This is a genomic window from Streptomyces sp. NPDC089919 (assembly GCF_040684615.1).
Classification (GTDB): Bacteria; Actinomycetota; Actinomycetes; order Streptomycetales; family Streptomycetaceae; genus Streptomyces.
Map to the genome: position 1 here is coordinate 1 of NZ_JBFBGK010000051.1, position 55902 is coordinate 55902.

General features: G+C 70.6%; 55 protein-coding genes and 1 pseudogene (1 of these 56 only partly in view). 20 read left to right on the forward strand and 36 right to left on the reverse strand.

The genetic code is table 11. From position 1 onward, the window contains the following. Window positions 1-177: 177 nt before the first annotated feature. From AB0O40_RS20850 to AB0O40_RS20880, 7 genes are all read right to left on the reverse strand, one after another. Window positions 178-939: a helix-turn-helix transcriptional regulator gene (locus tag AB0O40_RS20850; protein ID WP_365043530.1), complete on the reverse strand. Its 762-nt coding sequence runs from the start codon at window positions 937-939 to the stop codon at window positions 178-180. A 12-nt stretch (window positions 940-951) separates the two neighbouring features. Next, window positions 952-1236, reverse strand: coding sequence for a hypothetical protein (locus AB0O40_RS20855; RefSeq protein WP_365043533.1), 285 nt, complete (start codon window positions 1234-1236; stop codon window positions 952-954). A gap of 1465 nt (window positions 1237-2701) precedes the next feature. Next, window positions 2702-3415, reverse strand: coding sequence for a hypothetical protein (locus AB0O40_RS20860; RefSeq protein WP_365043536.1), 714 nt, complete (start codon window positions 3413-3415; stop codon window positions 2702-2704). Next, window positions 3412-4005, reverse strand: coding sequence for a sigma-70 family RNA polymerase sigma factor (locus tag AB0O40_RS20865; RefSeq protein WP_365043539.1), 594 nt, complete (start codon window positions 4003-4005; stop codon window positions 3412-3414). The genes AB0O40_RS20860 and AB0O40_RS20865 overlap by 4 nt, the downstream gene beginning before the upstream one ends. Then, window positions 4002-4253: a hypothetical protein gene (locus AB0O40_RS20870; RefSeq protein WP_365043542.1), complete on the reverse strand. Its 252-nt coding sequence runs from the start codon at window positions 4251-4253 to the stop codon at window positions 4002-4004. The genes AB0O40_RS20865 and AB0O40_RS20870 overlap by 4 nt, the downstream gene beginning before the upstream one ends. A gap of 150 nt (window positions 4254-4403) precedes the next feature. Then, the gene (locus AB0O40_RS20875; protein WP_365043545.1) at window positions 4404-5237 is read right to left on the reverse strand and encodes a hypothetical protein; all 834 of its coding nucleotides are present in this window, start codon (window positions 5235-5237) and stop codon (window positions 4404-4406) included. Window positions 5238-5274: 37 nt separating this feature from the next. Beyond that, window positions 5275-5745 (reverse strand): hypothetical protein, encoded by a 471-nt coding sequence (locus AB0O40_RS20880; RefSeq protein WP_365043548.1) that lies wholly within the window; start codon window positions 5743-5745, stop codon window positions 5275-5277. A gap of 258 nt (window positions 5746-6003) precedes the next feature. Between AB0O40_RS20880 and AB0O40_RS20885 the strand changes: the two genes are divergently transcribed. From AB0O40_RS20885 to AB0O40_RS20895, 3 genes are all read left to right on the forward strand, one after another. Beyond that, window positions 6004-8556 carry a PQQ-binding-like beta-propeller repeat protein gene (locus tag AB0O40_RS20885; RefSeq protein ID WP_365043551.1) on the forward strand — a complete coding sequence of 851 codons (2553 nt, stop codon included), beginning with the start codon at window positions 6004-6006 and terminating at the stop codon, window positions 8554-8556. After that, window positions 8553-9632, forward strand: coding sequence for a PQQ-binding-like beta-propeller repeat protein (locus tag AB0O40_RS20890; RefSeq protein WP_365043554.1), 1080 nt, complete (start codon window positions 8553-8555; stop codon window positions 9630-9632). Before AB0O40_RS20885 ends, AB0O40_RS20890 begins: the two co-directional genes overlap by 4 nt. Before the next feature lie 179 nt (window positions 9633-9811). Then, window positions 9812-10336 (forward strand): hypothetical protein, encoded by a 525-nt coding sequence (locus AB0O40_RS20895; protein ID WP_365043557.1) that lies wholly within the window; start codon window positions 9812-9814, stop codon window positions 10334-10336. 212 nt (window positions 10337-10548) lie between these two features. Here AB0O40_RS20895 and AB0O40_RS20900 read toward each other — a convergent pair whose 3' ends face one another. Continuing rightward, window positions 10549-11610: an ATP-dependent DNA ligase gene (locus tag AB0O40_RS20900; protein WP_365043560.1), complete on the reverse strand. Its 1062-nt coding sequence runs from the start codon at window positions 11608-11610 to the stop codon at window positions 10549-10551. Between the two features lie 231 nt (window positions 11611-11841). Further along, complete coding sequence (locus tag AB0O40_RS20905) at window positions 11842-12087, reverse strand: hypothetical protein (protein WP_365043563.1); 246 nt, start codon at window positions 12085-12087, stop codon at window positions 11842-11844. Window positions 12088-12220: 133 nt separating this feature from the next. On the opposite strand from AB0O40_RS20905, the gene AB0O40_RS20910 reads away from it, so the two are divergent. Both AB0O40_RS20910 and AB0O40_RS20915 read left to right on the forward strand, forming a co-directional pair. Further along, the gene (locus AB0O40_RS20910) at window positions 12221-12553 is read left to right on the forward strand and encodes a DUF6233 domain-containing protein (protein WP_365043566.1); all 333 of its coding nucleotides are present in this window, start codon (window positions 12221-12223) and stop codon (window positions 12551-12553) included. A gap of 23 nt (window positions 12554-12576) precedes the next feature. Then, a complete protein-coding gene (locus AB0O40_RS20915) occupies window positions 12577-12798 on the forward strand; it encodes a hypothetical protein (RefSeq protein ID WP_365043569.1) in 222 nt (73 codons plus the stop codon). Between the two features lie 44 nt (window positions 12799-12842). Here AB0O40_RS20915 and AB0O40_RS20920 read toward each other — a convergent pair whose 3' ends face one another. From AB0O40_RS20920 to AB0O40_RS20930, 3 genes are all read right to left on the reverse strand, one after another. After that, window positions 12843-13247 (reverse strand): hypothetical protein, encoded by a 405-nt coding sequence (locus AB0O40_RS20920; protein ID WP_365043572.1) that lies wholly within the window; start codon window positions 13245-13247, stop codon window positions 12843-12845. A gap of 240 nt (window positions 13248-13487) precedes the next feature. Then, window positions 13488-14792 carry a UDP-N-acetylglucosamine 1-carboxyvinyltransferase gene (locus AB0O40_RS20925; RefSeq protein ID WP_365043575.1) on the reverse strand — a complete coding sequence of 435 codons (1305 nt, stop codon included), beginning with the start codon at window positions 14790-14792 and terminating at the stop codon, window positions 13488-13490. A gap of 98 nt (window positions 14793-14890) precedes the next feature. Then, window positions 14891-15799: an NAD-dependent epimerase/dehydratase family protein gene (locus AB0O40_RS20930; protein ID WP_365043578.1), complete on the reverse strand. Its 909-nt coding sequence runs from the start codon at window positions 15797-15799 to the stop codon at window positions 14891-14893. Between the two features lie 207 nt (window positions 15800-16006). Here AB0O40_RS20930 and AB0O40_RS20935 point away from each other — a divergent pair, with 207 nt between their 5' ends. Further along, window positions 16007-17248 carry a transcriptional regulator gene (locus AB0O40_RS20935; RefSeq protein WP_365043581.1) on the forward strand — a complete coding sequence of 414 codons (1242 nt, stop codon included), beginning with the start codon at window positions 16007-16009 and terminating at the stop codon, window positions 17246-17248. A gap of 67 nt (window positions 17249-17315) precedes the next feature. Here the strand turns inward: AB0O40_RS20935 and AB0O40_RS20940 are convergent, their stop codons facing one another. From AB0O40_RS20940 to AB0O40_RS20960, 5 genes and pseudogenes are all read right to left on the reverse strand, one after another. Continuing rightward, on the reverse strand, window positions 17316-17801 hold the full coding sequence (locus AB0O40_RS20940; protein WP_365043584.1) for an NUDIX domain-containing protein: 486 nt from the start codon (window positions 17799-17801) through the stop codon (window positions 17316-17318). Window positions 17802-17947: 146 nt separating this feature from the next. Then, window positions 17948-18610 (reverse strand): hypothetical protein, encoded by a 663-nt coding sequence (locus tag AB0O40_RS20945; protein ID WP_365043587.1) that lies wholly within the window; start codon window positions 18608-18610, stop codon window positions 17948-17950. Further along, entirely contained in the window at window positions 18607-18810 is a 204-nt protein-coding gene (locus tag AB0O40_RS20950; RefSeq protein ID WP_365043589.1) for a hypothetical protein, read from the reverse strand. The genes AB0O40_RS20945 and AB0O40_RS20950 overlap by 4 nt, the downstream gene beginning before the upstream one ends. Window positions 18811-19055: 245 nt before the next feature. Beyond that, window positions 19056-21374, reverse strand: a complete 2319-nt coding sequence (locus AB0O40_RS20955; RefSeq protein ID WP_365043592.1) for an ATP/GTP-binding protein — start codon at window positions 21372-21374, stop codon at window positions 19056-19058. A 258-nt stretch (window positions 21375-21632) separates the two neighbouring features. Next, window positions 21633-21869, reverse strand: a pseudogene (locus AB0O40_RS20960) (helix-turn-helix domain-containing protein); the annotation flags it as partial. A gap of 116 nt (window positions 21870-21985) precedes the next feature. On the opposite strand from AB0O40_RS20960, the gene AB0O40_RS20965 reads away from it, so the two are divergent. Then, window positions 21986-23767, forward strand: a complete 1782-nt coding sequence (locus AB0O40_RS20965; protein ID WP_365043664.1) for a zeta toxin family protein — start codon at window positions 21986-21988, stop codon at window positions 23765-23767. Here AB0O40_RS20965 and AB0O40_RS20970 read toward each other — a convergent pair. Then, window positions 23754-24035 carry a hypothetical protein gene (locus AB0O40_RS20970; protein WP_365043595.1) on the reverse strand — a complete coding sequence of 94 codons (282 nt, stop codon included), beginning with the start codon at window positions 24033-24035 and terminating at the stop codon, window positions 23754-23756. The genes AB0O40_RS20965 and AB0O40_RS20970 overlap by 14 nt on opposite strands. 120 nt (window positions 24036-24155) lie before the next feature. Here AB0O40_RS20970 and AB0O40_RS20975 point away from each other — a divergent pair, with 120 nt between their 5' ends. Continuing rightward, window positions 24156-26834: an ATP/GTP-binding protein gene (locus tag AB0O40_RS20975; RefSeq protein ID WP_365043597.1), complete on the forward strand. Its 2679-nt coding sequence runs from the start codon at window positions 24156-24158 to the stop codon at window positions 26832-26834. Between the two features lie 184 nt (window positions 26835-27018). Here the strand turns inward: AB0O40_RS20975 and AB0O40_RS20980 are convergent, their stop codons facing one another. The 5 genes from AB0O40_RS20980 to AB0O40_RS21000 form a co-directional block, all read right to left on the reverse strand. After that, window positions 27019-28119, reverse strand: coding sequence for a hypothetical protein (locus AB0O40_RS20980; RefSeq protein ID WP_365043600.1), 1101 nt, complete (start codon window positions 28117-28119; stop codon window positions 27019-27021). Between the two features lie 33 nt (window positions 28120-28152). After that, window positions 28153-28452, reverse strand: coding sequence for a hypothetical protein (locus AB0O40_RS20985; RefSeq protein ID WP_365043602.1), 300 nt, complete (start codon window positions 28450-28452; stop codon window positions 28153-28155). Window positions 28453-28625: 173 nt separating this feature from the next. Next, complete coding sequence (locus tag AB0O40_RS20990) at window positions 28626-30716, reverse strand: hypothetical protein (protein ID WP_365043605.1); 2091 nt, start codon at window positions 30714-30716, stop codon at window positions 28626-28628. Window positions 30717-30735: 19 nt separating this feature from the next. Continuing rightward, on the reverse strand, window positions 30736-31236 hold the full coding sequence (locus AB0O40_RS20995; protein WP_365043608.1) for a hypothetical protein: 501 nt from the start codon (window positions 31234-31236) through the stop codon (window positions 30736-30738). Window position 31237: 1 nt separating this feature from the next. Further along, on the reverse strand, window positions 31238-31951 hold the full coding sequence (locus AB0O40_RS21000; protein WP_365043611.1) for a hypothetical protein: 714 nt from the start codon (window positions 31949-31951) through the stop codon (window positions 31238-31240). Window positions 31952-32338: 387 nt separating this feature from the next. Between AB0O40_RS21000 and AB0O40_RS21005 the strand changes: the two genes are divergently transcribed. The 3 genes from AB0O40_RS21005 (at window position 32339) to AB0O40_RS21015 (ending at window position 34369) form a co-directional block, all read left to right on the forward strand. Continuing rightward, complete coding sequence (locus AB0O40_RS21005; RefSeq protein WP_365043614.1) at window positions 32339-33142, forward strand: hypothetical protein; 804 nt, start codon at window positions 32339-32341, stop codon at window positions 33140-33142. 11 nt (window positions 33143-33153) lie between these two features. Further along, window positions 33154-33624, forward strand: coding sequence for a hypothetical protein (locus tag AB0O40_RS21010; RefSeq protein ID WP_365043617.1), 471 nt, complete (start codon window positions 33154-33156; stop codon window positions 33622-33624). 343 nt (window positions 33625-33967) lie between these two features. Next, the gene (locus AB0O40_RS21015) at window positions 33968-34369 is read left to right on the forward strand and encodes a DUF3307 domain-containing protein (protein ID WP_365043620.1); all 402 of its coding nucleotides are present in this window, start codon (window positions 33968-33970) and stop codon (window positions 34367-34369) included. 185 nt (window positions 34370-34554) lie between these two features. On the opposite strand, the gene AB0O40_RS21020 is transcribed toward AB0O40_RS21015, so the two are convergent. Together AB0O40_RS21020 and AB0O40_RS21025 are read right to left on the reverse strand one after the other, a co-directional pair. Then, window positions 34555-35433, reverse strand: coding sequence for a hypothetical protein (locus tag AB0O40_RS21020; RefSeq protein ID WP_365043623.1), 879 nt, complete (start codon window positions 35431-35433; stop codon window positions 34555-34557). Continuing rightward, the gene (locus AB0O40_RS21025) at window positions 35430-36239 is read right to left on the reverse strand and encodes an AAA family ATPase (protein ID WP_365043626.1); all 810 of its coding nucleotides are present in this window, start codon (window positions 36237-36239) and stop codon (window positions 35430-35432) included. The genes AB0O40_RS21020 and AB0O40_RS21025 overlap by 4 nt, the downstream gene beginning before the upstream one ends. Before the next feature lie 256 nt (window positions 36240-36495). Here AB0O40_RS21025 and AB0O40_RS21030 point away from each other — a divergent pair, with 256 nt between their 5' ends. Then, entirely contained in the window at window positions 36496-37053 is a 558-nt protein-coding gene (locus AB0O40_RS21030; RefSeq protein WP_365043629.1) for a hypothetical protein, read from the forward strand. A gap of 64 nt (window positions 37054-37117) precedes the next feature. On the opposite strand, the gene AB0O40_RS21035 is transcribed toward AB0O40_RS21030, so the two are convergent. The 7 genes from AB0O40_RS21035 to AB0O40_RS21065 all read right to left on the reverse strand — a co-directional run bounded on the left by AB0O40_RS21035 (window position 37118) and on the right by AB0O40_RS21065 (window position 42187). Further along, on the reverse strand, window positions 37118-38866 hold the full coding sequence (locus tag AB0O40_RS21035; protein ID WP_365043632.1) for a DUF2637 domain-containing protein: 1749 nt from the start codon (window positions 38864-38866) through the stop codon (window positions 37118-37120). 271 nt (window positions 38867-39137) lie between these two features. Further along, window positions 39138-39302, reverse strand: coding sequence for a hypothetical protein (locus tag AB0O40_RS21040; protein ID WP_365043635.1), 165 nt, complete (start codon window positions 39300-39302; stop codon window positions 39138-39140). 130 nt (window positions 39303-39432) lie between these two features. After that, window positions 39433-39597, reverse strand: coding sequence for a hypothetical protein (locus AB0O40_RS21045; protein WP_365043637.1), 165 nt, complete (start codon window positions 39595-39597; stop codon window positions 39433-39435). 314 nt (window positions 39598-39911) lie between these two features. Then, window positions 39912-40772, reverse strand: a complete 861-nt coding sequence (locus AB0O40_RS21050; protein ID WP_365043639.1) for a hypothetical protein — start codon at window positions 40770-40772, stop codon at window positions 39912-39914. Then, window positions 40772-41299 (reverse strand): hypothetical protein, encoded by a 528-nt coding sequence (locus tag AB0O40_RS21055; RefSeq protein ID WP_365043640.1) that lies wholly within the window; start codon window positions 41297-41299, stop codon window positions 40772-40774. Before AB0O40_RS21055 ends, AB0O40_RS21050 begins: the two co-directional genes overlap by 1 nt. 10 nt (window positions 41300-41309) lie before the next feature. Beyond that, on the reverse strand, window positions 41310-41855 hold the full coding sequence (locus tag AB0O40_RS21060) for a hypothetical protein (protein WP_365043642.1): 546 nt from the start codon (window positions 41853-41855) through the stop codon (window positions 41310-41312). A gap of 20 nt (window positions 41856-41875) precedes the next feature. Next, window positions 41876-42187, reverse strand: a complete 312-nt coding sequence (locus AB0O40_RS21065; protein ID WP_365043644.1) for a WhiB family transcriptional regulator — start codon at window positions 42185-42187, stop codon at window positions 41876-41878. A gap of 412 nt (window positions 42188-42599) precedes the next feature. Here AB0O40_RS21065 and AB0O40_RS21070 point away from each other — a divergent pair, with 412 nt between their 5' ends. The 4 genes from AB0O40_RS21070 to AB0O40_RS21085 all read left to right on the forward strand — a co-directional run bounded on the left by AB0O40_RS21070 (window position 42600) and on the right by AB0O40_RS21085 (window position 47133). Further along, complete coding sequence (locus AB0O40_RS21070; protein ID WP_365043646.1) at window positions 42600-43433, forward strand: GntR family transcriptional regulator; 834 nt, start codon at window positions 42600-42602, stop codon at window positions 43431-43433. A gap of 240 nt (window positions 43434-43673) precedes the next feature. Then, a complete protein-coding gene (locus tag AB0O40_RS21075; protein ID WP_365043666.1) occupies window positions 43674-43916 on the forward strand; it encodes a helix-turn-helix transcriptional regulator in 243 nt (80 codons plus the stop codon). A gap of 1156 nt (window positions 43917-45072) precedes the next feature. Continuing rightward, complete coding sequence (locus AB0O40_RS21080; protein WP_365043647.1) at window positions 45073-46014, forward strand: hypothetical protein; 942 nt, start codon at window positions 45073-45075, stop codon at window positions 46012-46014. 945 nt (window positions 46015-46959) lie between these two features. Next, window positions 46960-47133: a hypothetical protein gene (locus AB0O40_RS21085; protein ID WP_365043649.1), complete on the forward strand. Its 174-nt coding sequence runs from the start codon at window positions 46960-46962 to the stop codon at window positions 47131-47133. 117 nt (window positions 47134-47250) lie between these two features. Here AB0O40_RS21085 and AB0O40_RS21090 read toward each other — a convergent pair whose 3' ends face one another. Continuing rightward, the gene (locus AB0O40_RS21090; protein ID WP_365043651.1) at window positions 47251-47577 is read right to left on the reverse strand and encodes a hypothetical protein; all 327 of its coding nucleotides are present in this window, start codon (window positions 47575-47577) and stop codon (window positions 47251-47253) included. Between the two features lie 151 nt (window positions 47578-47728). Continuing rightward, window positions 47729-48058, reverse strand: a complete 330-nt coding sequence (locus AB0O40_RS21095; protein ID WP_365043653.1) for a hypothetical protein — start codon at window positions 48056-48058, stop codon at window positions 47729-47731. 759 nt (window positions 48059-48817) lie between these two features. On the opposite strand from AB0O40_RS21095, the gene AB0O40_RS21100 reads away from it, so the two are divergent. Next, a complete protein-coding gene (locus AB0O40_RS21100) occupies window positions 48818-51208 on the forward strand; it encodes a UvrD-helicase domain-containing protein (protein ID WP_365043655.1) in 2391 nt (796 codons plus the stop codon). A 309-nt stretch (window positions 51209-51517) separates the two neighbouring features. On the opposite strand, the gene AB0O40_RS21105 is transcribed toward AB0O40_RS21100, so the two are convergent. Beyond that, window positions 51518-51979, reverse strand: a complete 462-nt coding sequence (locus AB0O40_RS21105) for a hypothetical protein (protein ID WP_365043657.1) — start codon at window positions 51977-51979, stop codon at window positions 51518-51520. Continuing rightward, window positions 51976-53010, reverse strand: coding sequence for a DUF6083 domain-containing protein (locus tag AB0O40_RS21110; RefSeq protein ID WP_365043668.1), 1035 nt, complete (start codon window positions 53008-53010; stop codon window positions 51976-51978). Before AB0O40_RS21110 ends, AB0O40_RS21105 begins: the two co-directional genes overlap by 4 nt. 404 nt (window positions 53011-53414) lie before the next feature. Between AB0O40_RS21110 and AB0O40_RS21115 the strand changes: the two genes are divergently transcribed. From AB0O40_RS21115 to AB0O40_RS21125, 3 genes are all read left to right on the forward strand, one after another. Then, window positions 53415-53675, forward strand: a complete 261-nt coding sequence (locus tag AB0O40_RS21115) for a hypothetical protein (protein WP_365043658.1) — start codon at window positions 53415-53417, stop codon at window positions 53673-53675. After that, entirely contained in the window at window positions 53672-54046 is a 375-nt protein-coding gene (locus AB0O40_RS21120; RefSeq protein WP_365043660.1) for a PIN domain-containing protein, read from the forward strand. The genes AB0O40_RS21115 and AB0O40_RS21120 overlap by 4 nt, the downstream gene beginning before the upstream one ends. Window positions 54047-55287: 1241 nt before the next feature. Next, window positions 55288-55902, forward strand: partial view of a helix-turn-helix transcriptional regulator gene (locus AB0O40_RS21125; protein ID WP_365043662.1) — the 5' portion only. 75 nt of this gene lie beyond the right edge of the window; only the first 615 of its 690 coding nucleotides appear in the window; the start codon lies at window positions 55288-55290; the stop codon falls past the right edge of the window.

Below are 55902 nucleotides of genomic sequence, written 5' to 3' on the forward strand. Positions count from 1 at the left end.
GGCCTGCCGGGACGGAGCGCGGTGGTACGGCTGCCGGATGGGACGGAGCACCGCACCGGGGTGTGGCTCGCCAACACGCGACAACGCCGCAACCGACTCCACCCTGTGCAACTCGCCGCCCTCGCCGACCTCGGAGTGGAATGGGACCAGTAGAAGGGGTCAGGCCGCCCGGTGGTGCTACGTGCGTACGTCCGTTATACGGCCGCTCGGGTCCATGAGAAGCAGCATCTGGCTCTTCAAGGCGACACCTCGGGGGAGGTTGCGGGGGTCGAGCCGATAGACAAGACCCGAGCCATCGTCCGGACCCGGGACATCGAACGTGGCGGCCTTGATGCCGAAGGCCTCCTCGAGGTCAGAGAGTGCGCGCCAGGGAGCGGTCGAGTGCGCCGTGATCCGGTCGTAGGCGTCGACGAGACGACGCAGCTGGCCGGGCCCGATGCCGAGGGCAGTCAGAAAGGCAGCGCATTGCTGGTGGCTGGCCGGGAGTGCCTGGCGGGTGACGATCCGGGCGGCCGAGCTGATGGGGAGCAGGTGCGCGCCGCCCGCCCGTGCCTGGAGCTCACGTAGGGACGGCGCGCCGGAGCTCTCGTACAGGTACTCCAAGGTCTCGCTGAACTGTCCGGCCGTGGTGATCAGCGCTGGTGCTGGCGGGCGGCGCAGCTCCTTCATGCGGCCGCGGTCGGCGGCCCGGGCGGACCGCCACAGCTGGATGTACTCCTCGGGTGTACCGTCGCAGGCCTCGGCCAGCTTGGTGATCGTCTCCCAGGCAGGCACGGTGCGGCCCGAGGCCGCGCGCTTGAGCGTCGCCGCGGACAGCCCGGTCCGCACAGCGAGTTCGTCATAGGTCAGCCCGGCCTGCACCCGCAGCTCCCGCAGCGCGCGGGCCAGTCGGCCGCGCGCCCAGACGGTGTAGTCGACGGGCAGTTCACGGCGTCCCACGCCCCGCCCCCTTTACCGGCCGGCCTGGAGAGCAGCCCGGGCCGCCGCCGCGATCACGCCGCGGCGGCCCGGCATCACCGCGACGATCAGGGCCGCACCGATCGCGCCCGCACCGCCCAGCAGCTGGAAGACCTGGCCGGTCGGCGTTCCCTGCAGGCTCAGCACCACCGCCAGGACGAACACCACCGGCAACACCACGCTGATCACGACCGCCTGCGGCATCGTCAGACCAGTCGACCGGCCCCGCCCGCCGTCCTGCCGCCCGCCCGTCCGGGCAGCCTCCTGCCGTACACGCATCACACGCCCCTGTCCGGGACACCGAGGACGGCGCCCCTGAAGTCGTCGAAGGACGGGAGGGCGCGGGACAGCGCCCTCCCGTCAAAAATGGGTGACTCCGCAGCGCCAACTGGCGCTCCCCCAGAGGCGATTGGCGTCGCCTTACCGGGACTACAAGCATGGCAGAACCCCGCCGACACCCGAAGCGCCGTCTCTTCACCACCCGTCCGAAAGGCCTGAAATGCGCCGTGATTCGTTCACTGGTGTCCCTGAACTCGCGGAAGTTCCCCACCGTTGCCCAGCAAGCCTCCTGACTTGCACAAACGACCGACCGGAGCCGCACCGACCTAAGCCGGTCCATACACACGCCGCCGGCGGGACCCCGAGCAAGGCCGTGCAACGCTGACCCCCGCCCGATATTCGTCCGCCCCCGTCCAAGCGGAAGTTGTGTTCGTGTGGTCGGCGGAGAGAAGCTGGGCCAGCACACCGTCGGGAAACCGGCGGCCCCCTGAAGTAGGTGACTCCGCAACAGGGACAGAGAGAGCACCGCGTTGGCGCGCGAGTGCCTCACCACCAGGGCCGGCCCCCACGCCAGGGGACCGGCCCTGACCCATTCCACCCACCCCCAAGGCCGTGAACCGATTCACGGACCAGCACAACGGCACCCGGGCGCCGAAGGAGCTGGGCGGCAGGCCCCCGGGCGCCACACCTGTCGGAGGAGCTGGGCGCAGGCCCCGCCCGCCCACCGGGGGACCCGCCTCGAGCGAGACGCACGCGGGCCGGGCACCGGCCAGCCCTCACTCGTGACTGCCGCGCGTACCGCGGGGAAGTAGTTGAGGCGGCCCGGCGGTACTGCCCCCAGAGCGCTCTGGGCACCGGGCCTCACCCGCGCACGCCATATCGGCCCGGGCTACCCGGACCCTAACCCCCCACCCCACCAACCCCACACCAAGATCCTCTACACTCGGCTCGAACCCGCCGCCCCAACACGCCCGGCCGTGAGACGTCTGGCGGCCTGCAGGTCAGTGCGCCATGGCGGTCGGAGATCCGTTCATGCGGCCGGCAACGTCGTGCAGGGCAAAACCGGAGCGCCGCGCGGCCGGAGATCCGACTGCCGCTCGCTTGAGGTCGGTCAGGGCACGCTGTCTGGCTCTGTACACGAGGATCCGTTCTCGTGAACATCGACCCAACCGGTGTCGGTGCCCGCTTCGCGGGCCGGGTCCCGCCGGACCCCCTCCGAAGGCGCTACCAACGAGCCCCACCGGCGGGTAGGGCGGCCGCGGGTGGAGCACACCCCGCCGGACGTCGCCAGAACGGTCAGGGCAGCCAGAGAGCGGAGGACAAAGTCGTCCCGGACGAGTCCGCGGCGGCCAAGAGCGCTGGGGACGGCGCGGCGGCCACTCCTTCCCCTGAGGAGTGGCCGCCCTTTGTCGCCTGACTGCATCAACACAGGCTTCCTGCCTCTAAGGACAGGCAGGAGGACTGATCAGCTACCGCTAGCTAGCAACGCCCCCTCCCCGCCAATCCAGGATTCGTCCGTTCCGCGCTTCCCTCGTATATCGCGGAGCGAACTGACAGCAGCTTTATCCTGCCGATTCCTGAACGGGGCCGGGGGCTGCACAACGGAAGAGTGGTTCCCTTCTTCCGGAATGCACTCGGACTGCAACCGCCGAACGAGATCGCGGAGCTCAATTTCGCGCCCCCCGGACGCAATGAATTGAGCGATCCCCAAATCACCCGCCCTGAGCGCCTCGCAGACCAGTCCCGACACCTTCACCGGGTTTGTTCCGCGTTCTGCATTCTCTTCTGCAAGTATCTCCGCATAGTCGATCGCGTCCTCGTCTCCGAGTTCTGCAGCGACCAGCCACCAGAGCTCTGCGTCATGGTCCTCTCCCAGAACCTCCCAGATTTCAGCAATTCGGCGGGCTTGGGGACCGGAAAGATCCGCGATGCCCAAGAGATGTTGAAGCTCTTCCCAGGCTTTGTCGTTTCTTGTTGCCGCGGCAGTGCTCCGAAAAAAGGGCATGCCGGGGCGGCCGGCCGCCAGGTGGCGGCCGGCCTCGCTCTGTCCGTCGCAGGCAGGCGTCTGAAAAGACACCTCTTCCGTCAGGAACCGGTCGAGCATCAGCTGCAGCAGCCGAGCTGCGACCCGGTCGAGGCGGTGCAGTTCATCGACGATGAGCACATCCCCGTACTTCACGCGACCACCTCCTTCTGGATGTTTGTGGCTTCTGCCGTGAGGTTCTTCTTTGCCAGCCGGAGGTACCGAGCGACGGACTGCTTGGCTATACCCAATTCGTCGGCCACTTGCTCCTTGGTCATCTGTTTCCAGAACATGAGGTTCACTACTTCACGCTGCCGCTCCGGGAGCTTCGCGATCAGCACGTGCAACCGGTCCGCTATCTCCCTGTAGGCTGCGGCGAAGACGACCCCGTCTTCGGGGTTGCCGTCTGCACATTCCTCCCTCTGGTGAGGAATTTCCAACCCGTGCGGGAACACCCTGTTCCCGTAGGTCTTGTAATGGTCCTTCGCGCCGTTGATGATGGCCCGGCGGATGTACTTGGTCAGTGCCTCGGAGTCCTCGGGGACCGCCTTGTCCTTGGCGATCCTCTTGAGGACGTTCTCGTAGACCTGCTGGAGAACGTCCTCGCCCAGCTGCGTGTCTCCGTTGGCGTGCCAGATGGCACTCTTCAGGAGATCTGCGTTGTGGGCCTCCACCGTGGCCTCGAGGACGGTGCGGGGCGGGGACGCCTTGCCGAGCGTCCCCGCGAGCGGGTTGGGCGTACTCATCGCACCTGCTGGTTCGAGACGACAAGAACCTGCGGGGGCGCCAAGGCGTCCTTGATCTCCCAGTCCTGCCCGCCTTCGCGGACAACGATCGAGCCTCCCGGAGGGAGGGCAGCGGCGAGCATGGTCATCGTGGTCCGGCGTTCACGCTCCAGGAGGATCCGGAGCCAGCCGAGCACGAACAGGGACGCTGCAGGGGACAGCGTCCGGGCTGCGGCGAGGAACGAGGTCAGCGCTGCGAGCACCACCATGTCTCCGCCGCTCAGCAGAGATTGCCAAGCCATAAACGCTCGGCTCCTTTCCAGGCAACAAAGCGGAGGGGGCTGACTGGACCCCTCTCACCTAGAAGACGAAGCAAGCGCCCAAATGCGGATGCCCGTACGTCTCGACAGCCACGTGAGCTACGCCACACCCACCGCCGCCCGAGCTGGTACGCCCCCTCCAACTACGCACCACACGGCCACATCTGACCCCCTGACCAGCACGAACACCTCTCCATCGCTGCCGGCCAGGCCAGCGGAGACTCGGCACTGCGCATCAAGGCGCGCGCGGGCGGAAGGACAGCGCACCCGCCAGCAGCCGCCCCGGGCCGAACGATCGGCTCGCACCAGGTTCGAGCCGCCCGAAGCCGGGCTCCACGGCACGGCCGGCCGGACCGGCATCAGCAAGCGCGCCCGGCCCCCGCCCCGGACCGCCGTCGCCCGGCCAGCGCCTCGCATTGGAGGCCCCCGGCGGGGCGCCACTCCAACGCCAGGGCTGCCGAGGTGCCGTGCTCCGGGCACCAGCCCGCCGCACCCGCGCTCCCGGCACACGCACTCCAGGCCCGGGCCGGCGTCCGGGACGCCGTGGCGGACCACGCCGCCGCCCGAGGCGGCAGCAGCACCGCGCGGGCCGGCCGGCCACGCCAAGGTCAGGTACTGCGAGCCGGAGGCGGTGGTGAACCGGTCGGCGATCTGCACGCCGCCGGGGACCGCGAGCGGGGTGCGGCCGGGGACGGTCAGGGAGTGCGCCGCGGCGCCCGTCGCGCTGGTCGTGAACGTGGTGACCTCCTCGGCGTCGGTGTCGGTGAACCAGGCCGCCACCCGGTCCTCGCCGCCCACGTCCGCGGCCGTCTCCAGGTGCGGTTCATCGAGGCGGAAACGGCGCGTGCCCCGGGCGCCGGCCGACAGGACCAGGGTCCCGGTCGGCTCGGCCGTGGGTACCGTGATCTTGTCGTGGGCGAGCAGCCAGGCCAAGACCGCGGCCTGGCGGGAGTGGCCCGTGATTGCCGGGTCACGGGGCCGGCGGTGTCCGACGGACGAGGCGCAGGACACCCTGAACGGTGCTCTGGGCGACGGCTGGTCCGTAGCGCAGGCTCAGGACGAAGGCGACGATGATCACGAGGATGGTGATGACGTCGTGGGCGGGGAGGTAGGCGCTGACGCCGGGGGGCTGGGAGTCCACGGGCGGGCCCGGGAGCGGGCCGGGGGGCGGGGGCGGCCCAGGGGCCGGGAGTGCCGCGGCCGGGTAGCTGCTCGGAGGCAGGGTGCTCGGCGTGGGCTCGGTGGCCGGGCCGGGCTGCTCGGAGGCCGGTGCGGTGACGGCGATGCCGGGCAGCGGGCCGGGGGTGGCGCCGGCGGCGTACGCGGGGGTCAGCGGCAGCAGCATCAGAGCTGCGGCGCTCAGGGCGGCGGCGATGCGGTGCGTGAGGCGGCGGGCTGAGATTTTACCGTTTGGCCTCGGCGAGGTGGTGTGCTCCAGCATGATTGTCTTCCCGTTCAACTGGTCCGTTGTCAGGGTCGGTTCGCCCTGAGGGCACCATCGTCGGCCGCTGAAAATTGATCCTCTACAGGGAAAAATGCTGGTCACAGGGGGAAACAAAGAAGTTCTGCGGACCCGTGGGGGTGGGACGTGAATGACGGCCAGGAGCCCTCGCCCGATGAGCTGGCCGGCTCGGGGGGACCGCGTAGGCAAGGGCGGCCGGAGACCCCTCTGCCGTCGGGGGCCGAGCGCAGCCCGCAGGTGGAATTCGCCGCGCTGCTGCGCACCGAGTTCTTCGACCGGCTGGAGCAGCTCGGGGTCCTGAGCGCCGACATCGCCAAGGCGCTGGGCCAAGGGTTCAGCGGTGCGACCCTTTCGCGCTTCCGCAACGGGGAGCGGGTACCCGACCGGGACAAGCTCTTGAAGCTGCTCGCCTATGTGGAGGAGGTCGCCGGGCAGCCGTTGCCGGACGAGGCGCGCGCCCATGTGCTCGAGCGGTACTACGGGGCGCTCAAGGCCACCAACGCTTCCCTCTACAAGCTGTACCGGCTGATGGATGAGCGGGATGAAAGCCTGCGGGAGAAGGATCGTGCTGTCAGTGAGCAGCGGGAGCTGCGGGCGCAGCTGGATCGGTGCCAGGAGGATTTGAACGGCTCGCGGTTACGTCTGGCCGCTGCCGGTCGGGAAGCCGAGGGGGCGGCACGCGAGGCCCGTGCCTTGCGTGCGCAGGCTCAGGAGGCGGAGGAAGAGATCTCTCGCCTCTCGGACCGTTATGACGAACTCAGCACGTCAGCCCGTAAGGCCGGACAGCGTCAACGGACGGCGCAGCGGGAAGTGGAGCGTCTGGCCGACCTGCTGTTGCAGCAGGACCTGCAGCACTCCCGGACAGAAAACGCGCTGACGCGCGAGAACTCTCAGCTGCGTGAAGACCTGCAGTCCGCGCAGTCCCGTGCCCAGCGAAATGAAGAGGAAGCCAGCCGGGCACGCGAAGAGCTCGAGGAGGTCCGGCGGCAGCTGGGAGAAGCAGAGGAACGCAACCGGCGCATGTCGGACAGCAACGCGGTCGTACTGCGCTCCCGCACGCAAATCGGTGTCCTCCTCGCCGATGCGCGTCGGGCCGAGAAAAGCGCCCTCGCACGCCTGGAAGCAGGCAGTCAGCGAATCGCTGCCCTGGAGACTCTCCGGGTGGCCGCGGAGCGGAAGGCAGCTGACGCGGAGGAGCGGCTGATCGCCGCCTACCGCTCCCGTGACGCGCTGCTGCAGCAGCCGCAAGCTCCCGGTGCTGCGGTCACAGCGGCGGAGCAGGTCGTCGACGGGGCCTGGGAAGCCCTGGGCAAGGAAGTCGAGAGGATCGAGCGGGAGCCCAGGGTTGTTCCCCGCCAGGAAACAACCCCGCCCGCCGCCCCTGACCAGCGGCGAAAGCCACAGCCGCCGCGCCGGCAGCTTCCGGTGTCCGACGTGGGGCCGGACATGATCGGATCTCTTGAGGGCCGCCGGCCCGCGACTCCGGCCGACGGTGACAACGCCCCGCGACGCCCCAGGGACACCGGCGAGCGGGAGCACACCACCAAGGCGGAAGCACGCCGTGCCGGTTCACGGGATGCTGCTGCCGCGCGCCTGCGCGAGGCCTCCGATGCGCAACCGCGCCCATCCGATGGCGGGAAGAGCACACCCAGACAGCAGGGCCGCAAGAGCGACACGGCAATTACCGCACTGACCGGAATTGGTGCGATTACCGGCGCGGTCGTCCTCTTGATACTGGCCATCCACTCCAACAAGGACGAAGAGGCGAATCCCGCCGCAAGCGCCGAAAGCGGCGCCCGCGCCAAATGGTCCACCGAACTGCCCCACCCCTTGAACGGGCAGCCCATCCTCAGCAACGGGATCATCGTAGCGCCTGCCCATTACGGTGGAATCTACGGCATCGACGCCACCACCGGCAATAAACTGTGGGAAGTAACAACCAAAGATTACGGCCAGGACCGTGTAGCCGTCGCAGGCAATAGCGTGATCTTCGCCAACAATGACACACTGCAATCCGCAAGCGCCATTAACGGCAAACCAGGATGGACGGATAAAACCGTCGTCTCCGACACCGTCATCGCAAACCAGAGCACGGTTTTTTCGGCATGGGCAAGTTTCGTGCAGGCCCACCGCGTGAGCGATGGGAAGCGCCTATGGACTTACACACTCGACGATGACTGGGACGGCAGCCAGAACAAGAACCCAGAAATGGTCGCCACAGAGGACACAGTTTACATTCACGGGAAGGACGGGAACCTGCGAACGCTAGACATCGCCACCGGAAAACCCGGATGGCACAAAAAATTCCCCTCTCCCGGCATCAGAATCGGAATGCTGCAAGCATTCGGGAAGATCGTAGTGGCGGACAAGGACTCCATCAGGGCCCTGGATGCGGAAACAGGGAAAGAGCTATGGGTTTCGAAACAACAGATGACCGGAACCAACCTGGCACGCGACAGCCACACCCTGTATTACTGCTCTAACGACGACGCCAATGATTACCTGTGGGCGGTCGACCTCGACACCGGAAAGGAGAAATGGCACAACACCTACGCACACAAAAATTCCTACATGAACATCGAGGGCCCCATAACCGCATCACAGGATCGCCTCTACTATCGAGACGAAAAATATCGCCTCATCGCCCTCAACGCCAGCACGGGGAAATATCTGCACAACTACAGCAATCAGAACAACGCCATCACCTTCATGCTCGCCACGCAAAGCGGCGTATATACGGCAGGGGCCAACCAGACTCTCTCCTTCTTCCCTGCCGAGACTTTCAAATGAACGAGACCCGGCACTCCGGATTCCGAATCGCAAAAGCCGTTACAGCGGCAACGACCGTGATCTTGGCCAGCCTGACAGGTTGCGACTCCGGCCCCCCGGACCTGACAGAGAAGATTCCCCAGTCACCAGCCTGGCAAAAGAAGTTCACCAGCGAGACATACTGCACCGATATACGCAACGGGGCGGTCAACTACGTCTCGGGCAATAAGATAACTCTTCTCGACGCACGCAGCGGGGCGGACAGATGGACGTCTGCCGATCTCGGGAAAAACTACAGCTGCCCGCTTTATACGCCCAGCGCCGTGTATTACGGAATTGGAACGAACAGCGTGGGAGCGTTGAACCCAAACACCGGGAAGGCACTCTGGCAGCAGAAATACGACGACTTCGGTGACGAATCCAGAGAACGCCCCTGCGCCTCGGACTCAGCCATTCACTTCCTGGTCAACAGCACCATCGTCACCGTCAACCCAAAGACCCGCAAACAAGAATGGGAACACGAAGAGCAGGAAGACATGTGGGTCGATCACATGACCGCTTCCGAAAATACGGTCATCATCACCACCCCCAACGGTAAAGTGCGCGGGCTCAAAGCGTCGGACGGTCGAGAGATCTGGACCTATACGACCCCGGGCCACGCCCGCATCAGGAAGGAACCGCTGGCGAAAGGCAAGACCGTCTATTTTTCATCCTACGACGGATACGCCTACGCCCTGTCGGCCGATACCGGGAAACTGGAGTGGAAGACGAAACTGGGGGGAAGCACAGACTGGTACCCCCTGCTGGTCGGAGGCACCGTATTCCTCGCAGATGACTATAAATTGAACGCCCTCGACATCAAAGACGGCCACATCGAATGGAAGAAGGATTACGACATATACAGGAGCGGCGCCTCCGTCGGCAACAATCTCGTCTACTTCAATTCAGAAAAAAACCGCTTCGACGGAATCGACCCCCACGACGGAAGCGTGGCCTGGCGGTTGAACATGAAGGAGGCGACTCTGAACTGGTTCCTGGGAGACGGCTTGCTCTACGTCAACACCCAGTCGCACCTCAACGCCTACAAACTCCCCTGATACGCCACTCCGACACCGGGCCCAGTCGAACAAGAGCGGCCACGGCCCCCGCACCCCCGACACCCGGGCCACACCCAGCGGTCCGCGCCCGACCTCAACACCGCGCTCTGCCAGGAGCTCTGATACCGAGAGTCGGCGAAATGCCTCCACGTAGAAGCCGTCAGCACTACCGTCCGCGCATGAGTGATTTCTGGGACGCCGCCAGCGCGATCGCGACCGCGGCCGCAACCATCGTCGCCCTCGGGCTGGGACTGGACGAGATGCGTGCCAGGCGAAGGGAAAACGCCGATCGGGAAGCCGGCCAGGCGCGCCTGATCGTCTCCTCCCTCGGCCGTGCGACGGCATCAGTCATCAACCACAGCAGTGAGCCACTCCTTGAACTGCGGATCATCCGCGCCGACGCCGATCTCCGCGGAGGCGGCATCCCGATCCGTTGGCCTGAAGAAGCCCAACGGATCTTCCACAACGTCGCCCCCGGCCAGTCCATACCTCTTGAGCTCGTCGAAGCCGGTTGGGGTGAATACACCCCTGAGGGGGAGCTGTATCCGCGGGACGACACCGGGTACTTCCCCGTCACCGCCACCAACCCGCGCCTGACCATCCAGTTCATCGACGCCCGCGGACTGCGCTGGCAACGCATCGGCCTCGAACCCCCTGCAAAAGTCCTCACCGAACTCTCAGCGCCCGCGCCCAACACGGAGTAGGCGTCCCCATCTGGTCCGTGGCGACCTGAGCAGCACACCAGCAGGAGGCCGTCGATCGGGCCGCCCGCCGGCCCACCCACGCAGCATCCGCCCGCCCAGCCTGCCACCTCCCGGGCCGGGCCCGTGAGGCGATCGCAGGCCGTGTCACACTCGCGAAAGGCGTGGGGTTCTGGGGGGAGTCACACAGGTCAGAGGGTGTGACAGGCGCCGTGTCACAGATGGATGTGACAAGCGATGTGACACCCGGCCGGACCGAAGTGGATCACATGACAGGGGCCGGTCCCTCCCCGAAGCGGGCGACGTCGGCGACCGTCATGTCCTGGCGGATCCGCAGGAACCTGACCGGGGGGGCGGAAGACCCCGCCCCGGTCCACCGCACGGTCCGCGCTCACCTCCGCGACCGCCTCCGGGCGCACCAGGGTCACCTCCAGAGCGTCGCGGCTCCCCCAGGCCGAGGCGAAGCGGACGCCCTCCCACGGGTGCCCGGAGCCGGCGGCGGCCAGGCGCCCGGCGACCTGCCGGGCGGCCTCGGCGCGCAGCGGACTCGTGCGGCCGACGGCGTGCAGCCGGCCTTCATCGTCGTAGCGGCCCAGGACCAGGAGCTGCGGCCGGGCCAGCGTGCCGGTGACGGCGCCGATGACCGCCTCGAGGCTGTCCCTGCAGCGGACCTTCGTCCAGCCGCGGGCACCCGGGGCGTAGCGGCTGTTCAGGGGCTTGATGACGAGGCCTTCGAGGCCGGGGACCTCGGTCCAGGTCTCGAGCCACTCGCGGGCAGCAGCCTCGTCGGTGGTCATCGGGCACAGCGTCCACGGGGCCGCGAGGGCACAGGTGGCGAACAAGGTCTCAAGGCGGGTGCGGCGCTCGGCGTACGGGAGCTGGAGGAGCACCTGGCCGTCCTGCTGCAGCACGTCGAAGACCACGATGTAGGCGGGGAACGCTGCGGCGAGGCCGCCGGCGCCGCGGGCCCGGGCGACGGCCCGGCGCTGCAGGGCCTCGAAAGACAGGGCGCCGGCTTCCGGGTCCCAGACGAGGAGTTCGCCGTCGAGGACCAGGCCGCCGGGCAGCTGTTCCGCGGCGGCCACGAGGTCGGGCCACCGGTCCTGAACCAGCGAGCCGCGCCGGGTCTGCAACAGCATCTCGCCGCCCGGGCCGGCGCCGGTGAAGAGCAGCACCCGGTGGCCGTCGTACTTGAGCTCATACGCCACCGTGCCGGCGGTCGGCAGCACCTCGGTGGCCTTCGCGAGCATCGGCTCCACCGGGGGCCTGAGCACCACGGGGACCTCCTCACACCCGCCCCCCACCCAGTCTCGCCGCCCCCGCCTCAGCCCACACGCGTGCCGGTCCCGTTCGACGTACTCGCTGTGGATGCCGATCGCGATCCGGGGCACACGAGCCAACGGGACACCGCGGGCCGGGATCCAACCCCCAGGACCGCCCCGCCCCGCGGCCCCGATCTCCGCATCGTCCACTGACGCACCCGGACGACCGGGACGGAGAGCCACCGGTCACTCCGCGGGGGCGCCGTCCACGCCATCCGCCTTGGCCGCGGTGATCAATGCCTTTTCCACCTCGTACCGGTTCTGCCCCGTCGCTGCGGCGTGGTCGGTGATCGCCTGATGCACCGCGGCCGACGCCTCCAGCCACGGCCGCCACGCCTCCGCGCTGTACGCCCCCGCCGTCGCACGCGCCCGCGCCTCGTCCGCCATCCGGCGCATTCGGATCAGTTCGTCGGTGAGTTCGATGGTCGCCACGGCCGGATCGTACGCCCCCAACCCACCACCCACGACGGCACCACGCACCCCGTGAACTGCGACGACACCAACACAAAGCGTCACGCAGCCCGTTTTGACGCTGTGGGCTGATTCCAGCCATAGAATAGAACATGTGTCCGAACTTCCTCCTGACCTGCCCCGCCTCCGCACCGTGGTCACCTACCTCCGCAACGAACTCGGCAGGGCCGAGCAGGCCCTGACCAGCGCCGAGGAACGCGAGGCCCAGGCCGCGCGCCGGCTGCCCCCGCCGGAGCCGCCCGCGTGGCTGATCGAGCGGAGCATCGGGGCGGGCCGGCCTGCGGTGCGGGTGCACGTCGGCGGGTGCTGGGATGCAGGGAAGCGCTCCGCGGCCCTCGGCGTGGAGCAAGCACGTCGGGCGCTGGCCGAGGGAGTACCCGCCTGCCCGCAGTGCCGGCCCGACACCGCGCTCGGGGTGCTGGAGTGAGCGGGGCGCCGCAGGGTGGGGAGATGACCCTGCGCGTGATCATCTACCCGCCCGACGCCGAAGGCGGACGCCGCGTCCGGTGCGACGGCGAGATCCTCGGCCGCGCCCTGGGACCCGGTGATCTTCTCGAATTTTTGCGACGGGCCGGCCTGGATCCCGACGACGTCCGCCTGGACGACGAGCTGCTGATCGAGTGGCGCGGCGGCGGACCCGCCGTCTGGTCCCCGCAGACCAGCTCGGAGTAACCCGCCAGCCGGCCCGGACGAGCACGCCCTGCGCGGTGACCGGCTCAGAGAAGCCGGAGCGCGCCGATAGTGTCCTCTGCTGCTGATGCCACGGTGTCGATCAGGCAGCGAAGCGAGTGCAGCGAGGGGTCGGCCGGTGCGACGTCGCGCAGCACGACGTAGGCAGTGGGGTGCAGCACGCCGACCAGACGCCCGGCCAGGACCTCGTCGCCGGCGCCACGTACTGCGGCACGCATCGACTCCTCGCACCACCGGGTACGTGCGAGGTCGCCGGCGAACTCGCCTTCGGCCCGGGACGGGATCCACTGATGCTCGGCGTAGGCCTGCAGCAGCGCGGTGGCATCCCCGTGGAGCGTCCGCCAGGCGAAGTCGACGGCCAGGAGAACATCGTCGTCGCGGCCCGGACGGCCGGCGTGGCAGGGCGCGCAGAGCGCCACTCGACGCGGCATCCCAGAGGCCGGACGCAGGAGCACGGGAGGCACCTCGGCGGCAGTCTGGATGCCGGGACACAGGTGGCAGGTGGCGGCGGTCTTCACCCGTGACCAACGCCGAACGCGGGCAGACGATGCGCGCGTCGCGGTGGTTGCAGACCGATTCGCGAACCCGTCTACCCAGCCACCGTGGTGGGGCCGCTTCCAGGACGCCACCGAGGCCGCCACCGGTGAGGGTGGCGACCCGCGGAGCGCGCGCTACGCCGCGGTGGCCTCCGCCTTGGCGCCGAGGGCCACCAGTTTGGGCAGCAGGCTGCTATAGCCGCGGTGCAGGTGGTAGGTGCCGTGGATGGTGGAGGTGCCTTCGGCGGCGAGTGCTGCGATGACGAGGGCCGCGACGGCCCGGATGTCCGAACCCTCCACGTGCGCGGCGCGCAAGGGCGACGGGCCGTACACGGTGATGGTCGGGCCGTCGGCGGTGATGCGGGCGCCGAGGGCGTTGAGGGGGCCGACATGGGTGTTGCGGGCCGTGTAGATCCGTTCCTCGATGCGGGAGGTGCCCGGGGCTTGGGTGAGGAGCGCGGCCAGTTGGGGCTGGACGTCGGTGCAGGTGGCGGAGGCGGTCACCGTGTGGAGAGGCCGGGGACCAGCGGGGCAGCGCGCGAGGGTAGCACCGCCGTCGGGGACCAGCTCGACGCCGGTGTCAGCGAGCGTGGTCACAAGCGCGGCGGGGAACGCGGCGACCGGGACGCTGTCGAGGCGGACGGATCCGCCGGTGACGGCTGCGGCCAAGGCGAGCGTGACAGCCTCCAGTCGGTCCGGCGGCACCCGGACCGCTCCGCCGGCGATGCGGTCGGTGCCGGTGACGTGGAGGACGCGGGTGCCCTCCCAGGTGACGCCGACGCCGCCTTCCTTGAGCATCGCGGCGGTGGCGCGGACTTCTGGTTCGGTGTTGGGGTTGAGGATGGTGGAGGTGCCGCGGGCGCGGGCGGCCAGCAGCATCGCGGTGACCGTGGCGCCCAAGCTCGGCCCCCAATTCTTGGTCGTCACGTCGGTGGTGAAGGGTGTCGGGCCCGGGCCGGTGAGGCGGGCTTCGACGTGGGTGTCGGTGACGTCCACGGTGGCGCCGGCGGCTTCCATGGCGGCCAGGTGTCGGTCGATGAGGCGGTGGCAGAAGGCGTCGCCGCCCGGTAGCGGGAAGCGGACGTGTCCGGCGCGGGCGAGGAGGGCGGCGGCCATGACGGCGGTGGTGCGGATCCGCCCGCCGAGGTGGTCGGGGATGACGGGGTGCCAGGCGGCGGCCGGGGCGACCTCGAAGTGGTCGCCGGCGATGTGGGCCCGGGTGCCGGTGTGGGTGAGGATCTGGGCGCAGATCTGGGTGTCCAGGATGTGCGGGACGCCGGTCAGGGTGAGCGGTTCGTCGGTGAGGAGGGCGGCGGCGTACAGGTGTAGGGCGATGTTCTTGCTGCCCTGGACCGAGGCCGTGCCTTCGAGGCGGTGGCCGCCGGTGACGTGGAGGACGCCGGCGTCGGGCGCGGACGGTGGGGCGGTGGGGTCGTTCACGGATTCCCTTCCCCGGTGCTGTGGGGCGGCGGTGGGCTCGTGGTCTGGGCCCGGCAGGAGCACCGGGCCCAGACCGCGAGAAGGCGGGTGCGCCGGGTTCAGCTGCCCGCGGCCGCGGGCACGAGCCGTGCGCGGTCTTCGAGGCTCCGGGCGAGGGCCTCATCGAGGGGAGTGCGGTCGAGGGGCCCGTACCTCGCGGTGAACAGGCTCTGGTCGGCGGTGAAGGAGTCGATCTCGTTGATCCTGGGGGCGGCGTGGGCCAGGGTGCCGCGGCCGGCAGCGCGGATGACCGCGTGGGCCAGGTCGTTGACGGACACCGCACGGCCGGAGCCGCAGTTCACGACGGGCAGCAGCCCGGGGGCGTCGAGGATGCGGATGAGCATGGTGACCGCGTCGTCGATGTAGGTCAGGTCCCGCGCCTGGGTGCCGTCGCCCTCGATCACCAGCGGGCGGTCCTCGGCCGCGGCGTCGAGGAAGGCGGGGACGACGGCGTCGGGGTCTTCGTGGGGGCCGAAGGTGTTGAAGAAGCGCACCACGCCGACCTGGCGGCCTTCGGCGAGGCGGGGCCGGTAGATGCCGGCCAGCTGCTCGGTGGCGACCTTGCCCGCCGCGTACGGGGAACGAGGCGCGTACGGGGCGCTCTCGGCGAGCGGGCCGTCCTGCTGGCCGTAGACCTCGCATGAGGAGGCCAGCAGCAGCCGGCGGGCGGTGGAGGCGGCGAAGGTGTGCAGGAGGTGGCGGTCGACGGCGACGTTGTGCTCGAACCCGCCCACCTCGAAGCTGGCCGGGACAGACTTGAGTGCGGCCAGGTGCACCACAGTGTCGCAGCGGTCCAGGTCACGTGCCGTCAGCGACCGTACGTCGCGCACCTGCAGGCCCGTCGGGGCCGGGCGCCGGGAGGTGACCGACAGGTTGTCCAGCGGGGTGACCGTGTGCCCGGCGGCGCGCAGGGCGTGGGTGAGGGCCGAGCCGATGAAGCCGGCAGCGCCGGTGATCAGGAGGTTCAAGGGTGCCTCCGCGAAAAGGAGAAGGTGGGGCCGCCCGGCGACCGGAGCCCGGTGGGCCTGTCACGGCCGGCGGGCGGCGTTCGCTCATGGTGCAGCGCGGGCACACCCCCACAGGGGAGCCGGCAAGGGGGCCAATTCCCGGGCGGGGTACCAGGTTGGGGGGCCACGATGGGCTCTCACACCGGCAGCAGGCCAAGGAGACATGCCATGGTGGCTCCAGACGGGATCGGCGTCTTACTCCGGACCATCCGCGAAGGCGCTGACCGGACCCGAGAACAGCAAGGACGCCTGATCGGGCAGGCGCACGGCCGGCCGTTCGACGAGGCGAACCTGAAGCGGTGGGAGACGGAGAAGAGGTTCCCCGTCCCGCACTGGCACCCCACGATCGCCGCTGTCTACGAGATCACCGTCGAGCAGGTGCGCGCGGCCGTCGCCACGTCGCAGCGATACCGAAAGGCCCAGAACAAGGAGAACGACGTGAAGCGACGCAACTTCGGCTTGGCGGTCGCGGCCGCCGGCGCCAGCGTGCTGCCCGGCATCGCCCGGGCACGTGAGGGCATCGACGGCGCCCTGGCCGGCTCCGCCCAGGGCGAGCTCGACTACCTGCAGGCCGCGTTCGAGCGGCACCGCGGCGGCTACCGGGGCCGCTCCCCCGACGCCGTCCTGGCCGAGATGCACCAGGACCTCGACCTCCTCGGTCACGCCCTGGCCCGCCCCCACCCCGTGCGCGAACGCGCCGACCTGGCCCGCACCGCCGCCGGGATCGCGGGACTGGTGGCCATCGTCCAGCACGACCGCGGCGACCAGGTCGACGCCCACCACTGGTTCACCACCGCCGCCCGGGCGGCCCGCGAATCCGGCGACCGGCACATGAGCGCCTGGGTCCTGGCCCGCCAGGCCATGGTCCCCCTGAACTACGGCGCCCCCGCAGCAGCCGCGAAGATCGCCGCCCAGGCCCGCCGCGAAGCCGGGCGCGCCCCGAGCGCAGCCGGTGCGCTCGCCGCCGCCGTCACGGCCCGCTCCCTGGCAGCCCTCGGCGACCGGCGCGGCGCCACCGCCGCCCTTGAGGACCTGCGCACCCTGGCCGAGCGCCTGGACGGCCAGGCGACGGCGGACACCTGGTTCGGCTACCCCGAGCAGAAGCACCACGTCCACCTGTCCCAGGCCTACACCCTCCTGGGGAACACCAAGGCCGCCTACCAGGCACAGGATCAGGCCCTGGCCCTGACCGACTCCCCCTCGGTGATGACCCGCGCGCTCCTGGCCATGGACACCGCCACCTGCCTGCGCACCGACAAGGACCCCAACGCCGCAGCCGACATGGCCGCCGGCGTCTTCACCCGGCTCCCCGGCCCCTACCGCGAAGGCCTGGTCCGCACCCGGGCCACCAGCCTGCAGCACTCCCTCACCGGCCGGCCCCGCGACCGTCTCGCCCAAGCGCTGACCTGACTTCCCCCCAAGGCCGGACCCGGCCGGGGCGGAAGCGAGCCGGGCCCGGGCCGGGGGCGGGCCGAGGTCAGGGGGACGGCGCGAACCAGGCCTGCGGCTCGTTCTTCTCCACCAGGGCGATGGCCTCACGCATCCGGTCGGTCATCGGGGGCAGCGCGTCCAGCGGAAACCAGGCGACCTCTGCCGACTCGTCATCACAGACCCGCGGCACCTGGCCCGGGCCTGCCGGCCGGCACGCAAAGACGAGCTCCAGGTACTGGGCCCGGTCGCCGTTGCCGTGCCGCACCGGCGGAGAGACCGTCACCGCCGCCAGGCGCTCCACCACCACGCGCACCCCGGTCTCCTCCTCCACCTCCCGCGCCATCCCCGCAGCCGGCTCCTCCCCCGGCTCCAGGATCCCGCTCAGCGGCGTCCACCGGCCCGCAGCAGACCGGCGCTGCAACAACACCCGCTGCCCGTCCTCATCGACCACCACCCCCATCACCCCCGGCAGCCACAGCAGGCAATCCGGACCGACCGCATTCCGCAGATGTGCCACAAAATCAGGAATCACGACCCTCACCCTAGGACGAGGGGAGGACGGTCGGTGGGCTTTCATGAGACTCCGGAACCCGCATGCCGGCACGGCCTTCGCGCACCCTTCCTGGGCGCCGCAGCGCTGTCGGATCCGGGTCGGCCTCGGAGCGCGGACGTGCGTGACTACCTGAGCGGGTTCCCAGCCGAGTCGCATCGTGCCGGGGGGATGAGGCCCAGCTCGCGGGCGGCGTGCAGGTCGAGGTAGGCCTGCGTACGGCTGACACAGGTGCGTGGGCATACGTCCTCAACGATCACGGCCCGCGTCGACTTCTCGGATGGTGCGCAAGCGACGATGAAAGCCGTCTCCTCAATCCGCGGCAAGTAGATGTCCCACCACTTCGCTCCCGTTCGCCGCCGGAGCTCCTTGAGTAGGAGGAGCTGCGCGCCGGCCAGGTGCTCACCGACCTTCCGTGCCGCGGGCGGCGACCAGGCCGCAGCGACCCATTCCCATCCCGTTTCCGTCTCCCGGGCCGCGCCGAAGGGGATCATGGCGAGCGCGAGAGGCAAGGCCAGCTTCCGGGCGGCTGCGCGAACCTGGTCCTTCTGCTGGTCCGACGAGACCCCGTGGACCGTAGTGCCGTTCTCCTGCTCGATGAAGCCTCCTTGGTCCACCTGCAGGGCGATGCACATCTCGACCTGGCTGGCGTCGCACTTCATGAAGATGCGGAAGCGGGGCGGGAAGAGGTGGCCGGCAACCCTCACCATCCGGTCCCCGAACCACGACTCGTCGCCGTGGTGATCCCAAGTCGGTTCGACGTGGATGCCTTCGGCCCAGTAGCGGTTCACCGGCCCTCCTCTCCCGAGTCGCCTTTGAGCATTCCGAACACCAGGGCGCACAGGGTTACCGCTCCGCCGAATGCAACGGCGGCGTTCCGGACGGCATCTGTTGCGGGTGCCTTGTCCAGCATGGAGAGGATCACGGACCCGGCTGCTGCGAGCATGCCGACCAAGAGGGAGATCAGCACGCGGGAGTGAGTGTCTTTCACGAAAGCACTGTCGCCCGCAGGGGTGGATCCGATCCACCATTCCGCGGTCCGCAGAAACGACGCCAAAAAAGTGGACAACCCTTGACCTGGCCAAAAGGAACTCCTCGGGTGCCGGCGTTTCATGACCCGCCGAGCCAGCAGCTCAGGCAAGGAAGATCAGCGCGGCACGTAGCAGCCTCGGGGAGCGGCCCCTGGCTACGCCTTGGACCCGGTCCCTACCGGGGGCCAAAAGGTCGTGGGTCGATCTAGCCGTTTAGCTGAACAAGGAGGGGGGCAGCGCGTTCGCCGCGGACGGAGGTCAGGGACACGACGGCGCAGCCGGCCGGGACGGCGTGGGCGAGGTCGGAGGCGGACCAGCGTTCGCGTTCGACCTGGCGGACGGTGACGGCGTCGGTGGTGACCGCCTTGCCGGTGACCAGCTTCCGGAAGCTGTGGATGGCGCGGGTCAGGGGCTGGTCGGCGAAGACGGTGCGTTGGGTGACGTCGCGGGTCTCGACCCATTCGGTGCCCCAGGCGCTGGCGAAGTGCGCGCCGTCCCAGGTGGTGATGCCGGCGAAGGCGGCCTTGCAGCCGACCGCGCCGAGGAGCGGTGCGCGCAGGTGCTCGGGGACGTCGTCGAGGGTGCGCAGGGCGAGGACGACTCCGGCGTTGTGGGAGCGCAGGCGGGCGATGTCGCGGATGGCTTGCGGGGTGGGGGTGTGGGCGGCGTCGTCCATCACGAGGCAGGCGAACAGGCTGCGGTCGGTGCGGGCGGCGACGGCGGCGGTGTACTGGGCCAGGATCAGGCGGGCGAGCATGCGGGAGGCGTCGGTGTGGCTGCGCTCGGGGAGGTCGATGCGCACTCGCAGCGGGTGTTCCAGGGCGCGCAGGGTGAAGGGGTGGCTGTTGCCGGAGGTGTCGAAGAAGTCGGCGAAGGCGGGCCGGTCGAGGAGGGCGACCCGGTCGGCGAGCAGGGGGCCGGGGTCGCCGGCGGCGCCTTGCTGACGCTGGCGGGCATCGAGTTCGCGGAGCATGCCGCTCTGGCCGGTGGTTGTCAGCTTCGCGCGGAGCTCCTCGAAGGCCTGGGGAATGCCGTCGAGGAGTTCACGCAGTTCCGGTACGGCGGGGAACCGGCCGTGGACGGCGCGGAAGGGGCCCAGGAGTTGGGCCAGGACCGTGGCAGCCCGGCGGACGTCGGCGCCAGGGACGTCGCCGGTGAAGGCCTCGGCGAGCATGGCGGCGGCTTCGTCGGGGTCGGTGGTGCCGCCGTAGAGGTCGAGGTCGTACGGCGAGGCGGGGTCGCCGAGGCGGATCACGACGTCGTAGCTCTCGTCGGGGCCCAGGCGGGTGCCGGCCGCGGCGACGGCGATCACGACGGCCTGACCGGCCAGGGCGTGGAGGGCGAGGGATTCGACCACGGGCCGCACCAAGCGGCCGGTCTTGCCGGATCCGGAGGGGCCCACCGCGAGCAGGGAGGTGCCGAGCAGGGTGGGGTCCAGGGCGAGGCCGGTGCCGCGCATCGGGTAGGGGTTGCGTTCGCCGTCGGCGACGGCGCCCAGGCGGACCTGGCCGGTGTACAGGTCGTGGCGGGCGGCGCGGACGGCCAGGTCCCGGACGCCGGAGGGGTGGACGCAGGCGGCCGCGCCCTTGGCTCGGATGGCTTCGGTGAAGGCGCGCTGTCGTGCGGGGGCGCTGCGGGAGTTGGTCCAGGCGCGGCGGATGCGGGCGTAGTCGACGTCGGTCATGCGCCCACTGGCTGCTTCGGTGCCCAGGCGGTCGGCCGCTTCGGTCAGGCCGGCGGCGCGCAGATCGGGCCATGCGGCCGGGTCGACGGCCGGGGCCGCGACGCCCGCAGCGGCCGGCTGCGGGGCGGGCTTGCCGAAGCGGGACCGTAGGAGTCCGAGGAGGCCGCCCGCCCACGCGACGCCGAGCCCGATGACGACGTTGATGATCACGTTGGCCATGTCGACGCGGTCGGCGTTGCGCTGCATCGCCTGAGGGGTGGTGCTGGTGTCGAAGGGCACGAGGTGCTGGTAGACGAGGGCTTGGACGGGAATGGCGCCGCTGGTCACCAGCTTGATGGCCAGCCAGGTCACCAGGGCGACGCCCACGATCCGCACCCACGGGCCCTGCGTGGTGGCCAGGCGGTCCCAGGCGGTGCGCCAGCCGCCGAGCTGGCCGAACCCGTAGAGCAACGCGCCGTCGATGAGTAGTTCCCATACCCACAGCGCCGTCTGGCCGGCGGGGCCGACCGGGTCGTGGGTCAGGGGGGTCCACCAGTCCCCCGGGGTGAACAGGCGGGGCGGCAGGGTCCAGTACGGGATCAGCCCGTTGCGCAGCAGGGTCCACACCAGCACGCAGGCCAGGAAGCTGATGAGCGCGCTGCTCAGGAGCTTCTTCCCCGGGGTCTGCTCGGCGGCCTGCTCGGGCCGGGGTGCATATCCAAGCCGCCACACGCCTGCGGGCGCTTCCGGGCGCGGGGTGCGCAGCCAGTCGAGCAGCGAGGGGCCGGTGGCCGGTGCGTGCGCGGGCGGGACCGGGAAGGCGCCGGCGGTGGGCGGGCCGCCCGGTTTGGGGACGGGCACGGGTGCTTGGGGTGTCCCGGCTGCCCCGGTGTGATGCGGCGCGCCTTCGGTTTCCATGATCCCTGCCCCCTGCTGTCCCGGTCTTCGTGCTGCTCAATGTATTTGCCGGGGACGGGTACTGGCTGCGCCTTGGCCAGGGCGCGCAGGTCCGGAACGTGCTGTGGGGCCGCCACCATGGTGCGGTGGCGGCCCCGGAGTTGGGATCGACCGAGGCCGGGCGGCCCGGGGTCAGGCCTGCCGACGGCGCTCCTGGTCGAGTGCCACCCAGCCGTTGAGCAGGCGCAGGTACGCCTTTCGCCGCGGCGGCCGCGGCTCGCTGCGGCCGGACTCCCAATTCTTGACGGACTGCGTCGTGGTCTGCAGGACCTCCGCAAGCCGGGCCTGGGTGATCCCGGCCGCCTTGCGGAGACGGGCCCGTTCCGCCGGTGGCGGCATCTCAGGCTCGCCGGCCAGCAGAGCATCCACCGCCTCGATCAGCTCGTCCTCTGTTGGCATACGTCACCTCCCGCCACACACCCTACACTCCTTAACCTTGGGTTTTGGCTTTGGATCTACCTTGGATTTATCCTTAGATTGAACCAAGCGAGGGAGTGCGGGTGCCAGATCTGTACGTGACGCCAACAGGACTGCCCGAGTTAGAGGCCCGCCGGATTTTGGCCGACGTCCTGCTACCGAAGTGGATCACCGGGGCGGTCCCGCAGCAGCGGCCGGTGGTCGTGGTCGTCGCCGGGCCTCCCGGCAGCGGCAAATCGACTGCGGCTGACATGATCCATAACGTGCTCAACTGCCGCGGAGGAGCGGTCCGGATAGCCAGCGACCTCTACAAGCAAGCGCACCGTGAGTACCAGACGGTGCTGGAGCGGGACGTACGGACCGCCGGAGCCGCGGTGCGGGCGGCCACCCGCTGGTGGCAGGCGGAGATCGAGGCGTACGCGCGTGCCGCCGCCCTGGACGTGGTGGTCGAGCTGGCGCTGGCCGATCCGGCCGAGGCCCGCGCGGTGGCTGCCCTGTACCGGCCGGCCGGCTACCGGATCGAGCTGGTCGCTCTGGCGGTTCCCGAGGCAGACAGCCAGCTCGGCGTCCTGGCCCGGTACTTCGGCCCCGAAGGACGGTACGTCGCCTGGGACACCCAGGACCGCTGCGCCGACGGCTTGTTGGCCACGCTCGCGGTGGTCGAGGCGGAGAAGCTGGCGGACCGGGTCACCGTGGTCCGTCGCGGGATGGAGCCGGTGTACGGCAACGAGCTGACCGCCGATGGCGCGTGGGCGCGGCCGCCGGCGGCAGCCGGCGCCGTGCGGGCCGAGCGGCTGCGGCCGTGGGACGCCCCGAGGACCCGGCGCTTCCAGCGTGCCCTGGTGCGCGCGGAGGTCCTTGTGCACGACGAGCGGCTGCCGGCGGACCGGCGGCTGGCGGTCTCGCGGGATGCGGAGCGGGCCGCGGCGGCCGCCGAACCGGTCCGCCGCATCGCGCAGCCGATCGCCGGCCCGCCGGGCACCGGCTACCACCGGCTCGGCGCCGAGCAGCACCGCTGGGTCTTCGACGAGCTGATCGCCCCGACTTACCTGGACCGGCCCCTGCGCCGCTCGGCCGCACCGCACCGGGACCCGGTCGTCCTCTACCTCGTCGGGGAGCCGGGCGCCGGCCACCTGCTGGCCTCGAGGATGCTGCGCCGGGCCATGCGTCCGGGCACGGTGCGCCTGGATCCGGAGACCCTGCGCGGCGCCCACCCGGACAGTTTCGAGCTGGTCAACACCACGCCCCGCCTTGCCGACGACGCGGTGCGCCCGGACGCCGACGCGTGGCAGGCCGAGGCCGAGGCGTACGTGCGGGAACGGCGCGGGGACCTGCTCATCGAGCCGGACTTCACCGACGCCGACGGCTTCGCCCTCAGCACCAGCCGGTTCGCCCGGGCCGGCTACCAGGTCGAAGTCGTGGCCCTGGCCGGCCGGGACGCTGACAGCAGGCAGCGCACCCTCGTCGACTACGCCCGCGCCCTGGAGCTCGACATCACCACCCCGCTCCCCACCGCGGCCGCGCACGCCCGGGCCTGCCGGGTCGCCGAGAACATCGTGGCGGCTGCGGCGGCCGACCCGCGTGTCAGGGCAGTGCGGGTGATCGACGGCGACCACCGGGAGCGGGGCCGCGACCGGTGGGCCGCCTGGGCCTGGGCGGCGGCCCGCCGCCGCCCCTACAGCGACGGCGAGGCAGCGCGCTTCCACTCCGTCCAGCGCGCCCTGCACCGGGTCCTGCCCCGGTTCCGCGAGGAGATCAACGGGATCACGCTGCAGGCGCAGCCGCTGATGCCCGCCGCCTGGCGGGCCCGCGCAGTGGAGCACCAGGCGGTGCCCGGCGCTCTGCCGCTGCCGACGGCCGGGTCGATCAGGTGCCGGTGAGCTCCTTCAGCTTGGCGGCGTAGGACACGGCGATCTGCACCGTGGTGTCCTCATCCGCTTCCTCGAGCAGGTCCAGGTCGTCCGCGGCCTGGTCCCGGGCGTCCTGCAGCTCGTCGATGGCCTCGCGGGTCAGGCCCAGGTCACCGGCCTTGGCGAGGCGGGCCTGGTACCAGCGCAGCACCTCCTTGACGGTGTGCTCGGCCTGCCGGGCGTCTCCGCCGGGCTGGCTCAGAGGCATGGAGTCGTCAGGGATGCGGGGGTCGGTCACGGGTACCACCTCGGGTCGTTCTGTGTACTTGACCAGCCAATTCTTCCTGACGGACCTTCACCGGGCGGTCATCAGGAATAGGTTGAAAGGGACAGGGGGCGTCGATCACCAGGGGGAGCCATGGCGGGACGGGATCTGCGGGCGCTGTTCAGCTCAAACGACCGGCGCTTGGAGGCCGCGGAGGCCTTCACCAACCGGCAGGGGCAGTGGGAGCTGGTCCAAACCGCCCTCGGCGAGCACCTGGCCACCCTCGCCTCCGCCTCGTTCGACGTGGAAGACCTTGAGGTGCCACGCAACAACATCCTGGTCTTCCACGGCACCGGCGGGATCGGAAAGACCACGCTCTCGCGGACCCTGGAGGCCGCACTCGCCGCTGGCACAGGCCCCCGGCCGGCCCGCTGGGGCGAACCCCGCTGGCCCGCCCGGCCGACGCTCCTGCCCATCCGGATCGACCTCGCCCGCTCCGCCGGCGTCGACTTCGAGCGCGTCATCCTGACCGTCCGCCTCGCCCTCGCCGCCCATCTGAACCGCCCGCTGCCCGCCTTCGACATCGCCCTGCGCCGGTACTGGGAACACCAGCACCCGGGCGAGCCGCTGGAGGAGTACCTGAGCCGCGGCGGCCTGGCCGCCCGCTTCGGCAAGCAGCTGCCCCAGCAGATGCAGTCCGCGCTCGCCGACATCGCCCAGGCCCTGCTGCTGCCCGGCACCATCGGCTCCGCGATCGGCCAGCTCACCGGCGCGCTGACCACCGCGCTCCGCGAGCGCCGGCAGACGGTCCGGGCCCTGGCCGGCTGCGCGCGCCTGGCCGACCTCCTGGACGCCGAGCCAGACCTGGACGCCCTCTCCTACTACCCGCACCTGCTCGCGTTCGAGCTCGGCCAGCTGCCCGCCGACCAGGCCGTCGTCCCGGTGGTGCTGCTGGACACCTTCGAGGACACCGGCACCCGCACCCACCGCGACCTCGAACGGCTCCTGCAGCGCCTGGTGTGGCTGTTGCCCAACGCGTTCTTCATCGTCACGGGTCGCGGGCGGCTGCAGTGGGCCGACCCCGCCCTGCAGGGCCAGCTCGACTGGACCGGGCCGGCCGCCTGGCCCGGGCTCGCCGGCCAGGCCGTCCCCGGACCCCGCACCGCAGGCACCCCCGCCGGAGCGGGCCGCCAGGTCCTCATCGGCGACTTCTCGCCGGAGGACTGCACCGGCTACCTCGCCCGCCGCCTCACCCGCGACGGCCAACCCCTCATCGACGCCGACCTGCGACAGATCATCGCCGAGCAGTCCCACGGCCTGCCCCTCTACCTCGACCTCGCCGCGCACCGCTTCCTCGAGCTGCACCGCGCTGGCCACACGCCGGCCGCCGCGGACTTCGGCGCTGACTTCCCCGCCCTGCTGACCCGCACCCTGGCCGACCTCACCCCGGACGAGCGCCACCTCCTACGCGCGGCCTCGCTGCTGGACGCCTTCGACCTGAAGCTGGCCACGGCCGCCGCCGGCCTTTCCCACCTGGCGGCCGCCTCCCGGATGGTCGAGCGGCCCTTCGTCCGCCACGACACCTTCGCCCTGTGGCCCTACCACCTGCACGCCTTGATCCGCTCCACCCTGCGCACCGCCGACGACGCCACCGACGACCGCTGGACGCCCGAGGACTGGCACCAGGCCGCCGTACGCGCCCTGGCCGCGCTCGGCGACCAGTGGCAGACGGCCCCCGGCCCGGACCGGCGCCTGCTGGTCGGCGTCCTGCGGCAAGGCCTAGCCCTGGCCCGCGACCACCAACTCGACCTCGGCTGGCTCACCGACGCCGCCTGGGCCTACACCGACGACTACGTATGGGAACCCCTCCCCCTGCCCGCCCGCGACGGCGCCGACGAGCACCTCGCCACCGCCGCCGACGCCCTGGCAGCCCTCCTGTCGGCGCTCGCCCGGCGCCAGCACGAACACCGCTCCGTCACCGTCTCCCGCCTCGACGAGATCCTCGACAGCCGCCTGCTGCCCACCGAGCTCACCGACCTGGCCCTGTACTACCGAGCCAAAGCCCACCGCGACCTGGGGCAGAGCACGGCGTCCCGCGACGGCATGCGACAGGTCGCCGACCGCGGCGGCCGGCTCGCCGCCGACGCGGCCCGCGGCCTGGCCCATCTGGCCCGTGCCGCCGGTGACTTCCCCTCCGCGCTAGCCACGGCCGGCACCCTGGGCTGGCCCGGCCGCGGCCATCGCGTCCTGGGCGACATCCACTTCGCCCACGGCGACATGAACCAGGCCGCCGCGGCGTTCACCGCCGCCCGCACCGAGGCCGAGCAGCACGCCAACCGCGGCGAGCAGGCCATCGCCCAAGCCAACCGCGCCCTGGCCATCGCCTTCACCGACCCCGAGCAGGCCGCCGACGAGATCGCCCTCGCCGAACAACTTCTTGCCGGTCTCGACCAGCGCGCCACCGCTCTGACCGTCCAGGTCGCAGCCATCGCCCGCAGCGCCGGCTCCCTCGCCAGCCTCGAGGGCGCTTGCGCGCTGCGCGCCGAGATCCGCACCGCCGGGATCACCTCTGCTGAAGCGGTCCTCGAGCTGGTCCTCGCCCTGCACCACGCAGCTGCTGCCGAGCCCGACAAGGTCCGCGCCGTGGTCGATCGGCTGCGAAATCTCGCCGAGCATGGCGACTACGCCTACTACGTGGACGTCGCGCACTTCATGGCCGGCCTGCCGCTGGCCGTCTCCCCAACCACGTGGCTGGACGGCCCGGACGCCGTCCGAGCCCGGTGGAAGCAGCTCGTCGAGGATCGGCAGGCACGGATCGTCGAGCAGCAGTGACCCGAAGGGTGCCGGGTGAGGATCTTCGCTGAAGCGTGCGAAGGGAAGCGCCGGCTCCGCCGCCCGGCGCTCTGCTGAACGCCGGGGCTCCGGGCACCATGGTCACGCCCGGCCCGAAAACGATGTGCCTGCTGCAGCGCTGGAAGGCTGCAGCAGGGCCTCGACCTTGTTCCGGCGTGCTCGGTCAGTCCTTGGGCTTCTTGGGGGCGCGGTTGCTGTGCGCGGCCATACCGCCGGAGACGTTGTTGGGTGCCTTCTGGGTGCCGATGGTGTTGGAGCGGCCCGGGCTGCGGTCTCCGTGCGCGGCCATGCCCGACAGGACGCCGGTGGCGGCCGAGGTGGTGCGGGCGGTGACGCGGGCGGCGGCCGCGGTCCCCTTGGCCATGCCGCGGGCGACCCGGAAGCTGTCGCCGGCGGCGGGCACGCGGGAGATCATCCAGACGGCGAGGGCCAGCGCGATGGCGCTGATGGCCAGGCCGGTGGTGACGTTGTTCTTGCCGGGCTCGGTCTCCAGGGCGGAGGCGAGGCCGAAGGTGATCACGATGATCGGCTGGACGAAGATCAGGGCGAGCATGACGCCGGCCCACCGGCGAACGTGGCCCCACCAGTCCCGGTCGACGAGCCCGGCGTAGATGACGGCGCTGAAGATCGCGCCGACGTAGATGGCCAGGGCCCGGATGACCAGGACGAGCCACAGGCCCCCGAAGAGGACGACGCTGACGAGGGAGACGATCAGGACCATCAGGGAGCCGCCGCCGACCTTGCCGGCCACCAGGTCGTCGCCGACGGAGTCGAACAAACCCTGTGGGGAGGTCCCAAGAGCGTTGGCGAGCGCGGTGGTGACGGCGTTGGTGGCGCCGATCACGACGTAGAGGATCAGCGGGGTGAACGCGGTCGCGCAGACGGCGAGCCAGAGGTAGCTGACCGCCTCGCCGAGGGCAGTGGTCATCGGGACGCCCTTGGCGGCGCGCTTGGCCACCGCGAGCAGCCACAGGACCAGGACCAGGACGGTGGAGGCGGCGAACACCACGGCGTACTGCTGGATGAAGGACTTGTTCGTCATGTCGACGGCGCCCGGGTCGGAGATGAGCCGGCCCAGCTCGTGGCCGACCCACTGCGCGGCCTTGGCCATGGAGTGCGCGAGGGACGTCAGCGGGTCCAGGGACTTGCTGGGGTCCTCGGGGGACCCGCCCGGCGGGGGCGCGGTGGGCGAGGGCAGCTTGTTCTCGCAGGCGGCCTTCGCAGTCGGCGGCAGGAGAGCGCACGGGTCATCGAGGATCGGCACTGGCGTCCCCTTCGGTCGTCGAGTCGGTCACGGTCAGTGGCGGGGCAAGGCCCGCTGAGCCTGTCGGAGTTGAGCGGCCACGGTGGTCGCGGCCTGTCCGGCCATGCGGAGCGCGGCGCTGCTTCTGGGGGTGGTGGGGGCGGCGGGGTCCAGGGCGGCGGCGGCCTGCTGGGCGGTGGCGGCCAGGGACTCGGCGAGGCGGGCGAGGTCGGTGACGGCCGGCGGGAGGGTGTGCGGGGCCCAGGCGGCGCGGCCGGTGCGGACCTCGTAGAGGAGTCGGTCGAGGGCGTCGGCGGCCACCCGGGCGTGCTGTGCCGGGTTATGCGAGGTCACGGGCCCTCCGGGGTGGGGTCTCGATTTGACCTGTCCGGCCTGTCACCGCAGGTCACAACCTGTTTTGTGACCTGTCTCATGGTGACAGGTCGGCAGGCCGAACGGGCGGCCCTGCCAGGATTCCGCCAGGCAACTGACAGGCCCTGCCAGGAGGATGACAGGTCGTTGACAGGTCACGACAGGCCGCCTCTCAGGTCCTTGAGCCGGTAGCCCGTCGGGCGCCCGGGGAGCTCGGAGAGGCGCTTGGTGCCGATGGCCAGTCCTGCGTCCCGCAGCTCTTTTTGGATCCGGCGGCCGATCATCGCGAGCCGGTCGTCTCGCCCGTCCCACTGCCGCCACACCGTCGGGTCTACCCCGGCGAGATGGTCGGCGATCTGCGCGACGGTCAGGCTTTCGGGGTCACCGTGCGTGGCGAACGCGGAGAGCAACGCGGCCGCGATCGCGGGGATCGGTGCCGCCGGTGCCGGCCCGGCGGCGGGCGCCGGCGGTGCGGGGGCGGTGAGGACGGGCAGGCCGGCGCTGACGCGCTCTTGGGCTCGGATGGCGGCGGTGGCGGCGTCGAGGTGGCGGACGTAGCGCAGGATGGGCTCTCGGTGCCGGGGGGTGATGCAGTAGAACTTGCCGGCGTCGGCCGGCTCCCACTCCCCTGGCGAGGGGACGAGGTGGTGGGGCAGCCAGCCCTTGGCGATGGCGTCGGGCTGGCCGACGACCAGGGGGACGTCCGCGGCCCGGCAGGGCATCATGATCCGCAGGCCGATGGCGTCGGCGATGGCGTCGCTCATGACGTCGTCCGTGGCGTCCTGGGTGACGATCACGAGCGTGATGCGGGCCTTCCGCCCGATGCGCATCAGGGCCACGCCCGCGGCCTTGCCGCGCTTGGTGAGCTGCGGCCACTCGTCGACGGCGACGATCACGGCAGGCGATTCGGCTGTGACGGGCCAGTTGTCGACGGCGGGGTCCATGGTCGCGATCCGCGCGCGGGCCAGGCCCAGCAGGTACTCGAGCTCGGCTTCGGCAGCCTGCGGGCTCAGGGCGGAGCGCACCGCGCACGGGCGCAGCGGGCCCAGGCCCCGGCCGGTGGGATCGACGTCGACCACGACGGCGTCCACGCAGGCGGTGGCGTACTCGACCAGAGCCCGGACCATCGCGCTCTTCCCGCCGCCGGAGTCGGCCACGATCAGGGCGTGCTGCCCGGCGAGGATGACAGGGGTCTCGTCGCCGTCGATCGAGATGCCGATGGAGCACGGGTCGTTGATCGAGGCCGAGCGGGGCGCGCGAACGGGGAACGGGCCGGGGTTGGCGAACGGGTCGGAGGTCAGGATCCGCACGGTAATGGCGGAGCCGTCGTCGGGGTTGGTGCGCTGGGCCAGGATGCGGCCGGCTCCGACGCGGAGCACGGTGGTCAGGCTCGGCAGGATGCGGATCAGGTCGCCGAGGGTGCCGCCGGAGAGGACCACGGGCACGCTCCAGCCCCAGCTGGTCTCCTGCGGCAGCAGGACATCTGCGACCTTGGCGCGCTGGGCGGCCAGGGCCAGGGTCATGCATTCGCGGACCCTTCGGGGGTCGCGGCCGGCCTCGCGCAGCGGGAACGGCTGCGGTTCGGGCTCGGCGAGCTCGGTGTGCGCGGGCGGTGCGGCCGGGACGAACAGCAGCCGGGGCACCGGGGGCCGGCGGTGGCCCGGGTTCCGTCCGGCCGCGGCGGCGGCCACGGTGAAGACGAGCGCGGCCGCGACGGCCACGACCACCGCGGCGGTGACGGACAGGATCGCGAGGCCGATCCAGGCGGCGGGCAGCAGCAGGGCGGCGATGCCCGCGCCCAGGTGGCGGCGGGAGCGGACCTGGCCGCGGCCGATCGCCAGCATCGAGGGCGTGACCTCGGTGTGCCGGAACTCCTCCTGGCCCATGCGCATCTGCAGGGCGGACCACTGCATGACCCGGTAGGAGATGACCGGCGAGGCTCCCCCGCCGCCGTAGTAGCCGCCGTACCCGCCGCGGCGCATCCGCTGCCGCTGCGCGTTCATCTGCATCATCTGGGCCTGGCGGCCGATCTTCTGCTGCTCCTTGAGCAGGCCGATGTTCTGCGAGACCTCCGCCTTGTTGCGCTGCCTGAAGCGCATCCAGGTGCGGTACTGGTCGTTGAGGACGCGGTGCGCGATGTGGGTGTCGGTCAGGTCCTCGGTGCGCCACCACCGGCCCCACTCGGCCCGCAGGTGCGCCGTGCCCGCCGCCAGTCCCCCGCCCTTCTTGGGGCCCGCCTCACTCACCGCTCTCTCCTCTCCCCCGTCAGATGCTGTGGATCAGCAGGTCGCCGACCGTGTTGCCGCTGGTGCGGATCAGGCCCATGGCCATGCCGACCAGGCCGGCCGAGGCCCCGAGCCACACCCCGACCAGCGCGCCGCGCAGCACCGGGGACTTCAGGTCGTAGCGGCCGGACTTGATCAGACCCGCGTACAGGGCGAGCAGGCACAGGCCCGCGATCACACCGGAGACCCCGACCTTCTCCCCGCCGGTCAGCGACGGGGTGCCACCGCTCGCGGCGGCGACGCCGGAGGCGCCCTTGAGGGCGTAGGTGCCCAGGCCGTCGCCGAGCGCGGCCGCGGTCCCGCCCATCACACCGAGCACACCGCCGCCGAGGAACAGCAGCGCGGCCAGGGCGACGCCAGCGAAAAAATGCAGCGGCGGAGTCGGGTCGCCGCCCTTCCACCGGCCGATTTGGTAGAAAAGCAGCACGAGGCCGAGCGCCACCGCTCCGATCCCGCCGCCTGCCACACCTGCTGTGGTCACGTCACACTCCTGTCAGCCAGTTGAGAGCCGTACGGCCGACCACGCGGAGCACGGCGATGATGATCAACCACGCCACGACCGCCGCCAGCAGGCGCAGCACGTAGCCGAAGACCCGGGCGTGCCAAGCCCGGACGAGGACGATGCCCACCCCCCGCAGCACGGATCCGATCAGGCCCGCGAAGAGGTTCCCGACCGGCAGCAGGCTGAGCGCCAGCAAGACGGCGGCGACCAGGAACACCGCCCCCAACGGGGCGAACAGGCCGTCGTCGGCCACCGACTTCGTGAACGCCCGAGCCGGCCCGGCGCCACGCACGGCCATGACGACGGCGATGAGCAGCGCGGGGGCGGTGTACTTCAGGCGCATCCACGAGAGGTCCAGGCCTCGCTCGGCGGGTGACGGCGGGGGGCCGGGCAGGTGGGCGGCGACGGCCTCGCCGATCGCGGCACCGACCTCCCAGGCCGCCTCCCTGCTCTGGTGGCCCTCCTCGGCCCAGGCCTGCTCTGTCTCCGTGCGAGGGTCCGGCCAGCGCCACCACTCCTCACCCGAGACGGGGGCGCCCAGAAACGGGTCCGGCGGGCCGCCGTACGGATCAGCCGGGACGCCCTCGGCAGGGGCGTGCTCGGGGCGCTGGGGCGGGATATGAGGCAGCTGCGGTTGCGGGTGCGGCGCAGCGCCGTCCGCCGGGTCCATCCAACCGCCCGCGTCCTGCGTCATGCCCCACCCCCGCGCACCGTGCTCAAACGATCACCATTGGCAATCTACGGCGCGCGGGCATCCTTGGTCCCGGCCTTTCACCAGCCAACTCTGGCCATATGCAGGCGTGTTCGTGCGCATACGTCAGCAGAACGGGTGATAGCGACCTGCGCGACGGTCCACCGGTGTGGAGCGGCCGGAATCGGTCCGCGTCACCGGGCGGGCGCCTGGACGCCCCGGGCGCTGGTGCTGCTCGCCTGCAGGCACCCGACCTGCCGGACCGGCCGTCTCGGGGCGCTGCGGCCGCGCCTGTGGCAGCGGCCGCGCGCAGGGCGGGCCTCAGCCCCCTTCCAGCCATAGATGTCTAACTCATAGACATGTCCATTTCTTAGACAGCATTCTGGGGTCGTGAACAGAGAACGCGAGCAGGCCCTGGCCGCCCTGCGCCAGTGGTCCGTCCCCGGACGCCGCGCCGAGCTGGTCGCCGCGGCCTGGGGGGCCGGCGCCACGGTGGTGGCGATCGCCGAGGCCGCCCGGGCCAAGAGCCGGCAGACCATCTACGACGACCTCAGGTCTCAGGGCATCGACCCCCGCAGCCGACCGAAGGAGAGCACCGTGATCACCGACTTGTCCCCGCTCGACATCGAGGGCTTCACCGGCAACGGCGAATCGGCAGACGCCGAGTTCCAGGCCGCCATGCTCCGCTGGATCGCCGAGCACCCCACCTTCGACAAGCGCGGTCAGGAGGTCCAGACGGAGGGCATGCGGCTGGTCGCCCTGATGGACACCACCGTCCGCTACGCCGACGTCCGCGACCTGCTGGCCCACGAACAGGTCGCCCGCTCCGCCCGAGACCGCCTGCTGCACCAGGTCGAGCTGCGCTGGGAGGCGCTGAGCACCGCCGCGTCCTGGCTGGCCGCCCACCACGCCTACGTCCTCGCGGTGGACGAAGCCCGGATCGGCGTCGACATGTGGTGCGAGCGCGCCGAGGCCGCGATCAACCGCCCGTTCTACTGCTCCACGGAGCGGGACGAGGCTGCCTACCGCCAGATCCAGGATGCCGGGCACCCGGCGCTGGAACAGCACCAGGCCGACCTCGACCGCACGCCGGCCCAGACCGCCGAGCGTCTTCGCGCCCATCTTGACCAGGCCCACGAGCGCCGTACCGAACTGGCCGCCCAGACCATGCCGCTGGCCCAGGCCGCCCAGTGAAGACGCCGGCCATGCAACCCGGCTTCCGCAGCCGCTTACGCACCCAGGGGGACACGATGCTCGACCGGTTCGCCATCGACGACGGCCGCCACCTGCCGCAGTTGGTCATCAACGAGGACGCCTCCGCCACCGCCGGTACGGCCCGGTACACGGCCTCCTGCTCCTGCGGACGGATGCCCGGTCAGACGGCCGGAACCCGCGACCAGGCCCTCGCCGCCCACCTCGCCCATGTCACCACCCGGACCGGCCCGTCCAAGGGCCCGCACTGGCTCCCCGTCGGGGCGCGCCTGCTCATCCTCGCCGGGGCCATGGCGCTCGTCTGGGGCCTCTGCTTCACCGCCGGGCAGATCATCACGGACACCCAGGACCTCACCGGCGCCGCCGCGAAGGCGGTCCTCGCCGGTGCCCACCTGACCGGTCTCCTGCTGGCCTTCGGCCTCATGGTCGCCGTCCGGCGCTACATCGCTCCCACCCGCGCCTGACCTGCGCCTCGACGGACGGCGCCGGAGGTATGAGAGGTGCCTTCGCGGCCGGCGCCGTCGCCGGCCGTCGGCCGAACCTGCTGGGACGAGTAGCACCACGGTCACAACCCCCGCCACCACGCCCAGGTAGCCAACCCCAGCGAGAACAGCAGCGCCCGAGTCCATGAGAGGTGGTCTCGGGCGCCGCTTCGACTCTAACCAGATGCACTCCGGACAGTGCAGATCTTCACGTGGTGCATCAACCGCCGCTCCGGCGACCACCACCGTCCGAAAGGGGACGGCCGTCCACTGCCAGGCGCACGGCCGCCCCGTCCTCACCCGATCGCAGACCAGGGAGACCACCATGTTCGCAGCAGGCTTCGTGCTCCTCCTCCTCGGCCACTGGCTCGCCGACTACCCCCTTCAGACGGACCACCAGGCCAGGCACAAGGCCTCTTGCAGCCGCGCCGGCTGGACCGCGAACCTCACCCACTCCGCCACGCACGTCCTGCTGTGCGGCGTCGCGCTGGCCGTCGGCGCCTTGCTCCTGGACGAGGTGACGCTCAGCGGCTGGCCGACTTGCGCGGCCCTGCTCTGGATCGGGGCGACCCACGGCTTCATCGACCGGCGCTGGCCCGTGGCCCGCTGGATGCGCCTCGCCCGCCAGGAGAGCTGGGCCGAGCACGGAGGGGCCGCCCACGTCGACCAGGCCGCCCACGCCCTGGCCCTCGGGCTGGCCGCGCTCTTCCTCGCTGCCACCACCTGACCTCAAGCCCCCAGCCGAGTAGGCTCGCTGACTCGCACCCCACGAAGTGACCTGGCAAGCGCGTCAGCTAGCTGACAAGCTAGCCAGTCGGCTGTTCAGGCACGCTTCGTTTGGGTCACCCAAATTTGGGTGACCCACATCCACAACGGCTCTACCCGCCAACGAAGGCTTGGGCCAGGGTCAGGTCATTTCTGGTCCGACGAAGCGCTCATCGCCCTGCGGGCGGTCTTCTTGGCCGTTTCGACCCGGCGCAGCACACGCGCGAGTTCGCTTTCGATCAGCTTCACCTGCGCCAAGACCTGATCGGGGTCCTCCTGGACCAGTTCCTCAATGCGCCGTGGAGCGAGGGCACGATAGGCATCTGCGAAGGACAGCTGGCCCGCCATCTCTGCCGTCGGCTTCGAAGGTGTCGGCTTGGGTTCGGGGGTGCGCTTCTCCGGGGCGGCCGGCACGAGACCGAGGTCTTGCGCCGCTGAGGTGAGTGACGCGAGGGAGAGCTTGCCCGTCGCCTTGGCGCCTTCCAGCACGAGGCCGGCCGCCTCGGGGTCGGACCGGTACAGCGGGGCGAGGAAAGCTGCTTGGGAAGCGATGATCGGAGTCTGGGTCTCGTCGATCAGCTGGGTGAGGTCCCTGATGTTCTTCGCGTCGTCCATGAGCTTGTAGACGTACGAACGGTCGATGCCCAGAGTCTCCGCGTACGCGCCGACCGACATGCCGCGTTCGACGTTCGCGTTCCGATCCAACAGGAGCCTGATCAGTTCGCCCTTCGCAACGCTGCCTCGCATCTTGGCGAGTTGGAACGACGCGCCTTCGGCACGATCTGCGGCTCGGTACGCGTCTTCCAGCCGCTCAATCTGCGCGAGGGTGTCCAGCCCGCCGATACCTGCGACGTCGAACTCTGCAGGGAGCAGACTCGCAGGCTCAGCCGCGGGGATCGGCTCGCTCGCCGGGTGGGGCAGAGCCGGATCCCTTGTCGCATCAGCGGCACGGGGAACTCGGGTTGCGCGCTGCGCGGTCTCCGCCTCGAGGCCCTGGACGCCCTGCGCGATCAGCTTGTTGCTCATTCGGGGACTCCCGCTACGCTGAGGATCTTGTCGTACGCGGACACCAGGGCAGTAGCTTCCCTGCCGGATTGCGTGGTGATGGGCACCTTGGCGAAGCGGGTGTGCTGCCGGATGGTGTGGCGCGGGATGGCCAGGTCGTCCCGGTACAGCGGGCCGTAGGTGTCGGCGAGGTGCTTGCCGATGACGTCGCCGAGGGTGCTCCTGCCGCCGGGCACGATGCTCGGCACGATCGCGACGACCTGGAGGTTCGGGTTGTAGTCCTCCTTCACCTGCTCGACGGTGGCCATCGCGTGTTGCACGCCGAGCCGGCCGTCCTCGTCGAGGGTCGCCGGGATGAACACGTGGGTCGCGGTGGTCAGGCCGGCGACGACCAGGTGGCCGCCGACTCGGGGCGGAAGGTCTATCAGGCTGACGTCGCCGTCCTTCATGACGCCGTGCAAGCCGTTGCGGAGGCGGAAGACAAGGCCGGTGGACGGGTCGGTCTCGCGGTGTCCCAGTACGCGTTCGGCGGCCAGTACGCGCAGTCCTGACCATGCGTCGGCGGCGTCCTGCAGCACGTCGGCCGCGAGCCCCTTCTCCCCCTGATTGTCCAGGGCGAGGAGGTCGTTCACGCTGCTGGGGAGTGCGGTGGGGTCGAGTCCGAGTTCGGACGTGAACGTGCCGCGGGGGTCGAGGTCAGCGGCGTAGACCGTCCCGATGAGGCCCTGTTGGGCGCGTCTGCGGGCGACAGCTGCGAGGCCGGCCGCGAGTGCGCTCTTGCCGACGCCGCCCTTCTCGCTGTACGACGCGATGCGCGTGCCCTGCATGGTGGATCCTTCCCACAACATCCTTGGTCCCGCATGCAGGGTATCCCGCAGGGTTCAAGCCGGAGAAAATGCTTCCGATTCCGGGGTGTCGAAAAATTTCGACACCCTAAATCCGACCGCCGGTGAGAGGCGGTCAGACCACCTCGCGCCCCTGCCGGACCGTCACGGGTACGCGGTGCATGGGCGGCAGTCGAGGCGAGCAACCGCCTGGTGGGTCGCCCTCGACCACGGAACACGACCAGGGAGAATGGCCCGCATGACGCGCCCGATGCTGACCCAGCGGGAGGCCGCCGCCGCGTGCGGCGTCAGCCGCTCCACGATCCGCCGCCGCCGAGAACTCGGTGAGCTGTCGGGTTCCGTTGAGGACCCTAAGCGCGGGTGGCTGATCCCTGTGGAGGCGTTGTTGGCGGCTGGGTTCCGTCTCAACGCCCCGGCGCCGGCTGACGCCTCGGCCGCAACTGGCGCAGGCCAGGTTGAGGCGGATGGGGAGAGTCAGGACGCGGCTGCCCTGCGGGCCGAGCTGGCCCGGGTGCGCGCCGAGCATGCCCTGGCCCTGGCCGAAGAGCGGCACGCGAAACAGCTCGCCGAGGCCAGGGTGGAGCACATGAGCTTCCAGCTCGCCGAGCGGCTGGCTCGTATTGAAGACCTGCAGCGGGCGGTGGCAGCGCTGACTCCCGCCCCGGTGCGGTCCGCGCTCGTCTCGGTGGCGGAGGCCGGTCCGACGGTGCCCGGTCAGGCCTACGCCGAGTCGGCTTCATCGCCTGACGACGAGGCGGCCGCTTCGCGCCGGAAGTGGTGGGGCAGTCGGCCCTGAGGGGCAACGCGCGACGGCGGGTGTCACCCCGGGGTTGGGGTGGCACCCGCCGTCGTGTGTCGGGTCAGGCGGTCCGGCTGTCCATCGCCAGCTCGAAATCGTCCGGGCGGTACCCGTCCAGCAGCCGGCCGACGGCCGCCTTCCGGATGTCGCCGGCGGCGGTCTGGCCCACATTCAGCGCGGCCATGACCTCGGTGAGCGGTACCGCGCCCAACTCCTCTTCGGCCCTCTCGGGGGTGACGCCGGCCGCGAGCAGCATCCGGGCGACCAGGCGCTCGGAGCGCTCACGCGGGCCCAGCCGTGCGAAATCCTCAGCCTGCTGGATCCGCGCTTCGAGCACGGACGTCTCGTACCGAGCGACGGCGGCGGTCTGCTCCGCAGCCAGCCGGTCGGCCTCCGCCTTCGCCTTGTCGGCATCGGCCCGCTCGGCGAGCGCCGCCTGCGTCTTGGCCCGGGTCTCCGCCTCGGCGGCCTCCGCTGCCGCCTTCGTCTTCTGCGCCCGGACGCGCTCCGTCTCCGCCCGCACCCGCTCGGCGGAAGCCTCGTCCTCGGCCGCCTGCAGGCGCGCGGCGGCGGCCTCCGCCGACTCCAGCGCCTTGGCCTCCGTCAGGGACAGGCGCTCCGCCGCGACACGGCGGTGCTCCGCGGCGGCCCGTGCGGCTGCCGCTTCCGACTCCGCAGCCGCCTGCGCGGCCTCCGCCCCCGCGGCCGCCTGCCCCGCGCGGACAGCCGCCTGGTGCTCGGCGACCTTGATGTCGGTGTCGTCCTCCAGGGCCTGCAGCTGCTGCTGCTTGCGCCGCTGACGCTCCTGCTCCGCCCTCACCCGTTCGCGCTCCTCCTCGGCACGGGCACGCTCCTCCGCCTCCGCCTTCCACTTCGCCGGGAGCGCGAGGGCCTCCTCCACGGTGTAGCCGCGGGGCGCCATCGTCATTGGAAGCCGCTGCACCTCCGATGCTTTCGACAGATCGCCACCCAGCTCCTGGGTCAGCCAGACCCGGTACCCCTCCAGGGCCTGCTCCCGGTCGACCATGTCGCGGTAGGACGTCACGGCGGCCAGGCGCATGCGCCGGTACAGCCGGCCCGTACGGATCGGGGAGAGCACCCAGCGGTGCAGCGGGATGCGGTCGGCGGCGGTGCCGGCCTTCACGCGGGAGGCGTGCAGCAGCAGCCTGCGGGCGCCTTCGACGCCGAGGACGAAAAGCCCAGGCATGGCCGCGTGGCTGAGCGCCCACAGGGGGTTGGCCGTGATCCCGGCCCAGACCGACTGGTTGTCCTGGATGCCGTCGGACGCGTTGAACAGGACCGTGACCAGCGTCATTACATGCGCTGCCAGGCGAAGGACAGGCCAGGGCGTACGGCGGCGGACCATCACCAGGTCGAATGCCAGGAGCGCGATGATCGACGCGTCCACCCCGATGGGGAACCACGGAGCCAGCGTCGTGCTGAATCCGTGGGCGAGGGCGAACCTCTCCAGCGTCGAGTACGAGGCAGCGAAGCCGATCACGCCCACGACGGGCATGCCCACGACGGTCACGGCCATCAGGAGCCAGCCCACGTACCGGCTCGGTCCGGCGGGCGCCGGGGTGGCCACGGTGGCCGGGGTCGCCTGGCCGGTGGCCGGGCCCATGGCCTCCCCCTGGCCACCGCCCCCCGGCCACCCCTGGCCGCCCTTGCGCGGCAAGGGCGGAGCGGTCTCCGCTCCGGCCGGAGTGGCCTGTCGTGGCCGCGGAGCGGCCCCGGCCGTGGCCGGGGTGGCCCCGGCCACGGCCCCCTCCTGGCCTACCGTCTGGCCGTCCGTCAGCGTCATGTCCATCCCGGCAGTTTGCCTGCTCTCCTGTCGGGCCGGAGCACCGCCCCGCCCATCCGGAGCGGGCACAGCTCCGGGCGGAGCGAGGGGAACGCCCTTGCGCGTCAGGTCGTGCAGTCTCTGCTGCAGTGTCACGAGTACCTCCAGGGCACGTCTTTGGGGACGGCGGGCTCGGTGGTTCCGGCCCGCCGGTGGGCGGCCGCGGTGGCTTGCCCGGGTGCGGGTGCTCTTCCGCGGCCGCCGCGGGTGTGCGGTCAAGCGCAGGGGCGCAGGTCGGTCACTGGGCGAGGTGCGCGGCAACTTCGGCCACGACGGCCCCGGCGGCCTGGTTCGTCGCGGCCAGGTCCTCGGCCGCGATGGTGGCGTTCCATATGGCGACCGTGCTGGCGGTGCGGGCGGCTTCCATGGCCTCGGCTGCGGCCTGGCGCTCGGCGTCTCCCATCACGCACCCCCGAGGGCGAGCGTCAGGAGCCGGGTGGTCCAGTCGCCGCACACCGCGCACCGGTACGTCCCGCGGTTGGTCCGCTCCTGCTTCATCCGCCGGCCGTGGCAGCGCGGCGCCGTGCCCCGGCTCACCGGTCGCCCCGCAGACGCCCGTTGCTGCCGTTGCCGGCGCCCGGGGTCGGCTGCGACCCGCTCGGGTGGTGTCCGCCGCGCGAGGAGCTGTACGTCGTCTCGTGCCGGGGGTCCGGCCTGCTGCCGGGGGCGGTCGAGATCTTCTTGTCGTTGAGTGCCACGATGGGACTCCTGTCTCCGTGAGAGATGGGAGCGGGGCGCCCGAATCTTCTTGGCGGTTGAGGCGGGCGCCTCGCGCTGTGCGGGGCTGGCTGGCGGCTCCCCCCGATCCGCCCCCGGGCGTGCGACGCGGGGGCGGACGGGCAGCGGGCAGACGGGGGCCACGCCCCTCTCGGGGCGGGCGGTACGCGGCGGGTAGGGCCGGTAGGTAGGGGCCTGGTAGGCGGCCGGTAGGACGCGCGCTGACCTGCGATGACTACCGGGCTACCCCGGCCCCTGAGAGGGGCCGGGGACAGGCCTGCGGGGAGTGGCTGAGCTACCCCTCGGCGGGGGCCGCGGGAGCGGCCTGAACGGGCGGCTCCGCGGGCGCCGCAGCGGGGCCCGGCGGGGGGCTGGCTGCCGGGCCCGGCGGGGGCTCCTCCCCGGCCGGGTCGGGCACCGCCTGGAGCAGGGCCGGGAGGTCCCTCACTCGGACCCCCTGACGGACCGACTGCCGGCCGTTGAACTTCAGCTTCAGCTTCTCCTCGACCGGCACCCCCCAGGACTCGATCTCGGCGCGGAGCGCGGCCTGGTCCCACCCGGCCAGTTCGCCGGAGCGCTGAGCGGCGGCCAGGACGTCGGCCAGGTGCGCCCCGGTACCGCTGTCGCTGGTGCCCGCCACCGAGTGCACCAAGGCGACCAGGTGGGTCCGGGGCGGCGCCTCGGCCACCACCACCGGCTCCGGGGGAGCGCAGTCCCCCGAGCCCTCCCCCTCCGCGCAGGGCTCGGCTCCCTTCCCGGCCGGAGCCGCCCCCGGGCCGCTGCTGGCCCCAGGGGTGGGGGCGTTCAGGCGGGCGGCGACGCACCAGGCAACGCCGGCGGCCGGGAGGAGCCACGGGGCGTACGGGCCGGCCGCGGCCGGGAGCGCGGTCACCGCGACGTAGCCGCCGAACGCGGACCCGCCGAACCGGAACGCCGGGTCCTCCCTCGCCCAGGCCCAGCCCCGGCCGATCAGGACCCGCGACCCCGGCCCCACCCCCGCCAACGCGGCGGCCAGGGCCTCCCGGGTAGGGAGGTAGGGCCGCAGCTCAGCACGCACCCGGGCCGCCCTACCCGGCTCGGCTACCAGCTCGAGGACCGGCCCGTCCTCCAGCTCCTCCTGGTCCTCGGCCGCGGGGGCCAGCTCGGCGTCGGCCATCACGCCGCCCCGATCGCGTGGACCCCGGTCAGGAGCAGCGCCTGGGGCAGGCCCCAGATCCCTCCGGCCTGCGCCCACACCCCCGCGGTCACCAGCCCGGTGAGCGCCGCCGTGGCCGGCCGCGGCTCCCGGAAGTACATGAACGCGGCCAGCAGCAGGGAGACGCCGCCCATGCCCACGGTGCCGAACCCGCCGGAAGTGAACGTTTGCGCGAATGCGTTCGACACCTGGCCGCCGACCGTCCACATGGAGCCGGCCGCCATCCAGCACGTCCCCGTGGCCAGCCCCAGGCCGGTGGCCTCGGGGCTGGTCAGCTTCCGGCGGATCTTGCCCTTCTTGGCCCCGCCGGCGCCGTCCCCACCGGCCTTGGCCTTGGGCTCCTTGATGCCGCCGATCAGACTGGCGGTCCCGGCCAGCGCCAGGCCGCCGGCGCCGACCGACCCGAGCAGCGCGCCGCCGATGCTGAACCCCTCACCGGCCGTCTGCTCAGCGGCGATCACATGCAGGGTCTCGATGTGCTCGAACATGACTCTCCTGTCAGTGATGGAACGGGGTCGCGGGTGCGTACAGGGCCAGCGCGGTCACCGCGGAGGCCAGGGGGATCCGGGCGATCCACCGGATCACCGGGTGCCAGTGCCGGGTCCTCCGGTCCCAGACCGCCGCGGTCCCCAGGCACAGCACGCCGCCCAGCACCAGCGCGCCCGAGATCGAGTTCCGCCCGCAGTCGTTGATCCACCCCGCGTACAGCGGCTCCAGCCCGATCCACCAACCGCCGGCCACCGCCGCCGCGTTCTCCAGCAACTGCTTCGACTCGTTGGACAGCGCGGGCCGCTCCGGCAGGGACGGCGCCGCGGGCATCGAGGGCCAGTAGCCCTCCGCCGGCCGCAGCCACTCACCCGGCTCAGCCTCCGCCTCCGCGGCGGCCTCCGGCTCCGGCGCGGGCTCGGCAACCACGGGCTCGGCCGGCGCCAGGTCCGGGTAGGCGTACAACGCGTCGAGCCAGTCCGGCTCCCGCTCCGGCTCCGGCACCACCGCGGCGACCTGCGGGCGCGCCGCCGGCCAACCCGGCGGCAGCGGGGGCATCGGGGGCACCCCGCCCGCGCTCACTGCTGGCCCCGCTTCCGCTTCCGCAGCTCAACGAACAGCGCCCGCCGGTCCGCCTGGCGGAGCCCACCGCGCACCCCGTTGATCCGGGTCTCCACGGTGCACTCCGCCATCTCCCGCGCCAGACACCAGTCCCGCACCGGGCACCCGGCACACACCAGCAGCGCCCGCCGCTCCGCCAGGCTCGGCGGCCCCGCCGCGTGCGAGGCCTCCGGGAAGAACAAGTCGGGGTCGATCCCCGCCCCCTGACAAGCCGGCGCCTCCGCCGGCCCCGGGTCCTGGGCGACCCGCCGGGCGTTCAGGGAGAGCATCACAGCGTCACCCCCAGCCCCCGCAGGTGCGCCCGCACCCGCAGCTCGTCACCACCGAACCCAAAACCCGGCACCGGGTCCTGGGCCACGGCCTTCGCCGTGCCACACCGAGACGGCATGGCCGTCCAGGTCCGAACCTCAGCGCGCCGCGCACTCCTCCGGGGACGCCGCCAGCGTCCCCTGTCTGCAAGCATCAACATGTCGGCCTCCATCACATGGGCAGGTCCGACAGCCGGGTCCGACGCTCCAACGTCGGCAACGGGTCCCCGCACCTGAGGGGACACGGGCGGCCCCTGGCTCCAACCGGGGGCCGCTCCGGCTGACATGAGTTATCGTATACGACAGAGCTAGCCGGACGCAAGATTGACGTATACGCTAAATATCGACAGCGGCCGGCGGGAGGAGTGGGACAGTGGCCAGGTACGAGGAGATCGCGCGTGAGCTGCGCGAACGCATCACATCGGGGGAGTACCCCCCGGGCTCGGCCCTGCCGCTCATGCGAGAAATCGCCGCGGAGTACGGCGTCAGCGACATCACGGTCCGCAAAGCCTGGGGTGTGCTCACCCGTGAAGGGTTGATCGAATCCCGACGGCGGTCGGGGCACTACGTCCGTGAGCACCCCGACCGCCTGCGACTGGTCGTGCGCGACCGGCAGATGGAGAGGGACGAGCTCGGCTACTACAGCGGCTCGGAGTCTCAGCACTGGCGGCCGATCCAGTGGCCCGAAGGCGAGCCGCTCCGCGTAACTACCGCCCCGGCCCCGGCTGATGTGGCCGACATTCTGGGCGTCGAGGCCGGCGCTCCCCTGACGGTACGGCGACGCATCGTCGGTGACCACGACGTGGAAACCCATCGTCAGCTCGCTGACAGCTGGCTCGCCCAATGGGTGGGGGAGGAACTCCCGCAGCTCACCGGAAGCACGGGAACTGGTGGGATGTATGACCGCCTTGAGGAGTGGGGCGGGCGCCCCCTGTCCTGGCGAGAAGAAGTGTCTGCAAGGATGCCTTCGCCCGACGAAGCCGACGCCCTGAGCATGCCGCGGATGGGAGTTCCTCTTTTGCGCGCGCTCCGTGTCACGTATTTCGATGGCACTGATGAGACGCCACCACGAGTCGCAGAAGTTCAGGACATCAGGATGTCAGCGGCCCTTTTCTCCGTCGGATATCCTCTGCCCCGCGGCATTTCTGCCACCTGGCCAGTAACCCCCGCCACCAGCGACTATTACGGCGCCGCCACCGAAGAATAGGTCGCACCCTACGGATAGAGCAGCGGGGCTCGGACCATGGGACGAGCCCCGCGATGTGGACGCCGTCGGCAGCTGCTGCCGCAGCCAGCGAGAGGAAACCACCGCCTATCCGAGCGGGCCAAAGAGGCCGACACGCCCGTCGATCAGACGGACAGAACAACGATCTGCGAGTATCTTTCACATCTCTTGCTATTGGAGGTGAAGGTGACGGCCACTCATGACCCTGTGGCAGCCGTAGACATGCTGTTGCATGCCCAAACGCCGCTCTTGCCCCCTGTCCTTCGGGGGCCGCTTCGGCGTGCGGCCGGACTGAGTCAGCGCCAGGTGGCGCAGGCTGTCGGCGTCCGCCCGCTGCAGATCATCCGCTGGGAGGCAGGCGAGGCCGAGCCTCGCGCTGGCGTACGCCGAGTGGCCTACAGCCGTCTACTCCAAGCGCTGGCACAGCAACACCCTGACATCGTGGCATCGACCGCAGTGCCTTAGAAACGCTGAAGCCGCCCCTGCGCCAACAGGAGCGGCCAATACAGCAAGCGACTCGCTACCTTCCACAGCCCGAGTCGTGTCCGGTGAGGTGACCTCGCCGGGGGTGATGCCCGTGGGCCTGTGGGCCCGCGTGGTCACCGATACCCCAGGATAGGGGGCTCCTCACTCTGAGGCCACCATTCCAGGGCCCTGTCTGGTCACACTGCCGTCCACGGCTCCCCGTATAGGGGAGAAAACATCCCGTGCTTGACCTGCACGTCTTCCGCTTCAGCCCCGCATCTGGGTGCCGTCGTCCCGCCCTCTGCACCCATGTGGTGTCTGCTGGGGGTGTCCGGTGAGCCTGTATCCAGTCCTGTGGGCTATTGATCATGCTCCGGTCTATGACGCCGAGGAGCGCGCCGTCCTGGTGGCCCTGGTAGTGAAGGGCGACTTCGACGGGCTGAACTGTTTCCGGTCGTATCCGACGCTCGCGAAAGCCGCGCGGATCGACAAGAAGACCGTCGGCGCGAAGTGCCGGGCGATGGAGTCCCGGGGGCTGCTTCGCCGCCAGGCGAAGCACCGGTCGCGGGTGTGGCTGTCGATCCCGGAGTCCCAGCGCCCGGTCATCTGGGAGGTCATGATCCCGGCGGAGTGGTGGAGCGCCGCGCAGCTGGCGGACGTCAACGAGCAGCGCGCGAACCTGGGGCGGCCTCCGATCACCCCGGAGATCCGTCCTGCCATCCCGGAGGCGCCGGCGAAGAAGGAGCGGGCGGACAAGGGCGTGAAGCGCCCCGGGAAGGCGGCCATGGCAGCCGCCCCAGGGACTTCAAGTCCCTGGGGCAAAACGGACACAGAGGAGGGGGACCCAGGGACTTCAAGTCCCTACCCCAGGGACTTGAAGTCCCTACCCCAGGGACTTGAAGTCCCTCAACCATCTAAGTCACCTTCTGAGTCACCATCCGAGAGCGACAACCCCTATGGATCGGCCGTAGGCCAAAGTGCGGGTGGTTTCGCGAGCGCGGGGGCGCGCGAAGGTGCGGGGGAGGAGACTCCGGCTGCGCCGGGCGGCTGCGCCGCGACCGAGCAGGGAGAAGAAGCAACAGGGGGTGGCGCCACCTCGGACGCCGGTGGTGGGCGGCAGGTGAGGGGCCAGTTGGGACGGAGGGCTCCTCAGCCGGTGAGCGAGCTGGTGCCGGTGGCGGGCGAGGACGACGTGTACGCGATGCTCGACGCTCTGGGTGTCCTGAGCGCCCCGGCGTCTCGGATCAAGACGCTGCGGCGGGCGGTGCGGGAGTTCCTGGGGCATGACCCGGATCCGCGGCCGAGCGCCTTCACGATGTACCCCCGGCGGCCGGAGCACGCTGTCCTGCGGATCCACGGAGGCTGGGAGCGCGCCGGCGGTGCGTGGCGGTCCGAGGACGACTACGACGGCCCGGACCGGATCGTGCGCCCGGTCGGCTACCTGGCCCAGCTGCTGATCAAGCAGTCCGACTGCAAGCTGCCTCAGTGCGAGATGGGCGTGCACCTGGACACCGGGGCCGAGTGCCGGGCCTGCGGCTACCTGGAAGCCGAGCGGATCGGTCTGGCGATCTCGAAGCGGATGGCGGCGGAAGCCGGCGCCGAGCAGCAGCGCCTGGCCGTGGAGGCGCAGGAGCGGGTCGCGAAGGAGATCGTCGCGGTCTACGACCAGGCCGTGGCAGAGAACGAGCAGCGGGACCGCGTGCGGGCGGCGGCCTCGGCCCGGGCCGAGGAGAAGGCCCGGGCGGCCGAGGCGCTGCGGCAGGAGTGCCCGGAGCTGACGGCCTTCGACTGGCCCGAGTGCCAGGGCACCGACGTCCCCGCGCCCCGCGACGGCGAGCTGGAGCCGCTCCGGGCCGCAGGGCGGGGGCGGCAGGCGGCGGAGGAGCAGCGGCTGCGCGCGGTCCTGGTCGCTGAAGGCCTGCGCGGTACCGAGCTCGAGGCAGAGGTGCGGATCCGGATGGCGGTGTGGAAGGAAGGACGCCGTCAGCGGGCCGAGGCCGCGGTGGCTGCGGACATCGCAGTCAAGGCTGCCCGCCCGGTGGGAGCTTGGCCGGCCGTTGACCATGACCGTCCACAGGCCCCCACTGCACCGTTCTAGCCGCTGTACGGCCCCCTGAGGGCCGCAGGGGGCGCGAGTTGGCCCCATTCGTTGCGCGGAGGTGTGAAAGGGGCTCAGTTGGCCGCCTGGGGCGTTTGGTTGCCGGTGGGGCGCACCGCCGGTGTGGGCGCGGCCCGGGGCTGCCTTACCCGGGCCGGCCCGCGGTTCTGGCAAGCCTGTCAATGGGCCGCTGCGGACGTCGGCATCGGGTCCGGCTTCCTGCAGACCCTCTGTAGGGAAGTAGTCGGCGTGGGCCAGACTGGTGCACGACTAGCTGACCTGCGCCTTTGCCTGCATGTCATAGATGGGCAAGGGGACCCGGAACGGAACTCGGTACGGAACTCGAAACGGGACCCCGAAAGGGACCCGAAAGAGGACTCGAAAGGGAACCGCCACGGAGCCCGGTACGGGTCTGTACTTCGCCCAGACCCCCTTGCAGGGGAGTAGTCGGATGGTAGCCACCCCCTTGACCACGTTGCCTGAACTGCGAAGACGCCACGGGTTGGGGGCGTCTGGGGGCAAGTTGAAGAGCAGCCTGGAGGGCGAGTTGTAGGGCAACTTGAAGAGCAAGTTGTAGGGCTAGTTGTGAGGCAAGGCCATCGGTGGGCCCCCTGCCCCACCCCTCCTCTTCCTGTGTGATGTCCATCACGCCGCATTGGTGTCATTTGGTGCATACGCCGCTGGCTTGCGGAGCTTGTTCCGGCTGTGATTCGAGTCCCAGCGACCGGCATCGATTCTTCCAAAGCAGCAGGTCAGACCGCTTTCTGAGGGTGGGTGAGGCGGAGCTTGCGGGGCTAACCCCCTCGGCGGTCAGAGTGCGGATCACTGAACACGTGCCACGCCTGGAGACCGTGTTCACCGCCGTGCCCGGGACGCAAGGGACGGGAGATCTCCACGATCCCCGTCCCTTGCCGCTCCGGCACCTGACCCTGAGGGGGAACCTCGATGTCCACGACCACCCAGCTCGTTGCCCTGCTGCTCGGCCTGATGGGCCTGGCCCTGTTCGGCGGCCTTGGCTACGTCGTCCACCGCCACCCGCGGCTCAGCGCTCCGCTCACGACCGCGCTCGCCGGCGTCGCGGTGTACGCCACGCTGGTCGGGGTGGTGCTCACCCGGTGAGTCCGGTTTGACCCTTGACGTCCCGATCTGGGGTCATGGTGTCAAGGAGAAGTCCGCGCAGGGTGCCGGCCGGGATAGCTTGGCCCCGGCCGGTCCGCGCGACGACCGGAAGCTGACCTACTCGGGCTCGGTGCTCTGGGTGAGGGGAGCGGCGAACCACGCGGAGGCGGAGTCGGCCGCGGCGGGGGCCGGCCCGGCCGGCCCTATCGCCTCCCGCAGGTGCGCGACGGTGGCCTCCGCTGCCGCCCGCAGTTGCTCGTCCTCGGACCGGCAGGCGGTGGCGTCGAGGAGAACGACCGCGGCCTGGAGCGCCCCGACAGGGATCTGAACGGTGGCGAGGGCGGCCAGGGTGGCCGAAGCCTGCTGGGCAGGCGACCCAGGGGGCTGGGGGATGAGCTGGGAGACGCCTCGGCCAAGGCCTCGGTCGCGCGTGGGTGCTGTCACCCGGGAAGTCTGCGGTGACGCTGCCCTGCAGCCCAAATCGGTGCGCCTCGACAGGGCGGGACCGGTGTAAGCAGGCCTGTTGGAGCTGAGCGACAGGAACAGGAGCCCGCACCTGAGCTAGACCGGCCGTTGGTCTTCCGTCGCACTCGTTTCACGGTTCAACGGGGTGGGGCGCCATGCCGAGCACCGCACCGGCCTTGCCTGATCGGATACGACCCGGGGGAGCGGTGGCGTCCGGCTGGGGGCCTGGGAAGAGCTGGTCGAGCCAGTCGTGGGCGGCCCGGGCGGCGCGGCGGATCATCTGCTCGTCGGCTCCGACGCGGGTGTGTACCCCGATGGTCCGGTTGATGCGGGTGTTGACCTCGCGGTGCGTGGCGCCGGTGGCCGCGACGATCTGGTGCACCATCGCGGTCAGTCGCCTGCGCGGCTCGGGCCCGGTGTCGATCTCACCGTCCCAGAACGCCTCTGGCTCCTGGTCCATCTCCGATTCGAAAGCCGCGCACCGGCCGCAGAAATCGAGGATGCCGTCGACTTCGGTTTGGCCGCAGGACAGGCACACGTAGCCGTCGCAGGTCGCGCAGAGGCTGGAGGCGCTGTCGGCTTCGCGGCCCCAGGCGCGTTCCTGGGAGATGCACTGGCCGGTGCACGGCCGTGGGACATAGCGTGCCGCGGGCGGTACTGGGGCCTGTTGGGCATGTTCTTCGCGCGAGGCCACCTCCGCTGCCCGGCGGGCGGACCAGTCGGCGTGCGCCCGAGCGCGGGCTTCCTGGCAGGCTGCCCATTCCGTCGGCGTGAGGTGGCCGGCGCACGCCACCACGGGAGCGGGAAGGTCGTCGTAGCGGGGCCACTCGGCGGCTTCCCGCCGGCATAAGCGCTGGGTCGACTTGGCTCGGCGGGTACACGTCGCCACCCCGCACCTCCCATCGATCACACAGCCGAGCATCCGCGCGGTGCCCGACGCCTCCCCTGCTGCGGCAGCGTAGAAACCGGTGCTGACAACTCATTCCAGAATCACAAAAAATTTGTTGTCTCGATTTCGCCGATAGGGGTGCATCACCCAAGCGTGAAAGAAGAGGAAACCGGCAGCACACAGGCCCGCTGAGCTGCCCTGCAGGCCCCTTCTCGCTTCGACCGAAATTGATTACCAAACGTATGAATGGATTGACGTCAGTCGTCACCGTAGGCATTCTCCGGGGCTGCGGTACATGAAGCCGCGCTTCCCAGAGAGGAACTCATGGCCATGGAGCCGACGAAGGAGCAGCAGGCTGCCCGTGAGGTGTTCGCCTCCGGCCGGGATCTGGCGCTGGTTGCCGGAGCGGGGACGGGCAAGACGTCCACGCTGATCCTGATGGGTGCCGCCACCCGCAAACGCGGACTGTACGTGGCGTTCAACCGGGCGATCGCCGACGACGCCCGCGCACGCTTCGGCCCGAACGTCGAGTGCCGTACCGCGCACTCCCTGGCCTTCCGAGCTGTCGGTCACCACTACCGCGACCGCCTGGACGCCTCGGCAAGGATCCCGGCCAAGCACACCGCCCGCCTACTCGGCATCACCCGCGACCTCGACGTGGGCTCCCGCCAGATCAAGCTCACGCACGCCGCACGCCTGGTGATGGGCATGGTCCGCAAGTTCTGCTACACCACCGAACGGCAGGTCATGGCCCGTCACATGGAGCCGGTCAACGGCCTCGACGGTCCCGGCCAGGACTTTCTCGCCCGCACGCTGCTGCCCTACGCACATCGTGCCTGGCAGGACATCTGCGCACCCGCAGGCCGGCTGCGGTTCGAGCACGACCACTACATGAAGCTGTGGGCGATGACCTCCCCGCGGCTCGGGGCGGACTTCGTCCTGCTGGACGAGGCCCAGGACACCAACCCGGTCCTGGAGGAAGTCTTCCTCGCCCAGGACGCGCAACGGGTGTGCGTCGGCGACCCCGCCCAGCAGATCTACGGCTGGCGCAACGCCCGCGATGTGATGACCGGCTTCCCGGCCGAGCAGCTGCGCCTGACCCAGTCCTTCCGCTTCGGACCGGCCATCGCCGCGGTGGCCAACCGGTGGCTGGGGCACGCTGAGTCGGAGATGCAGCTGACCGGCCACGGCCCCGCCTCCCGTGTCGGCAAGGTCACGCAGCCCGAAGCGGTGCTCTGCCGCGGCAACGTGGACGCGATGAGCGAAGTCCTCTCCTACCTGGAGCTCGGTATCCCGGTGGCGCTGACCGGCGGGGGCAGCGCGCTGCAGCGCATCGCCAAGGCCGCTCTCGAGCTCAAAGCAGGGCAGCGCACCAGCCACCCAGAGCTGTTCTTGTTCTCCTCCTGGGGCGAGGTGCAGGAGTACGCCGAACAGGACAAGGCCGGCCAGGACCTCAAAGCGATCGTCCAGCTGGTCGACACCTACGGCCCCGACCAAATCATCGCCGCGGTGGACCGCCTGTCTCCGGAGGAGAAGGCGCAAGTCACCGTCTCCACCGCACACAAGGCCAAGGGCCGGGAGTGGCCCTCGGTGCGCATCGGCAAGGGCTTCATGGCCCCGCAGGTGGACGACCACGGTCTCCAGCGTCCGCTGAACGCGAGCGAGGCCCGCCTGATCTACGTCGCCGTCACCCGCTCCCGCCACCTGCTGGACCCCGAAGGCATCGCCTGGATCGACGAGTACGAAAAGACCATGTCTGACGCCGGCCGAGACGGCACTGTGGCCGGACGGCCGATGATCGAGCTCAGTCTGACCGGGCAGCTGAAGTACGACTCCTCACCCGTCTCGCAGTTCATGGCCGCTCACCTGCCCTACAGCCAGAACCTGGTGGGTGACTACCTGACGCGTATCACCGGCCTTCCCCACCCGGTACAGCCGATCGACGTGCAGTACCCGAACTGGCCGGCCCTCGGACACGCCGTCGACTACCGCCTCCGCCTCAGCCTCGGCGGGCAGCTCGGACTGGCCGTCGTCGCCGGTGTCATGCTCCTGGACGGCACCAGAGCGCTGCGCGGCGCACCCGCCCATGCCTCTCGCAAGGCCCTGCACGCGGCGGGCCTGGAGCTGCTGGCCACCGTCGACACCTACCTCGCCGACCCCGGCACTATGGGCGAGGAAGCGCTCGTCCGGCTGTGCTTCGTGGCCGGCTTCTTCGAGGACATCGCCCGTACCGGTGAGATCCGCCGCTTCAGCCTGCTCAGCTCGGCTACCCCCGCCACGACGTTGGACGACCTGACCGCGGCCGCCCCCGAGTACGTCACCTGCGACATCGACCAGCAGATGCGGCTCGCGGAAGGTCCGTTCGCCGCCTTCCGAGCCTTGCCGCATAGGGCCCGCGTGTGCGGTCCGGTCTTCGCCGGCAGCAGCGACATCGGCGGCGCCGACGCCGACTACATCCTCGGCGGTCTCCTGCTGGACTGCAAAGCCACCAAGGACCCCCGCCGCCTGGGCCGCGAGGAGATCTACCAGCTCGCCGGATACCTTCTGCTCGACTACGACGACGAGTACGGCATCGATCAGGTCGGCCTGTACCTCTCCCGCCAAGGCGGCCTGATCACCTGGAACGCCGCAGACTTCCTGCAGCGGCTCGGCGCGAGCGCCCCCTTACCGCAACTGCGCGCCCAGCTGCGCCGGCACCTGCACGAGGCAGCCCGCCGCTGACTACCACGGCCGGCTTCTCCCACGCGGGCGACAGCCTCCAGCGGCTGAAGCCGGCTTGGCAGGGTCTGCGCGTGCTGATGCTCCACGAGGACGGAGGCCGTGTTGGACCCTGCGGCATCACAAGCAGGTCAGAGCTGCTGTCCGTGACGCGCCGGAGGAGGCCCCCTACGTTCTCCGCAAGCTCGGATACGAGGTGACGGTGCCGCCCGGGACCGGCGGGCCAGCGCAGGAGCCAAGCTGTACCTGCCCTGGCCCGCCGGCTGCGGTCCCAGACCCATGACCGACCACCGAATGCTGTGTGCCGTTGAGTTAGTCCGGTGCCTCGTCGGTGATGGCGGTAACGGTGGTGCGCGTACCGAAGGCGGCGCGCTGGGCGGCTTGCTGGGCCGCGAGTTCCTTCTGCCGCTGTGCCCAGGCTTCCGGGTCGGGGTGGCAGCGTGGGCATGGCGTCCTACGACCGTCGGCGTCGCTGACCATCCGGCCCGCCCGGTCGTGGTACTCACACTGCCCGCACCACGGTGGCATGGCGGGCTCCTTGCGCGGTGCTGGCGCGGACATGCCCACGATGGTGGAGACCGGGCCAGCCAATCGCGTCGGTTGCCGGCCGTCGTCCAAGGCCTCGGTGAAGGCAAACCATTCGGCCCCGTCGCCAAAGGGGGAAGGACCGAGGGTGAATTCCGAGACGTGGTGCCAGCCGTCGGCCAGGAGCACGGCCTTCACGTTGTTCGGAGTCATACCAAGTGACATCGTCGCCATCCCTTCCTTGATCATTTCTGGTCTTCCCCCTGCCCCTGCCAGCGGGCATGCACGGCACGGCGTCGGCGGTTCTTGGGCCGGCACTTCCAACACCACCACTTGCCGTCCACGACCTCTTCGCGTTCGACCGACCCGTCCTTGCCGTTGAGGCACCCCGCGCCCGCGCACCGGGTTCGTTTCGGCGCGCGGACCTGGTTCTGCTCCTGGCGGACGGCCTGCTTGGGCCGCTGGTCGGAGATGTGATCTTCATGCTGGAAGATCTTGAACCCGACGAGCTCGGGGGCGACGGCATCGGGGACGGTGCTGCCAGTCCAGTGAACGGAGCAGCGCTGCTTACGCCACCGCAGGGCTTCGTCGTAGTCGACGCCGTCCAGGCTGTAGACGAACATCGTCCGGCCGGCCCAGAGCGACTGCTGGCCAGCCCGACCCGGCGGCACCGGCACGTCAACCTGAATCCACGTCCCCTGGTAACTGCTGTGCACGTCGTAGACGGTGTCGTTGCAGCGCTCGCCAGCGCTGGCTGTGCTGGACACACACCGAATCGCGTCGACTTCATCGGGGGCCAGCCACAGGCGCCCGCAGTAGGCCAGCACATGCCGGGTTGCTCCCGGCTCGGCCACGACACGGCCGTCCTCCTCAGCGTCTTCCTCGGTGCCCACGGGAGTGGCGGAGAACCGACCGCTGTTCACAGCCTTCTTAGTACGCCAGGCGAAGGCTCGTCGGGCTCCGGCCAGCTCGGGGTCATCTGCATCGTCATGCTCGACCCCCGGGCACAACGTGGGGTGAGCGATCCAGCAGGACCGGCGGCCGGCATCCCCCACCCGCGCAATGCCGCCGTCCACGTGCCAGCGGGCCCGCACCGGTACCGATGCCGACGGGAACTCCCGAGGGACCAGAGGGATACGACCGCCCTCGGGCCGGTCGAACCACCAGATCGCGTGACCGCAGAAGCGGCACCGCTCCGTATTGGCGGCCCGTAGGCTCTTCGAGGCCTGGAACGGGTCCAACCGCAGAGCGCGCCCCGCGCTCTCGTCACGCTCGAACATCACGCGCGAGTTCTAGCGGCACCCGGCCGCCTTCCCCTTCCATACACCCGATCAGCGGCGCGCCCCGCACACGCGGTTGACTGCGACCGTGGCAGCGGGGTGAGCGGCAGCGAGGTGCTGGGCGTTGGCATGCCCTGCCCGATCCAGGTGGCCGGGACCGGCGGGTGAACCGCACGAAGGCCCGCATGGTCCAGCGCACCCGCGAGCCCCTGCCGCTCCCGGAGGTCTTCGCCCGGACTGCCGCCGATCACCATCGCACGGCTGCCGCGAACCTGGAGATCGCCCGCAGCACCGGGCCCGGAGGCCCTGTTCAGCCTCCCGATTGGTAGGGCCGAGGTCAGCGCCTGGCAGAACGGTGGGCCGGCCGGACTCCACTCGGTTTCTACCGGCGGTAGAATCCGGGTATGAGTGACAGCAAGCCCACGAGCATCAAGGCGACCGAAGCCACGCGTGACCGGCTGCGCCTGTTGGCCCAGGAGCGGGGCACCACGATCACCGAGCTCCTCGAGGAACTCGCCGCCAGCCGGCTGACCCGCGCCGAGCAGGAGCAGCGGGCACGGGCGGCGGCGGCCGAGCTCGGGCTGGAGTACACCGAGCAGGTCCAGCAGGCCGGGCGGTCCGCGTGGGAGAAGGTCCGCGCCCACCACAGCGGCACCGCCGCGTGAACCTGACCGCCGTCTTCGACCACACTGCCCTGGTCGCTCTGTACCAGGCCGATCCGTTCTTCACCGGCCTCTACATCGAGGCCTCTCGAGGCACGGGCCGGGTCCTGGTCCCCTCGCTGTCGGTGCTGGCGGCCGAGCGGGCGGTGCCGGGTGCCGGCTCCCACGCCGCCCGTCTGCGGTTCGCCGAGCACGTCTCCTTCACCGCGGACCACGCGCTGGACGCCGCAGCCTGGCCCGGAACCGACTGGCCCGCCGCGCACCCGGCGGCCGTTGCCTGGCAGGCCGCGAAAAGCGGGGAGGCCTTCACTGTGCTCTCCCTGACGCCGGAGGCGTACGAAGGCACCGGCATCTCCCCCCTCGACCCCCGCTAGCTGGAGTCAGCGGCTCTACCACGTGAGGCCGGTCCGCAGGCGGCCTGCGGCGACGAGACTGCCCCAGCGTGCTCGGGTCGGCACTTCTCCGCTCAGCCATCGGACCGCGGAGGGCGCCGGCGGCGCACCGGCTGCCGCGCGGCCAGGATGCGGGTGGTGGGCGCTCTCGGCCCGGGACCGGATCGCCGCCGAAGGCCTGCCGCTGGTGGATGGCTTCCTGGCGCCCAGTTGGCGGGCGGGACAGCTCGGCCTGGTGGAGGCGGGGCTTGTTCTGCGGTCGTTGAGCGGGGTGGCCGCGTTGGCCTCCAACCGGCCCCCGGCCAGGCTTGTGGTCGCTGTCCGAAGAAGTTCGCCGGCAGGCCGCCTGGAAGCCGGCACCGACGTCTCACCCTGACCGGCACCGCGGTGGCCCGGGTGATGGAGTGGCACCCCGGTGGTGGGATCCGCTGCATGGTGCTGGCGGATAGGTCCCGGACGGCGAGCTGACGGCGGGGATCGCACGAACACAACTCGATGACACTGGGCAGATCGCGACGAACTTGAAGTTGGGGGCCGCTGATGCGGCCCCCAACGAGGGCCGTCTGCGCCAACAGGCGACCTGCCATCCGCGCGGGGCAGCGTCCGGGGTAAGACGGGGGTGCCCAGAGGCAAGATGGGGACAATCGCCCGCAGCATGGCACATATCTTGGTTGCCAGAGCGCCGAAGGCGCCAGCCCAACATCCCAAAAGTGCACGGTTTCTGAAAAACAGCCGCTTGAACTGGTCTGTTCTACGCGCGACTTCCGTTTTTTGGTTACAATTATTTCATCAAAAGTGAACGCAGGTTGCAAAAAGAGCCCAATATTCTTTGATTGGTGTCTACGAGTATTGGACAGCGGTTCCACGAGTGGGCGAGCATGTTGCCGCGTCTTCATTCAGCGCCAACTGAGTGAGTCGCAAGGGGTAATGCGGCTAGAAGGCCGCATCGAATGATTGGGGTGCCCAGGTGTTCCAAAGCATTGTGCTGTCTCCGTCGCACGTAGAGCTGGGGATCGACTATTACACCGGTAAATCGAGGATCGCCGTTGTAATCATTCTGATCGTCTTTGCTTGGCTCGCCAAGGTAGACGTATCCATCTCGCTCCCCGCAGTTTCTGCCGGCGCGCTGTCCGCAAGCCTCTGCTGCCGGCACTAGCCAAATAGGGGGTGGGTACCGCCTGGTGCCCACCCCATTTTGGAGGGGGAGACCGATGTCACGGCCTATGAAGCCGATTTCTACCAAGAGTCACCCTACTTGGCAGTTTGCTTTTGCGCTGCGCGAACTGCGCGCATCTGCTGGTAACCCCACGCTGGCCAGGATTGCTGAAGAGACGGGTGTCTCGATTTCCTCGCTATCCCAGGCGTTGGGGGGCGATCGTGCGCCGACTTGGAGGGTAACGGTTGCGGTCGTCGGTACCTGTGGTGGGGATGAAACGACCTGGCGGGTGCTGTGGGAGGAACTTCAGAGAAATATTCGCAAGCCTGTGGAGCTTCCGCCCGGAGGAGATGATGAAGGTAGGAATCTCAGCCCAGAGCAACGAAGAGAAGCCGCTTGGCCCCGGGTGTGGGACAGGTGGAAGAGAACAGGAATCATCACGCCCCCGCTCCGCGCCCATAGCGAACTTGATCTAATTATGGCGCTGCGCTGCCTGAGGGAATTCAGGTCAATGTCTTTGAGGGACCTTGGGCGGGCTAGTAATTATGCTCATTCGACATTTGGGCTTGTCTTGTCTGGTGGCAAGCCCGTCACGACCCAATTTTTGGGGGCATTCCTTGAAGCCTGCCGGGTGCATACACAGGGGGAGTGGATTGCGTGGCTCCAACTGTTGGCGGCTGCA

What these genes read in the sequence shown, in the direction of transcription:
- AB0O40_RS21035 (WP_365043632.1), bottom strand. Translation starts at nt 38,866, where the DNA reads ATGGACATGACGCTGACGGACGGCCAGACGGTAGGCCAGGAGGGGGCC.
- AB0O40_RS20915 (WP_365043569.1), top strand. Translation starts at nt 12,577, where the DNA reads ATGACCCTGCGCGTGATCATCTACCCGCCCGACGCCGAAGGCGGACGC.
- AB0O40_RS20895 (WP_365043557.1), top strand. Translation starts at nt 9,812, where the DNA reads ATGAGTGATTTCTGGGACGCCGCCAGCGCGATCGCGACCGCGGCCGCA.
- AB0O40_RS21110 (WP_365043668.1), bottom strand. Translation starts at nt 53,010, where the DNA reads ATGTTCGAGCGTGACGAGAGCGCGGGGCGCGCTCTGCGGTTGGACCCG.
- AB0O40_RS20870 (WP_365043542.1), bottom strand. Translation starts at nt 4,253, where the DNA reads ATGGTGGTGCTCGCAGCGCTGACCTCGTTCCTCGCCGCAGCCCGGACG.
- AB0O40_RS21115 (WP_365043658.1), top strand. Translation starts at nt 53,415, where the DNA reads ATGAGTGACAGCAAGCCCACGAGCATCAAGGCGACCGAAGCCACGCGT.
- AB0O40_RS20880 (WP_365043548.1), bottom strand. Translation starts at nt 5,745, where the DNA reads ATGCTGGAGCACACCACCTCGCCGAGGCCAAACGGTAAAATCTCAGCC.
- AB0O40_RS21075 (WP_365043666.1), top strand. Translation starts at nt 43,674, where the DNA reads ATGCTGTTGCATGCCCAAACGCCGCTCTTGCCCCCTGTCCTTCGGGGG.
- AB0O40_RS20975 (WP_365043597.1), top strand. Translation starts at nt 24,156, where the DNA reads ATGGCGGGACGGGATCTGCGGGCGCTGTTCAGCTCAAACGACCGGCGC.
- AB0O40_RS21050 (WP_365043639.1), bottom strand. Translation starts at nt 40,772, where the DNA reads ATGGCCGACGCCGAGCTGGCCCCCGCGGCCGAGGACCAGGAGGAGCTG.
- AB0O40_RS21095 (WP_365043653.1), bottom strand. Translation starts at nt 48,058, where the DNA reads ATGGACCAGGAGCCAGAGGCGTTCTGGGACGGTGAGATCGACACCGGG.
- AB0O40_RS20890 (WP_365043554.1), top strand. Translation starts at nt 8,553, where the DNA reads ATGAACGAGACCCGGCACTCCGGATTCCGAATCGCAAAAGCCGTTACA.
- AB0O40_RS21100 (WP_365043655.1), top strand. Translation starts at nt 48,818, where the DNA reads ATGGAGCCGACGAAGGAGCAGCAGGCTGCCCGTGAGGTGTTCGCCTCC.
- AB0O40_RS20920 (WP_365043572.1), bottom strand. Translation starts at nt 13,247, where the DNA reads ATGCCGCGTCGAGTGGCGCTCTGCGCGCCCTGCCACGCCGGCCGTCCG.
- AB0O40_RS21065 (WP_365043644.1), bottom strand. Translation starts at nt 42,187, where the DNA reads ATGCTCTCCCTGAACGCCCGGCGGGTCGCCCAGGACCCGGGGCCGGCG.
- AB0O40_RS20855 (WP_365043533.1), bottom strand. Translation starts at nt 1,236, where the DNA reads ATGCGTGTACGGCAGGAGGCTGCCCGGACGGGCGGGCGGCAGGACGGC.
- AB0O40_RS21020 (WP_365043623.1), bottom strand. Translation starts at nt 35,433, where the DNA reads ATGAGCAACAAGCTGATCGCGCAGGGCGTCCAGGGCCTCGAGGCGGAG.
- AB0O40_RS21015 (WP_365043620.1), top strand. Translation starts at nt 33,968, where the DNA reads ATGTTCGCAGCAGGCTTCGTGCTCCTCCTCCTCGGCCACTGGCTCGCC.
- AB0O40_RS21055 (WP_365043640.1), bottom strand. Translation starts at nt 41,299, where the DNA reads ATGTTCGAGCACATCGAGACCCTGCATGTGATCGCCGCTGAGCAGACG.
- AB0O40_RS21010 (WP_365043617.1), top strand. Translation starts at nt 33,154, where the DNA reads ATGCAACCCGGCTTCCGCAGCCGCTTACGCACCCAGGGGGACACGATG.
- AB0O40_RS21060 (WP_365043642.1), bottom strand. Translation starts at nt 41,855, where the DNA reads ATGCCCCCGCTGCCGCCGGGTTGGCCGGCGGCGCGCCCGCAGGTCGCC.
- AB0O40_RS21040 (WP_365043635.1), bottom strand. Translation starts at nt 39,302, where the DNA reads ATGGGAGACGCCGAGCGCCAGGCCGCAGCCGAGGCCATGGAAGCCGCC.
- AB0O40_RS21000 (WP_365043611.1), bottom strand. Translation starts at nt 31,951, where the DNA reads ATGACGCAGGACGCGGGCGGTTGGATGGACCCGGCGGACGGCGCTGCG.
- AB0O40_RS20935 (WP_365043581.1), top strand. Translation starts at nt 16,007, where the DNA reads ATGGTGGCTCCAGACGGGATCGGCGTCTTACTCCGGACCATCCGCGAA.
- AB0O40_RS21105 (WP_365043657.1), bottom strand. Translation starts at nt 51,979, where the DNA reads ATGATCAAGGAAGGGATGGCGACGATGTCACTTGGTATGACTCCGAAC.
- AB0O40_RS21025 (WP_365043626.1), bottom strand. Translation starts at nt 36,239, where the DNA reads ATGCAGGGCACGCGCATCGCGTCGTACAGCGAGAAGGGCGGCGTCGGC.
- AB0O40_RS21085 (WP_365043649.1), top strand. Translation starts at nt 46,960, where the DNA reads ATGTCCACGACCACCCAGCTCGTTGCCCTGCTGCTCGGCCTGATGGGC.
- AB0O40_RS21030 (WP_365043629.1), top strand. Translation starts at nt 36,496, where the DNA reads ATGACGCGCCCGATGCTGACCCAGCGGGAGGCCGCCGCCGCGTGCGGC.
- AB0O40_RS20865 (WP_365043539.1), bottom strand. Translation starts at nt 4,005, where the DNA reads ATGAGTACGCCCAACCCGCTCGCGGGGACGCTCGGCAAGGCGTCCCCG.